The sequence below is a fragment of the Defluviitoga tunisiensis genome, from assembly GCF_000953715.1.
In the GTDB taxonomy this organism is placed as follows: domain Bacteria; phylum Thermotogota; class Thermotogae; order Petrotogales; family Petrotogaceae; genus Defluviitoga; species Defluviitoga tunisiensis.
In genome coordinates, this window is sequence record NZ_LN824141.1 from 288,049 (window position 1) to 345,719 (window position 57,671).

At 30.5% G+C, this 57,671-nt stretch carries 52 protein-coding genes (2 of these 52 only partly in view); 31 read left to right on the forward strand and 21 right to left on the reverse strand.

Going from position 1 to position 57,671, the window contains the following annotated elements; genetic code table 11:
• The 13 genes from DTL3_RS01380 to DTL3_RS01440 form a co-directional block, all read right to left on the reverse strand.
• A protein-coding gene (locus DTL3_RS01380) for a cell division FtsA domain-containing protein (protein WP_045087201.1) crosses the window boundary here: on the reverse strand, nucleotides 1-238 show its beginning. 1,835 nt of this gene lie to the left of the window's left edge; only the first 238 of its 2,073 coding nucleotides appear in the window; its start codon is at nucleotides 236-238; its stop codon lies off the left edge, out of view.
• Between the two features lie 244 nt (nucleotides 239-482).
• On the reverse strand, nucleotides 483-2,861 hold the full coding sequence (locus DTL3_RS01385; RefSeq protein WP_407919243.1) for an endonuclease MutS2: 2,379 nt from the start codon (nucleotides 2,859-2,861) through the stop codon (nucleotides 483-485).
• Complete coding sequence (locus tag DTL3_RS01390; protein ID WP_045087203.1) at nucleotides 2,810-3,313, reverse strand: hypothetical protein; 504 nt, start codon at nucleotides 3,311-3,313, stop codon at nucleotides 2,810-2,812. The genes DTL3_RS01385 and DTL3_RS01390 overlap by 52 nt, the downstream gene beginning before the upstream one ends.
• Nucleotides 3,314-3,320: 7 nt before the next feature.
• Complete coding sequence (gene dxs, locus DTL3_RS01395; protein WP_052670236.1) at nucleotides 3,321-5,168, reverse strand: 1-deoxy-D-xylulose-5-phosphate synthase; 1,848 nt, start codon at nucleotides 5,166-5,168, stop codon at nucleotides 3,321-3,323.
• A gap of 88 nt (nucleotides 5,169-5,256) precedes the next feature.
• Entirely contained in the window at nucleotides 5,257-5,691 is a 435-nt protein-coding gene (gene nusB, locus DTL3_RS01400) for a transcription antitermination factor NusB (RefSeq protein WP_045087204.1), read from the reverse strand.
• Nucleotides 5,684-6,130, reverse strand: coding sequence for an Asp23/Gls24 family envelope stress response protein (locus DTL3_RS01405; protein ID WP_045087205.1), 447 nt, complete (start codon nucleotides 6,128-6,130; stop codon nucleotides 5,684-5,686). Before DTL3_RS01405 ends, nusB begins: the two co-directional genes overlap by 8 nt.
• A gap of 136 nt (nucleotides 6,131-6,266) precedes the next feature.
• Nucleotides 6,267-8,720 carry a DNA mismatch repair protein MutS gene (gene mutS / locus DTL3_RS01410; protein ID WP_045087206.1) on the reverse strand — a complete coding sequence of 818 codons (2,454 nt, stop codon included), beginning with the start codon at nucleotides 8,718-8,720 and terminating at the stop codon, nucleotides 6,267-6,269.
• 87 nt (nucleotides 8,721-8,807) lie between these two features.
• Nucleotides 8,808-9,422: an ATP-dependent Clp endopeptidase proteolytic subunit ClpP gene (gene clpP / locus DTL3_RS01415; protein ID WP_045087207.1), complete on the reverse strand. Its 615-nt coding sequence runs from the start codon at nucleotides 9,420-9,422 to the stop codon at nucleotides 8,808-8,810.
• 1 nt (nucleotide 9,423) lies between these two features.
• Complete coding sequence (locus tag DTL3_RS01420; RefSeq protein ID WP_045087208.1) at nucleotides 9,424-9,714, reverse strand: DUF370 domain-containing protein; 291 nt, start codon at nucleotides 9,712-9,714, stop codon at nucleotides 9,424-9,426.
• A 123-nt stretch (nucleotides 9,715-9,837) separates the two neighbouring features.
• A complete protein-coding gene (locus tag DTL3_RS01425; RefSeq protein ID WP_045087209.1) occupies nucleotides 9,838-10,095 on the reverse strand; it encodes a hypothetical protein in 258 nt (85 codons plus the stop codon).
• Nucleotides 10,096-10,147: 52 nt separating this feature from the next.
• Nucleotides 10,148-11,551, reverse strand: coding sequence for an exodeoxyribonuclease VII large subunit (gene xseA, locus DTL3_RS01430; protein WP_052670238.1), 1,404 nt, complete (start codon nucleotides 11,549-11,551; stop codon nucleotides 10,148-10,150).
• On the reverse strand, nucleotides 11,529-12,209 hold the full coding sequence (gene rsmI / locus DTL3_RS01435; RefSeq protein ID WP_045087210.1) for a 16S rRNA (cytidine(1402)-2'-O)-methyltransferase: 681 nt from the start codon (nucleotides 12,207-12,209) through the stop codon (nucleotides 11,529-11,531). The genes xseA and rsmI overlap by 23 nt, the downstream gene beginning before the upstream one ends.
• Before the next feature lie 39 nt (nucleotides 12,210-12,248).
• On the reverse strand, nucleotides 12,249-12,809 hold the full coding sequence (locus tag DTL3_RS01440; RefSeq protein ID WP_045087211.1) for a hypothetical protein: 561 nt from the start codon (nucleotides 12,807-12,809) through the stop codon (nucleotides 12,249-12,251).
• Nucleotides 12,810-13,088: 279 nt separating this feature from the next.
• On the opposite strand from DTL3_RS01440, the gene acpP reads away from it, so the two are divergent.
• The 23 genes from acpP (at nucleotide 13,089) to DTL3_RS01555 (ending at nucleotide 38,517) form a co-directional block, all read left to right on the forward strand.
• Nucleotides 13,089-13,346 carry an acyl carrier protein gene (gene acpP, locus DTL3_RS01445; RefSeq protein WP_045087212.1) on the forward strand — a complete coding sequence of 86 codons (258 nt, stop codon included), beginning with the start codon at nucleotides 13,089-13,091 and terminating at the stop codon, nucleotides 13,344-13,346.
• Between the two features lie 219 nt (nucleotides 13,347-13,565).
• A complete protein-coding gene (locus tag DTL3_RS01450; RefSeq protein WP_045087213.1) occupies nucleotides 13,566-15,164 on the forward strand; it encodes a CTP synthase in 1,599 nt (532 codons plus the stop codon).
• 177 nt (nucleotides 15,165-15,341) lie between these two features.
• The gene (locus DTL3_RS01455) at nucleotides 15,342-16,793 is read left to right on the forward strand and encodes an alpha-amylase family glycosyl hydrolase (protein ID WP_045087214.1); all 1,452 of its coding nucleotides are present in this window, start codon (nucleotides 15,342-15,344) and stop codon (nucleotides 16,791-16,793) included.
• Nucleotides 16,794-16,922: 129 nt separating this feature from the next.
• Complete coding sequence (locus tag DTL3_RS01460; RefSeq protein ID WP_045087215.1) at nucleotides 16,923-17,528, forward strand: transglycosylase SLT domain-containing protein; 606 nt, start codon at nucleotides 16,923-16,925, stop codon at nucleotides 17,526-17,528.
• 141 nt (nucleotides 17,529-17,669) lie between these two features.
• Entirely contained in the window at nucleotides 17,670-18,890 is a 1,221-nt protein-coding gene (gene arcA, locus DTL3_RS01465) for an arginine deiminase (RefSeq protein WP_045087216.1), read from the forward strand.
• Complete coding sequence (locus DTL3_RS01470) at nucleotides 18,887-20,224, forward strand: cyclic 2,3-diphosphoglycerate synthase (RefSeq protein WP_045087217.1); 1,338 nt, start codon at nucleotides 18,887-18,889, stop codon at nucleotides 20,222-20,224. Before arcA ends, DTL3_RS01470 begins: the two co-directional genes overlap by 4 nt.
• A gap of 36 nt (nucleotides 20,225-20,260) precedes the next feature.
• The gene (locus tag DTL3_RS01475; protein WP_045087218.1) at nucleotides 20,261-20,971 is read left to right on the forward strand and encodes a hypothetical protein; all 711 of its coding nucleotides are present in this window, start codon (nucleotides 20,261-20,263) and stop codon (nucleotides 20,969-20,971) included.
• A gap of 8 nt (nucleotides 20,972-20,979) precedes the next feature.
• Nucleotides 20,980-22,146, forward strand: a complete 1,167-nt coding sequence (locus tag DTL3_RS01480) for an LCP family protein (protein ID WP_045087219.1) — start codon at nucleotides 20,980-20,982, stop codon at nucleotides 22,144-22,146.
• Nucleotides 22,133-23,236: an ABC transporter permease gene (locus tag DTL3_RS01485; RefSeq protein WP_045087220.1), complete on the forward strand. Its 1,104-nt coding sequence runs from the start codon at nucleotides 22,133-22,135 to the stop codon at nucleotides 23,234-23,236. The genes DTL3_RS01480 and DTL3_RS01485 overlap by 14 nt, the downstream gene beginning before the upstream one ends.
• Nucleotides 23,237-23,335: 99 nt before the next feature.
• Nucleotides 23,336-23,779, forward strand: a complete 444-nt coding sequence (gene ndk, locus DTL3_RS01490; protein WP_045088531.1) for a nucleoside-diphosphate kinase — start codon at nucleotides 23,336-23,338, stop codon at nucleotides 23,777-23,779.
• Nucleotides 23,780-23,956: 177 nt separating this feature from the next.
• Nucleotides 23,957-25,078, forward strand: coding sequence for a glucose-1-phosphate adenylyltransferase subunit GlgD (gene glgD / locus DTL3_RS01495; RefSeq protein WP_045087221.1), 1,122 nt, complete (start codon nucleotides 23,957-23,959; stop codon nucleotides 25,076-25,078).
• A 15-nt stretch (nucleotides 25,079-25,093) separates the two neighbouring features.
• Nucleotides 25,094-26,353, forward strand: coding sequence for a glucose-1-phosphate adenylyltransferase (locus DTL3_RS01500; RefSeq protein WP_045087222.1), 1,260 nt, complete (start codon nucleotides 25,094-25,096; stop codon nucleotides 26,351-26,353).
• Nucleotides 26,354-26,407: 54 nt separating this feature from the next.
• Nucleotides 26,408-27,376: a DUF4899 domain-containing protein gene (locus tag DTL3_RS01505; RefSeq protein WP_045087223.1), complete on the forward strand. Its 969-nt coding sequence runs from the start codon at nucleotides 26,408-26,410 to the stop codon at nucleotides 27,374-27,376.
• 1 nt (nucleotide 27,377) lies between these two features.
• A complete protein-coding gene (locus tag DTL3_RS01510; protein WP_045087224.1) occupies nucleotides 27,378-27,659 on the forward strand; it encodes a hypothetical protein in 282 nt (93 codons plus the stop codon).
• Between the two features lie 20 nt (nucleotides 27,660-27,679).
• On the forward strand, nucleotides 27,680-28,558 hold the full coding sequence (locus tag DTL3_RS01515; protein ID WP_084217083.1) for a LipS2 family lipoyl synthase: 879 nt from the start codon (nucleotides 27,680-27,682) through the stop codon (nucleotides 28,556-28,558).
• Nucleotides 28,559-28,601: 43 nt separating this feature from the next.
• Nucleotides 28,602-29,975, forward strand: a complete 1,374-nt coding sequence (locus DTL3_RS01520; protein WP_045087225.1) for an ADP-ribosylglycohydrolase family protein — start codon at nucleotides 28,602-28,604, stop codon at nucleotides 29,973-29,975.
• Between the two features lie 33 nt (nucleotides 29,976-30,008).
• Nucleotides 30,009-30,935 (forward strand): nucleoside hydrolase, encoded by a 927-nt coding sequence (locus DTL3_RS01525; protein ID WP_045087226.1) that lies wholly within the window; start codon nucleotides 30,009-30,011, stop codon nucleotides 30,933-30,935.
• A 94-nt stretch (nucleotides 30,936-31,029) separates the two neighbouring features.
• The gene (locus DTL3_RS01530; protein WP_045087227.1) at nucleotides 31,030-32,025 is read left to right on the forward strand and encodes a BMP family lipoprotein; all 996 of its coding nucleotides are present in this window, start codon (nucleotides 31,030-31,032) and stop codon (nucleotides 32,023-32,025) included.
• Between the two features lie 22 nt (nucleotides 32,026-32,047).
• Nucleotides 32,048-33,562 carry an ABC transporter ATP-binding protein gene (locus DTL3_RS01535; protein WP_045087228.1) on the forward strand — a complete coding sequence of 505 codons (1,515 nt, stop codon included), beginning with the start codon at nucleotides 32,048-32,050 and terminating at the stop codon, nucleotides 33,560-33,562.
• On the forward strand, nucleotides 33,559-34,614 hold the full coding sequence (locus tag DTL3_RS01540; RefSeq protein WP_045087229.1) for an ABC transporter permease: 1,056 nt from the start codon (nucleotides 33,559-33,561) through the stop codon (nucleotides 34,612-34,614). The genes DTL3_RS01535 and DTL3_RS01540 overlap by 4 nt, the downstream gene beginning before the upstream one ends.
• A complete protein-coding gene (locus tag DTL3_RS01545) occupies nucleotides 34,607-35,539 on the forward strand; it encodes an ABC transporter permease (protein WP_045087230.1) in 933 nt (310 codons plus the stop codon). The genes DTL3_RS01540 and DTL3_RS01545 overlap by 8 nt, the downstream gene beginning before the upstream one ends.
• A 210-nt stretch (nucleotides 35,540-35,749) precedes the next feature.
• Nucleotides 35,750-36,739: a LacI family DNA-binding transcriptional regulator gene (locus DTL3_RS01550; protein WP_045087231.1), complete on the forward strand. Its 990-nt coding sequence runs from the start codon at nucleotides 35,750-35,752 to the stop codon at nucleotides 36,737-36,739.
• A 698-nt stretch (nucleotides 36,740-37,437) separates the two neighbouring features.
• A complete protein-coding gene (locus DTL3_RS01555; RefSeq protein ID WP_084217084.1) occupies nucleotides 37,438-38,517 on the forward strand; it encodes a BMP family ABC transporter substrate-binding protein in 1,080 nt (359 codons plus the stop codon).
• Between the two features lie 485 nt (nucleotides 38,518-39,002).
• On the opposite strand, the gene DTL3_RS01560 is transcribed toward DTL3_RS01555, so the two are convergent.
• The 3 genes from DTL3_RS01560 to DTL3_RS01570 form a co-directional block, all read right to left on the reverse strand.
• Nucleotides 39,003-39,515, reverse strand: a complete 513-nt coding sequence (locus DTL3_RS01560; protein ID WP_045087232.1) for a hypothetical protein — start codon at nucleotides 39,513-39,515, stop codon at nucleotides 39,003-39,005.
• A gap of 41 nt (nucleotides 39,516-39,556) precedes the next feature.
• The gene (locus DTL3_RS09570) at nucleotides 39,557-39,913 is read right to left on the reverse strand and encodes a hypothetical protein (protein ID WP_171820571.1); all 357 of its coding nucleotides are present in this window, start codon (nucleotides 39,911-39,913) and stop codon (nucleotides 39,557-39,559) included.
• Between the two features lie 124 nt (nucleotides 39,914-40,037).
• A complete protein-coding gene (locus DTL3_RS01570; protein WP_045087234.1) occupies nucleotides 40,038-40,262 on the reverse strand; it encodes a hypothetical protein in 225 nt (74 codons plus the stop codon).
• A gap of 157 nt (nucleotides 40,263-40,419) precedes the next feature.
• On the opposite strand from DTL3_RS01570, the gene DTL3_RS01575 reads away from it, so the two are divergent.
• A complete protein-coding gene (locus DTL3_RS01575; RefSeq protein ID WP_045087235.1) occupies nucleotides 40,420-42,189 on the forward strand; it encodes a CehA/McbA family metallohydrolase in 1,770 nt (589 codons plus the stop codon).
• Nucleotides 42,190-42,837: 648 nt separating this feature from the next.
• On the opposite strand, the gene DTL3_RS09575 is transcribed toward DTL3_RS01575, so the two are convergent.
• Nucleotides 42,838-42,993, reverse strand: a complete 156-nt coding sequence (locus tag DTL3_RS09575; RefSeq protein WP_231854024.1) for a hypothetical protein — start codon at nucleotides 42,991-42,993, stop codon at nucleotides 42,838-42,840.
• Nucleotides 42,994-43,709: 716 nt separating this feature from the next.
• Here DTL3_RS09575 and DTL3_RS01585 point away from each other — a divergent pair.
• The 7 genes from DTL3_RS01585 (at nucleotide 43,710) to DTL3_RS01615 (ending at nucleotide 51,338) form a co-directional block, all read left to right on the forward strand.
• Nucleotides 43,710-45,257, forward strand: coding sequence for an ABC transporter ATP-binding protein (locus tag DTL3_RS01585; RefSeq protein WP_045087236.1), 1,548 nt, complete (start codon nucleotides 43,710-43,712; stop codon nucleotides 45,255-45,257).
• Nucleotides 45,254-46,303 (forward strand): ABC transporter permease, encoded by a 1,050-nt coding sequence (locus tag DTL3_RS01590; RefSeq protein WP_045087237.1) that lies wholly within the window; start codon nucleotides 45,254-45,256, stop codon nucleotides 46,301-46,303. Before DTL3_RS01585 ends, DTL3_RS01590 begins: the two co-directional genes overlap by 4 nt.
• Nucleotides 46,296-47,237 carry an ABC transporter permease gene (locus DTL3_RS01595; protein WP_045087238.1) on the forward strand — a complete coding sequence of 314 codons (942 nt, stop codon included), beginning with the start codon at nucleotides 46,296-46,298 and terminating at the stop codon, nucleotides 47,235-47,237. The genes DTL3_RS01590 and DTL3_RS01595 overlap by 8 nt, the downstream gene beginning before the upstream one ends.
• 81 nt (nucleotides 47,238-47,318) lie before the next feature.
• Nucleotides 47,319-48,692 carry an ADP-ribosylglycohydrolase family protein gene (locus DTL3_RS01600; protein ID WP_045087239.1) on the forward strand — a complete coding sequence of 458 codons (1,374 nt, stop codon included), beginning with the start codon at nucleotides 47,319-47,321 and terminating at the stop codon, nucleotides 48,690-48,692.
• A 234-nt stretch (nucleotides 48,693-48,926) separates the two neighbouring features.
• On the forward strand, nucleotides 48,927-49,838 hold the full coding sequence (gene rbsK, locus DTL3_RS01605; protein WP_045087240.1) for a ribokinase: 912 nt from the start codon (nucleotides 48,927-48,929) through the stop codon (nucleotides 49,836-49,838).
• A 275-nt stretch (nucleotides 49,839-50,113) separates the two neighbouring features.
• Nucleotides 50,114-50,647, forward strand: a complete 534-nt coding sequence (locus DTL3_RS01610) for a hypothetical protein (RefSeq protein WP_144403456.1) — start codon at nucleotides 50,114-50,116, stop codon at nucleotides 50,645-50,647.
• Between the two features lie 112 nt (nucleotides 50,648-50,759).
• Nucleotides 50,760-51,338, forward strand: coding sequence for an outer membrane beta-barrel protein (locus DTL3_RS01615; RefSeq protein ID WP_045087242.1), 579 nt, complete (start codon nucleotides 50,760-50,762; stop codon nucleotides 51,336-51,338).
• 71 nt (nucleotides 51,339-51,409) lie between these two features.
• Here the strand turns inward: DTL3_RS01615 and DTL3_RS01620 are convergent, their stop codons facing one another.
• The 4 genes from DTL3_RS01620 to DTL3_RS01635 form a co-directional block, all read right to left on the reverse strand.
• On the reverse strand, nucleotides 51,410-51,961 hold the full coding sequence (locus DTL3_RS01620) for a GNAT family N-acetyltransferase (RefSeq protein ID WP_045087243.1): 552 nt from the start codon (nucleotides 51,959-51,961) through the stop codon (nucleotides 51,410-51,412).
• A 26-nt stretch (nucleotides 51,962-51,987) separates the two neighbouring features.
• Nucleotides 51,988-52,641 (reverse strand): CpsB/CapC family capsule biosynthesis tyrosine phosphatase, encoded by a 654-nt coding sequence (locus tag DTL3_RS01625; protein WP_045087244.1) that lies wholly within the window; start codon nucleotides 52,639-52,641, stop codon nucleotides 51,988-51,990.
• 44 nt (nucleotides 52,642-52,685) lie between these two features.
• Nucleotides 52,686-54,860 carry a GumC family protein gene (locus DTL3_RS01630; RefSeq protein WP_045087245.1) on the reverse strand — a complete coding sequence of 725 codons (2,175 nt, stop codon included), beginning with the start codon at nucleotides 54,858-54,860 and terminating at the stop codon, nucleotides 52,686-52,688.
• Nucleotides 54,861-54,972: 112 nt separating this feature from the next.
• On the reverse strand, nucleotides 54,973-57,671 hold the 3' portion of the coding sequence (locus DTL3_RS01635; RefSeq protein ID WP_045087246.1) for a PD-(D/E)XK nuclease family protein. 559 nt of this gene lie beyond the right edge of the window; the window shows 2,699 of its 3,258 coding nt (coding positions 560-3,258); its start codon lies beyond the right edge, outside the window; its stop codon occupies nucleotides 54,973-54,975.

A 57,671-nucleotide genomic window follows, 5' to 3' on the forward strand; every position in this document is an offset into this window, starting at 1 on the left:
CTGCTATTGCAATCGCAACTTCATTTAATTTTTTACCGCTTTTATCTTCTAAAGCCTTTTTAACTTTTGCAACTCCTTTAGCTACTCTTGCAACATCATGAATTTGCCCATCAATCATCGCACGATTTTCATGTTCTACTTCATAAAAATGGTGTACTATAATTTTTTCAGCAATTTCATCATAAGAAGCCAAAATTCCAACAATGGTTCTTGTTCCTATATCGAGACCAAAGACCATATTTATACCCTCCTACCCAAGCATCTTTCACACTTTAAAATTAACAATTCTTAACGTGTTCGAGGTTTTAATATTCTTTTGTCTAAAAAATACTAGCGCATGCGAATTTTGATTAATTGGTTTTATCTTATAGCACTAAAAAAGGTGGGGTTTACAACGAACTTAATGCAAATTCTAAATGTATTAGCAATTTTTCTTCAAAATTATATAATATTTCAGTAAATTTCAAAAAAATGAAGATCTGTCATAATTCTACAACAGTAACTCCAGTTCCCCCTTCTTCACTCTTTGCTATCTTAAAATCTCTTACAATCGAGGAATTCCTTAAATAATCCCACACACCTATAGCTAACTTCCCAGATCCTTTCCCATGAATTATCCTTCCCTCTTTAATACCAGAAGCTATTAAATCGTCTAGAAATTTTTTTATTTCGGGGATAGCTTCGTTTACAGTTAACCCCCTAATATCTAGTTCCGGGTTAACAATCTCCTTTTTGTTTATTTTAATTTGCACACTTTTTCTTACGGGATCTTCATCGGCATTAATAATAGGTTCAATGTCTTTAGGACTGTAAGTTATTTGAATGGGAGAATTTTTAAGTTGTACGGTTATTTTTTTCCCATCAACTTTCTTAATTTCACCTACCATATTACCTGGCACTTTAACCACCATTCCTACATTCAAATGGAAGTCCGAGATTTTATCTTCCGACTTATCAGTTTTTATTTGTTCTTCTATATTATCTACTTTTAAGGTTAATTCTTCAATTTTTCTAAGCTCATTTTGCATGGAATCTATATCTTTTTTTTCAATAGCAATCTTAATTTCTGAAATAATTTTCTGGATCTCACCTTTTATCTTTTTGAGTTCTTTTTTTACTTTCCAAATTTCTCTATCTATATATTCTAGTTCCCTATTTTTAACCTTCTCAACCTTCTCTTCATATTCATTTTTTAGCTTTAAAGCTTTTTCTTCAGCATTTTTTTGTCTCAATAAACTTTCTTCATATTCTTTATGCATTAATGATAACTGTTGAATTATTTTCTCATTTTGTGCGTATCCTTCGTCTAAATATCTATATGACTCTCGAATGACTTGAGAATTTATTCCTAACCTTTGTGCAATTTCTATAGCATGAGATGCACCAGGAACACCTATTAATAATTTATAAGTGGGTTGAAGTGTCTCGATATCAAATGACATAGAAGCAGAAAGGAGTCTTTCTTCTTCTAATGAATAAACTTTAATTTCAGAAAGATGAGAAGTTGCAAAAATCAAAGGCCCTTTATCTAAAAGATATTTTAGTATCGCTTTACTTAAGGCTGCGCCTTCTATCGGATCAGTTCCAGTGCCTAATTCATCAATTAATACTAGAGATTTTTCAGTCGCCTCGTCTAATATCTGTTTAATGTTAACCAGATGAGCAGAAAAAGTGCTGAGATTCTCAGATATGTTTTGTTGATCACCAATGTCGGTATATATATCGTTTATAAAGGGTAATTCAGCTTTAATAGTCAACACAGGTAAAGCTGCATGAGACATAAAAAAGGCGATTCCTATTGATTTCAAAGTAACAGTTTTTCCTCCGGTGTTTGGACCGGTTATTATCATTCCATTTCTATTAAGTTCTACATCTATAGGTACTACCTTTTCTCTATCTATTAGCGGATGACGAAGCTCTTTCAAATTTACTTTTCTTGAAGTAATGCTTGGAAGAATAAATATGGCATTATTTAATTTTGCATACTTGGCTTTTGCTATATTCGAATCTATATACGCAATTATCTCTACATTTTGTTTGAGTCTTGTATAATTTTTTTGAAGTTCAAAAGTCAACAGCGAGATAATCTTATTAATCTCTAACCTCTCATCACTTACTAAATCTATATATTTTTCGTTTAGTTCTATCATGCTTTCTGGTTCAATAAAAACCGTTGAACCAGAATCTGATTTCCCTACAGTAATACCTTTAATGAGATTTTTATTTTCTGTTCTTATAGCAATACATATCCTGTCATTTTTTTCTATAGGTTGATCTATCGAAAGATATTTATAATATCGATTTTTTATCCTATTAAATTCAATGTTAAGTTGATTCTTTACAATTGCCATACTTCTTCTAATATTTTTTAATTCTGCTGTAGCATCATCTTTAATATTTCCGTCTTGTGTAAAAGTTTGGAATATCTCATCTCGAAGATAGGCTAATTGATCGTAGCGTTTTATCTTTTCTGCTAATAATTCATCAATTTTAGAGTAATACATATAAATTTTTTCTGAAGACTCCAAAAACTCTCCAACATTACGAAACTCTTTTCCTTCTAAATTTTCTTGATTATCAATTTTATTTAATATATTTGAAATGTAATTAACCCCATATAATTCCTTCACATTGCCCTTTATTACTAAATCCAAGAATAAGTTAGAAATATAAGTTTCATTTTCTAATTCTTCAAAATTGTCATAAAATTTGCTGTTTTGCAATAAAAAATCTTCCCCATATTTTGTGTTAGAATGCGAAGCAATTATTTTTATGATTCTATTAATCTCTAAATCATTTCGAGCTCGTTCTAAAATTGAAAACTCACCCCTATTGTAATTGGCAAATAGTTTACTGTAAATTCATTTGGATAATATCTTGTTTCATATCCCACCATAAGAAAATAATTATTATATCCTAATCCCGCATTAACTGATATTTCAGTATTAAAATTCTTAAAAAAATCTTCGGTATGTACTCCCCCAAAAGCAGAAATTACAAAGTAAAAATTCTGTATAATATTTGCGCAATATTTCATATGTAATCCAAGAGAAATACCGGCTTGTTCTTGAACATGTGCTTGTTCTAAAAGTTTGTAATTATAAAATATTCCAACATATGGTCCATAGTTTATAGACTTGTTATCTTCGGTAGGAATAAGAAAACTCATTCTTGCACCAAGATAATCAACCTTCTCGATATCTTTACTTAAGGTATAAGAATAAGATGGGGTTAGTGAAAATTCGAAGGCATAAACTGAACTTACAGTAAAAACCACGACTACTAAAAGCTGCAATAATATCTTTTTAAACAATTTACTTTCACCTTCTTCTTAAAATCTTAGTGCCAATGTCTGTTTTCAAAAACAATTCTTCGAAATTCTTTTTTATAGATTCAATATCTAATCCACATTCTTGAAGTTGTTCCTCACGTGTAGCATGAGAAACAAAGTCATCTTTTATACCAAAAGCAAATATCTGTTTGTTTTTTAATTTGTATATTTCTTCATTAAAACCACCTTTTAAGCTTCCTTCTTCATATACAAATATATAATTTGCTTTTTCTGCTAAAACCTGCATTACAAAATCATCAACCGGTTTAACACTTCGAACGCCTATTATGTTTACTTCAAATTCATTTAAAGCTTTAACAACAAGCTGTGCCATTGTTCCTACTGCAAGAACATAGACATCCGACTCTGACTTTTTTAAAAATCTCCATTCTCCGTTTACTATTTTGAGATTTTCTAATATTTGTGTTACGCTAATTTTTTCTCCATCTCTAGGAAAACGAATAAATCTAGGCTTTTTTATTCCTTGAATAACTGATGTATATACCATATTTGCAAGGTCTTGCGCATCCAAAGGGGTCCAAACTTCAACATTGGGGATTAATCTAGTGTAAGATAGATCAAAAACACCATGATGAGTAGGCCCATCTTCTCCAACTAAACCAGCTCTATCAAGCAAAAATAAAACTGGGGCTTTTTGTAAAGCTACATCATGAATCAATGAATCAAAAGCTCTTTGCATGAATGTAGAATATATATCAACAATAGGCAAAATACCGCCAAAAGAAACAGCGGCTGCAGTAGTTACTACGCTTGATTCTGTAATACCCATATCGATAACTTTATCTGGAGAAATCTCTTGTAATATATCAAGACCTGTACCTGATGACATTGCAGCAGTAAACGCTAGAAATTCATAATTTTTAAGCCAAGCAAGAGTATGGCCAACTATTTTACTATAAGAAATTTTATCATCTTTTTTGGATATTCCATGAAATTTTATAGGCGCATTCTCTATCTCTTCAAATCCTTTTCCTTTTTTGGTAACAACATGTAGCAAAACTGGACCTTCGTTATATTCTTTCATAAACTTAAAGTACTCTTCAAGTTTTTTTATATTATGTCCTTCAACTGGTCCATAATATTTTATACCCATGTCCTCGAAAAAAGGTGCGGGCGAAGCATAAAATGAATATTTTAGCGCATCTCTAAATTTTTTCAATAGATTTTCCACATCTTTTCCAACGGAAGAATCTTCCAAAGAACTTTTTAAAGCTTTTTTCGTTTCTGTATATTCTTTTTTTACTCTGAAATTGTTAAGAAGTTGAGATATCGCACCAACATTTTTTGAAATAGCCATTTCATTATCATTCAATACTATTTTAACGTTTGCTCCTTGGTAATTTAACTGATTTAAGGATTCAAGGGTCATTCCACATCCTAAAGCACCGTCTCCAACAATAGCTACTATATCCCTTTTTCTTTTTTTTAACTTATCTGATAAAAAGAAACCTAGTGCTGCAGCAATAGCGGTACCCGCATGTCCAGCACCAAACTTATCAGCATCTGATTCAAAAATATTGGTATATCCACTTATACCTGCTTTTTTTCTAATATTCTTAAATTCTTTCCATCTACCTGTTAGAAGTTTGTGAACATAGCTTTGATGACTAGTATCCCATATAATTACATCTTCAACAGGATCAAAAATTCTATACAATGCTATGGTTAGCTCAACTACTCCCAGATTAGAAGCAAGGTGGCCGCTGCCGTTGGATATTGTTGTATATATATATTTTCTAATTTTTTGAGCTAATTCTTCCAATTCTTCATAATTCATATTATTGAGCAGTTTATAAAGAGGAACGTTTGTATCCATTATAAAATAATGAGATTTTTACACAATAAAAATCTCATTTTCCTCCTTTCTCACCCTTTCTTTTTACAAAATACAAATTATATTCTCATTAAGTAAGTAAAGTTTGAGAACGTGCTATTTTATTAACGATCCCATTGACAAAACTCGCGGATTTTTGTGACGAATAAGTTTTTGTCAATTCTACAGCTTCGTTTAAGATAACTTTAACTGGAATGTCTTTTTTATTTAGTAACTCATAAATACAAATTCTCATTGCTGTTTTCTCAACATTTCCAATTCGATCAACCGGCCACCCTTGTGAATATTTATTTATCAATGAATCATAGAATGATTTTTTACCGTAAATCTCTGAAACATATTTTTTGGCCTCTTCATAATACTCCTTTTGTAAATTTACTTGTTCGTTAAGTTTCTCTAAGGTAAATAATATTTCATCTAAAGTATTATCGTTTATATCTATCTGGAAAAGGCTTTCAAAAACTATTTTTCTCATTAATCTTTTTTGAAACACTACATCATTCATTTTGTTTGTTTTTCTCCTCTTCATCTTCAACTTTGCTTGAATCTTCTTCTTCAGCTAACTCCTTCTCTGTTTCTTCTTCCATAAACTCTTCAAACTCTTCTTCGATCTCTTCTGGTTTAGATATAGTTTCTATTGTTATATCTATATTTGAAACATATACCTGGGCTAATTTTTCAAGCTCATCTTTAATTTTTTTCTGAGCCCTTTTGGAATACTCTACAATATTTTCACCATACTTGGCAGGAATTTTTAAATAAATACTCACACTAGTGTCATCATTTACAGACACTTTTATGCTTTTTTGAAGATCTTTTTGAATTTTTTCATTAAATATTTTTTCTTCTTTCAGATATTTTTCGACAGTTTTATACACCATATCTTTCAAAACATTTTCAGAGATACTTATTGTTCCGTAATCATTTTGTTCAGTAAGTGGCATACTAATAACCTCCTTCTTTTTGATATCTTCAAAAATTAACGAAAAATAATTTATTTTATTTTTTATCTTTATATAGGCTTTATCACAAATTCAATACTACTCACGATTCTATTCTTCTTTGAAATTATATCACAAATCAAAACATTTTTAACTGATTTTCCTGTACTTTATAACTCTTCTTCTTAATGTTTTTAACTTTTTTAAGCTTATTTTCAAGATCAACTCTATCAGATAATTGTTCTAAAACCTCTCTGGCTCGATCTACAATCTCAACTGGAAATCCCGCTAGCTTTGCAATCTCTATTCCATAGCTATTATCACTTGTTCCATCTTCTATTTTGTGAAGGAAAATAACACCTTCCATTGTTTCCTTGACTTTTATTCTTTTTGCAATTACTTCATTATATATATATGACATATAGGTCAATTCTGTATAATGAGTTGCAAAAATAGTATTACATTTTTTTACTTGAAATAAGTACTCAGATATCGCCCATGCAACAGATATTCCATCTAAAGTACTTGTTCCTCTTCCCACTTCATCAAGGAGTACTAGACTATGTTCTGTTGCTCTATTGATTATTGTCGACATCTCAAGCATCTCAACTAAAAACGTGGACTTTCCCGTAACAATATCATCTCTCGCCCCTATTCGAGTAAATATCCCATCATATACTGGGAGCTCAGCAACCTCTGCAGGAACAAAACATCCAATTTGAGCCATTATACTAATTATTCCAATCTGCCTTACATATGTAGATTTACCGCTCATATTAGGACCTGTCAATATTATATAAAATCGGTCTTCATCAAATATTAAATCATTTGGAATAAAATTACTTACAAAACGTTCAACCACAGGATGTCTACCGTTGATTATCTTTGTATTCCTTGATTTTTCTATCATTTTCGGCCTTATATAATTATATTTAACACTCGCCTCTGCAAAAGACCTAAAAACATCAAGTTCTGCTAATCTATCTGATAGTTGTTTTATTTCAGTCACATATTTTTCTAACTCTAGAATAATTTTATCAAATAGTTCCTTTTCTATAGCTTTGATTCTATCTTCTGCCAAGGACAATTTTTGTTCAATTTGTCGCAATTCTTCAATAGTAAATCTTTCAGTATTAACCAAAGTCTGTTTTCTAGTATAGTATGCAGGAACTTTTGCTATTTGAGTCTTAGGTATTTCAATATAAAAACCATAAACTTTATTTCTACTAACCTTTAAGCTATTAATTTTTGTTAATTCTTTTTCTCTTTTTTCAATCTCTTCAAGAATGTTGTCGATGTTTTTTAGTATGTTTCTATACTCATCAAGTTCATTAGAAACACCTTCTTTGATAACTTCTCCACTCCCAACCTCAATTGAGGGTTCTTCACATATGGTCTTTTCTATAATTTCTTTGACTTCACCTAAGGGATCTATTTTGTCAAAGAAACTACTAATACCAAGGTTTGTTTTAACAGATTCAATAATATAAGGTACTATTTCTAAAGAATCTTTTAACGCAATTAAATCTCGTGGAGTAGCTTTACGTAAGGAAATTCTAGAAGAAATTCTTTCTAAGTCCTTAATGTGAGAAAAATATTCTTTTAGCTCTTCCATTAATAAATGGTCTTCTTTAAGAGCTTCAACATAATCAAATCTTTGTTCTATAATATTTTTATCTAACAATGGCGATATGATGAAATCTCTTAATTTTCTGTGACCCATGCTAGTTCTAGTAAACTTTAGTATATCATAAAGTGTTTTACCTCTTGTAGTTGAAGTTGGCAATATTCCAAGATTTTCTATTGTATTTGAATCTAAAAGCATGTATTCTCTCGTTTTAAAACGTTTTGGTATTTTCATATGACGTATCTTTGAAAACTGTGTTAGTTCAAGATACTTTAATACTGCGTCTGCAACTTTTAATTCTTCATTATTATAATCAACATAGTCAAGACTAAAAACTTTATAGATATCCTTTAAATGTTCCAAAAAATTATTTGAAAAATACCAATCATCTAATACTTCAACGTATAAATCTGGAAGCATATTTTTTATTTGTTTATATAAACTCTCTACATTTTTAGATAGAAGTATCTGAACAAACCCAAAAGAATTGATAAAATCCAGCAGTTCATTCTCATTAAAATCAAAAGTATCTAAGTAAAATTCACCTGTAGAAAAATCAAAAACCGCTAGAATATAACCCTTTTCACTTTTTGTTATTAAAGTTGAAAATCTATTAAAATCATCGATCATGTTATCGTCAACAATCGTTCCAGGTGTCAAAACCCTTGTAACTTTTCTATCAACAATACCTTTAGCTGTTTGAGGGTCTTCTACTTGTTCACATATAGCAACTTTGCACCCACTATCCAAAAGCTTTTTTAAGTAATTATTAAGTGCATGATAAGGAATACCGGCCATAGGATGACCATTTCTTTTTGTAAGAACTATTTGAAGTATTTCACTAACCTTTTGGGCATCATCAAAAAATGTTTCATAAAAATCTCCTAATCTAAAAAGTAATATTGAATCCTTATACTCCTCTTTTATTTCAAGATATTGTTTTATCATTGGAGTTAAGTTTGCCATTTTACATAACCTCCAAAAAGTTAAGAAAAAGGAGGACGCATCTGTTCGGCGCCCTCTTTTGTATTTTACCGGAAATAAGTCTCTTAATCATTTTTTCTTAGAATCATCAGTTGTTTCACTCATCGTTGTTATAACTTTGTCTATTAGTCCATAATTTAAAGCTTCTTGAGCATTCATAAAAAAATCTCTGTCTGTATCTTTTTCAATCTTTTCTAAAGGTTGGCCTGTATGAGTACTTAATATATTATTAAGATCATTTCTAAGTCTTAGAATTTCACGTGCATGAATCTGAATATCAATCGCCGAACCTTCAGCACCGCCCCATGGTTGATGTATCATTATTCTTGAATTTGGCAGAGAATATCGTTTCCCTTTTGCTCCCGCCGCCAACAAAACTGCCCCCATTGAAGCAGCTTGACCTATACATATAGTAGATATATCCGGCTTAACGTACATCATTGTATCATATATACCTAAGCCTGCTGTGACAGAACCTCCAGGAGAATTAATGTATAAAAAAATGTCTTTATCTGGATCTTGAGATTCTAAAAACAAAAGTTGAGCAATTATTACATTCGCTACATCATCATTTATTACAGAGCCTAAAAACACTATCCTATCTTTTAACAGTCTTGAATATATGTCGTAGGCTCGTTCATACCTTCCTTCTGTTTCTATAACAACCGGTAGAGGTATAGCCATTCTATCGCCTTCCTTTTCTTACTTTTTCAACTATTTTATCTGCAGTAAGAGGAGTTAAAATTATTTGTCCACTATCCATATAAATAACAGTTTTTACGCCTTTTCCATATGTGGCATCTATTAAACTTGTTGAGCCTTTTATAGACCCCTCTTCTTCATCTTCAGACTGTGTTATTACATCAATTCCCTGGTAAATCTTCTTGATCTTTGAAAACTGAATTAAACTTGCAGGAACAATGGAGTGTATTCTTTCAGTCGGGATATACACACCTTTACCAACTGAAACAAACATAATTTTCCTCCTCTACAATTTTATACATATTCATTATACAAAAAAAATATTATATTTTGATTAATAATTTTTAACCAGTCAATCTTGTTGTATTTGTATATTATTTGATGCTTATAATATAAACTATAAATCCGCAAACTGACTTTTGATTTTTTCGTATTTTTCATCTATCATGCTTTTTTCTTCCTTTAAAGTTACTAATTTTTCTCTTGCATAAGTTAATATTTCTAATGCTTTTTTGTAAATCTCAAGGGCATCTTCTATATTTATATCATCTCTTTCGTTTTGAAAGTACTCGTTTATTCTTTCTAATAATTCTAATTGTTGTTTAAAACTCAGTTCCTTAATATCTTTTTCAGTTAGATTTATTATATCTTCCATTTTGTCACCTTCTTAATATATCTACTTTGTAAAAATACAAGTAATTTTCACATTACCATTTATATATTTTCTCAATGTTAGAATCAGCACTACCATCTTTAAAAATTAGTCTAACTTTTTCACCTTCATCTATTTTTGAAATTGAATCTACAATCTCTTCATTCTTTTTTATCAATACTCCATTGTATAAAAATGCTGCAAATGGACTTGATTCTGTTAACCGTTGAAAAACGTTTATTAAAGAACTTTCGGAGTAGTCAATCATATTTTTCATTTCTGTTAGAATACTGTTTTGATAGGTTACTACATTCTTAGAAACATTATTTAATAAGAAATTCAATAAATTTGAAATATTTTCTAATTTATTGAGATCAACATTTTTTTCATTGTATTCAAGGATTAAATTTACTTGGTTTTTAATTTGTAAATAATTATCTTCCAACTTTTTAGATGCATTTAATATCTCCTTGTTAATAAAATATTTTATATTATTTATTGTATTAAATGAAATTAAATTTTCTGCCCTTGAGTATATATTATTAAAATATAGAGTCAAATCTTTTTCAAGAGATTCTATTCTATCAACATAAAAATTTATTTGGTTGACAATATCTCGAGAAACCTCTGTAGGAGTAGAATAGTTTTTCCAGCTAACATAGTCAGGAATGGTTTTATCTTGTTCATGACCTATACCAACAACAACAGGTATCTTTTCATTAAACTTTGCAATTATATAAGCTAGTTCTAAATCATCAAAGTACATTAAATCACTCTTAGAACCTCCACCTCTAATAATAACAACAATATCATAATCAATTTTTGATTTTAATATAGCTCCCAAAGCATATTTTATTCCTGGAACAGTATTAACCCCTTGCATTGGAGCAGGGTATAAATGCACTATAGGAACAAACCTTGCATGATTAATATTTTTCAAAAAATCCCCGAAACCTGCTGCAGTTGGTGATGAAACAACTGCTATCTTTTTTATAGGGTTTAATTCAACTAACTCATGTTCTACTTTTCTTAAAAGGCCGTTTTTTTCAAGTATTTTTAATATCTCTCTTCTTTTTTTCTCTATTTCCGAGTCTCCTAAGGCGATGACGTAGGTTCCATGAACCACATACTTAGCTTCTCGTTTCCAAAAATTAACTACTCCTCCAAATTTCCATCTTTTATTTATAAGCTCTTTTTCAGATTTCAAGTGACAATGGTCAAGAAGATACGGAATTGAAGATTGATTAAAAAAGATAGTTATGGAATAATTTGAATTTCGAACCTTTTGAGATAGTTCTACATATAAATCTCCTCTTTTGCTATATTTAGCATGGGTTACATCCCCTATAACTTCTATTTCTTTAGAATACATTGGAGAATTCACAAAAATAGAGTTAAGGTACTCAATAAGTTCTTGAATTGATTCAAACTTAAATTCATTTTGTTGATGAAATAACAACTGTTAATTCTCCCTTCACAATTTCTTTTGATTCAAAGAATGCTAAAGCTTCTTCAACATTTCCTCTAAAAAGCTCCTGATGTAATTTAGTCATTTCTCTTCCTACAAACAAGTCAACATTCCCTAAATGATCTTTTATCTCTTTTAACGTCTTTATTATACGATTGGGAGATTCAAAAAAAACGATTGTACTTTTTATTTCTTTTTCGTTTATTTCTCTAAGAAGCCTTCTTAATTTTTTATCTCTTGGTAAAAAACCTAAAAAAACGAATCTTGATGCCACAAAACCACTTAAGGCTAGGGCAGTCGTGACCGCTGAAGGGCCTGGTGCTATATCAATTTCTATATCCTCTTTCCAACATTCTTCAATTAGACTTGAACCTGGATCCGAAATAACTGGCATTCCAGCGTCACTAACTAAAGCTGTTACTTCATGACTTTTAATAAGAGTAATTGCTTTTTCTATTAATTTAGAAGCATTTGCCTCATTAAACGTAAACAATTCTTTTTTACCTAAATTGTAATGATTAATAAGTTTCAAGGTAACCCTTTTATCTTCTGTAAAAATAAGATCTGCTTTCTCTAATATTTTAAGGGCTCTAAAAGTTATATCTTCTAAATTACCAATAGGCGTACCGACTATATATAGTTTTCCCATTATTTTCTAATATTCCTCCAAATAATTTGCAAAGCTAACTTACAATATTTTAGAATTAATATACTTCCATAATGCATCCCATTCACAAACATATTCTCCTGCAAAATCAGAGTTATTGTATCCTTCTTTATAAGTTAAATCTTCTAAGCCAAAATATAACTCTCCGAGGAAATCTTTTAAATAACTATCTAAATCTATATTTATTGTTTTTTCTTCTATCTCTAGTAAATATTTTATTTCTTTTAAATCTTTTTTATAATTAATACAGTTGTTCGGATTCAAAAGTTCATCTATAACTATTTCAGGATCTTTATTTAATAAATATCTATGTTTCATTACCATTCGTTGGCATTTCAAATCTTCCACATTCACATGCGATTTCTCAATAGTTCTTTCCTCTTCTTCTCTTATACCTTTTGTTAACTCTTTTTTGTAATTTAAAGTCCAAATTTCATTATCAGAAAGTTTTTCCAGCCTAGTCCTTAGCCCGGCATTATCATACCATTGAACAATAAGCGCTCTACACAAACTTCGAGAAACTAATTTATTGAATACGTATTGGCTTTTTATTCTATATTTTTTTTCTTTTTCTAAAATCATAAAGGGATTTAATAAACTATTCTCTCCTTTCGATACTTACTTATAAATTCTAAAATAATTATTCTAATTTGATATAATTATATCATATATTAATTATATTAACCTTTTGATAATAACTCTATATAGCAATGAGATATGTAAATCACTTTTAAAATGGGCTATAAAAATGAGCAAATTTTCATGAAAATTTTACTTATTAGAAAATTATTAGCTTGACAAAACTTATTTAACTCATTATAATTAACTCGAATTTTATATTTGATTAAGGAGGTTTTTTCTATGACAAGAGATGAATTATTTGAAAAGGTAAAAGAAATAATTGTAGATACATTAAGTGTTGATGAAGATGATGTCACTGTTGATGCATCTTTTACAGATGATTTAGATGCCGACTCATTAGAATTAGTCGATTTAACAATGGCTTTTGAATCTGAATTTGGAATAACCATAGAAGACGAAGAGTTGGAAAAAATCCAGACAGTTGAAGACGCTGTTGAAATCTTAGCTAATAAGTTAAATATAGACGACGAAGATTAACCCAAAGAGGGGAGCTTTGGCTCCCCCTTTATTTTTTGTTAATTTTGTCTGAATCCTTAATCGGTTTATATTTATACAGTTAATTTAATCAATAATCATTGAATTTAAGTGGGCTACATGAACAATACCACTTTTTGTTGTTTTTATGTGACTTAAGAAATAATAATTTTTTAAATTAGGTAAACTACAATTTTTTAGAAAGGAGAGAAATAATCAATTATGTCTGCTAAAAAATATATAATTGTTACAGGTGGAGTTCTTAGTGGAATAGGAAAAGGTGTGGCTTCCGCTGCTATAGGAAGGCTCTTAAAAGAATTTAACCTAGAGGTGAACTCGTTAAAAATTGATCCTTACCTAAACGTTGATGCCGGAAATATGAATCCAAATCAACACGGGGAAACTTTTGTTACGGAAGATGGATATGAAGCAGATCTTGATTTGGGACATTATGAAAGATTCTTAGGTATAGACATGAAAAGATATAACAACATGACCGCTGGTCAAGTATATAAATATGTAATTGAAAAAGAACGAGAAGGAAAATATCTAGGAGCAACCGTTCAGATGGTTCCCCACGTAACTGGACGTATTAAAGAAAGAATCGAAGAAATTGATTCAGAAATCTTACTTGTAGAAGTCGGCGGTACTGTTGGAGACATCGAGGGAGAAATATTTTTAGAAGCGGTTAGAGAACTATCTTTTGAAAAAGGGCGAGAAAACTTTTTGTTTATTCATGTAACGTTTGTACCATATCTACACATTACTAATGAATTTAAAACTAAACCTACTCAACAATCGATTCAACTTTTAAGAAGGATCGGTATTCAACCTGACATGATTTTAGTAAGAACTGAAAAAGAAATCGATTTTTCTAGTTTAGAAAAGATTGCTCTATTTGGTGGAGTTCCGCTTGAAAATGTTATTAATCTTCCTGATTTAAACAACGTTTATGAAGTTCCAGAAGAATTAAACAAAAAGAATCTACCTTTATTGATTTCTAAAAAATTAAACTTAAGTCTTGACAACAACAGTTATGAAAATATTAAGTGGAAATCACCCAAAACTTTTAAGAATCTAAAAATCGCCTTAATTTCTAAATATACTGGAACTGATGACGCCCACAAAAGTATAATGGAAAGCATCTTTCTTAGTGGCGTTAATAGGCCTGATATTATTAATGCTGGCGAGTTAGAAGAAATGAAAGAAGAAAATCTTAAAATATTTTTAAGTAAATACGATGGAATAATTATTCCTGCCGGTTTTGGTAAACGAGCTATAGAAGGGAAGATTAAAGCTATAAAATATGCCAGAGAAAATAATGTACCTATTCTGGGAATATCATTAGGAATGCAATTAATGGTAATTGAATTTGCAAGAAATGTGCTGAACCTGAAGGATGCGAACTCAACTGAGTTTGACGAAAATACGCCCTATCCAGTAATCGATTTAATTGCAAAATCAAATAAAACTATTAATGAAAATAATAATTCTATGAGATTAGGGGCCCACAAAATAAATATTTTTACTAATACAAAACTTTTTGAAATTTATTCTGAAGCTACCGTACTTGAAAGGCATAGACATAAACACATTGTAAATTATGAGAAATTTCAAGAAATATTTGAAAAGCCATCTGATAATTTTGGAAAATTGACTGTTTCTGCCATGTCAGATTATGTTGAAGCTATTGAGCTTAAAAACCATCCATTTTATATCGGTGTTCAATATCATCCAGAATTCAAGTCTAAGGTTGGAAAACCTCATCCTCTTTTTCCTGCCTTTATAAAAGCAGTTGAAAATCATTCTCAAAATTATTGATATAATTTTTAATAACAAGTTATAGTTTTTTAATATATGAGTTCTAAAGAGAAAAATCTTTACAGTTGATTGTTTAAGTTGTATTTAAAAAAAGAGTATTAAAAATACGAATGAAATTTATATTCAAGATAATCTTAAATTTCTATAGATTTGAAAAAAGAGGAGGCTATAACAATTATGAATTTTTATGAATTATATTTGAGATCCTTTTATGATTCTAACGGTGATGGATTAGGAGATTTTCAAGGTTTAAAAAAGAAAATCGACTATTTTTGCGAATTGGGAATTGATCATATATGGTTGCTTCCGATTCTCAAGTCTCCTGCTTTTCATGGTTATACTATTTCCGACTTTTACAACGTTAATCCTGTTTATGGAACTTTGCAAGATTTGCAAGAAGCCTTAAATGTCGGGCATAAAAAAGGTCTCAAATTTATACTAGACCTTCCAATAAATCACGTGGCAGTTACCTCTGAATGGTTTCAGAAAGCATTAAAAGGGGAAGAACCTTACAAACATTGGTTTATCTGGGCTAACGAAAAAGCTGATTTAAACGAGAAAAGACATTGGGATGAAAGTAAAATTTGGTATCGAATTGGCGACAAATATTTTTATGGAATATTTGGACCTGCATCACCTGATCTTAATTTTGAAAGAAAGGATCTTTGGAAAGAAATTAAAAAGATATTTAAATATTGGTTGGATATCGGTTTTGATGGGTTTAGATTGGACGCTGCGAAACATATCTTTGATTTCGATACCGAAAATATGAGATTTAAATATCAACATGAAAAAAATGTCCAATTTTGGAAGGAAATGGTTTCTCATATTAAATCGATTAATAGAGATGCAATAGTGGTGAGTGAAGTTTGGGATTCACCCGAAATAGTAAGAAAGTATGAAGGAATATTTGATATAGGATTTAATTTTCCGCTTGCAGAAGATATAAAAATGACTTTGAAAAGTGAAAGCACTAAAAAATTTGTTGAAACATTAGAAAAATGTATGCCAGAATATTTTCCAGATGGTGTGGTTCAATCAGTTTCTGGTAATTTTTTAACAAATCACGATATGACAAGAATAATTTCAGATCTAAAAAATGAAGAAAAAGTTAAACTAGGCTTTTCTATAATTTATACTTTGCCTGGCGTTCCTTTTATTTATTACGGTGAGGAAATTGGTATGAAAGGCATCCCAATTGATGTGAACTTTACTGAGGACAGCCAAGAACCTTTTCAGTGGTATGAAAATGGATTTGGTATTGGTCAAACCGAGTGGAAAGGGTGTAAATTCAATCCTCCTTACTCAGGAACATCTGTTGAAGAACAAATCAATCAAATTGATTCAATTTTGAATACAATTAAAACTTTAATTGTATTCAGGAAAGCCAATCCTTGGATAGATGAAGCTAAAATTAAAATTTTGAATTTTGATCAAAATATGGTAGAATTATGCGTGTATAACCAAATAAATGAGATTAGAACCTATTATAATCTAAAATCATCCAAAAGCTCGGTTTTGCTGCCAAATGGTGAAGAATTATTATCTATTGGTGAAAATATAAATAATAAAAATGAACTGGTGTTGTCTCCTTATGGGGTTTACTCAATAAAAATGATCAAACAATAAATACCCAAACTAACCTAGATTATTTTGCAAGAATCTTAACCTTTTTAGATTCTATTAAAATTATATTACACACTTAGATAATCTAAGGTGAAGTTTCTAGAACAAGTCAGTAAGGAGGTGTCCGACTAGATGCATAATAAAAAAACTAAAATCCTATTATTATTAGCTTTAGTTTCCGTCACCGTTTATTCTTTATCTCCTTATTTTGAGATAAACTTTGAAGAATCTAAGTCAGATATAAAAATAAAAACAATTTTGTATGATTTTATATCCACACAATACAATATTGCTGTTGGAAAAAATATGCCCCCAGAAAGATTAAACGAATTAGTAAATGCAATAATGGAATCATCCAAAATTTTCGAAATATCTCCTTTATTGATTACAGCTATAATAGATACTGAAACAAACTTTAAAAATATAATAGGTCCCTATGGTGAAATTGGTTATATGCAGATTAGACCTACAACTGCAAAGTTTATTATAGAGGAATATTATAGCCTGTTTGAATCATTGAACTATACCCAAAAAGAGATTAGTTGGATCGAGCAAAGACTTTTAGTTGACCCGAGGTACAATATTCTAGTAGGAACTGCTTATTTAAAATATCTAACAGATAGTCATGGAGATATTTATAAAGCTTTAGGTTGGTATAATGGCGGCGGCAATGCTTATTATTCTAATAAAGTGGTTTACAGATTAAACAAAATATCAATCAATTATCCACTTTTATAAACCACAAATTTTTGAATAAAGCTTCGTTTTTTAGAACGAAGCTTTATTTTTTTGTAATGCTTTTTCCTATATTTCGTAGTATAATTATTTAAATAATTGTTCAACAAAAGACGAAAAAATAATTGGTGGTGAAGAAAAAAGATGAACCTTTCTGTATACTCTGAAATTGGAAAACTGGAAAAAGTTTTGTTACATAGACCTGGAGAAGAATTGGAAAATTTAGCTCCTTTTTACCTTACAGATTTGTTGTTTGATGATATACCTTTTTTAAAAAAAGCACAAGAGGAACATGATTATTTTGCAAACGTCCTAAAAAATAATGATGTTGAGGTTCTATATCTATCAAAGCTTTTAGAAGAAACTCTTACAATAAATCAACTAAAAAATCAATTTTTAGACGAGTTTTTAGATTTTTCAGATATTAAAAATAAATTTATTTTTGAACTGTTAAAAGAATATCTATTATCGCTTGAAACAAAAAAAATGATTGACAAAATCATTGCTGGTGTAAGGTCAGATGAACTTGAAATAAAAAGAAATATTTTTTCTTTACGAGTAAGAAGGGCTGATATTGAAATACCTTTTTTTCTAAATCCCATGCCGAACCTTTATTTTCAACGGGACCCTGTTGCTATTTTGGGAAAAGGTGCCTGCATCAACAGAATGAAAACACAAGCCCGAAGAAGAGAAGTTATGTTGATGGAATATGTGCTTAAATACCATGAAGATTTTAAGGGGACAGAATTTTATTATGAAAAAGAATTTCCTTACTCAATAGAAGGAGGGGATATTCTTATTTTAAATAATAAAACACTAGCAATAGGCATCTCTCAAAGGACTTCTCCAGAAGCGGTAGAAATATTGGCAAAAAGGTTTTTAAAAGAAAACAAAGATAGTTTTGAAAAAATCATAGCATTTATTATTCCTCATGACAGGGCATATATGCATTTAGACACGATTTTTACTATGGTAGATTATAACAAATTTCTTGTTCACGCTAATTTAAGAGGGGATTTAAAAACCTTTACCATTTTTAAAACTGATAAAGGTTTTGATTTTCAAGAACAGGAAAAATCTTTAGAAGAAATATTAAAAGAACATTTACATCTTGACCATGTTCAATTGATAAAATGTGGAGGCGGAGACATTATTGCATCACACAGAGAACAATGGAACGACGGTTCAAATTGCTTAGCTATAGAGCCTGGAAAAGTAATAGCTTATGATAGAAATTATGTAACAAATAAAGAAATGGAAAAGGCGGGAATAGAGGTTTTTGAAATACCTTCAGGTGAGATATCAAGAGGCAGAGGAGGTCCAAGGTGTGCAAGCATGCCTCTAATAAGGAGGAATATGGTATGAAGAAAAAAGTGTTAATTATGGGTGCAGCAGGAAGAGATTTCCATAATTTTAACGTTTATTTTCGTAACAATCCAGATTTTGAAGTTGTTTGCTTTACCGCAACACAAATTCCAAATATTGAGAATAGAATTTATCCTCCTGAATTATCTGGTCCTCTCTATCCAAATGGCATTCCCATAGAACCTGAAAAAAATTTGTTGCAAATTATTCAAGAGCAAGATATCGATGAAGTTATTTTATCCTATAGTGATCTCTCTTTTCAATATGTAATGGAAAAAGCATCTTTGGTACTTGCTGCGGGAGCTGATTTTAAACTCTTAGGTCCAAAAAATTCTTCAATTAAATCTAAAAAACCAATTATTTCTATCTGTGCAGTTAGAACAGGTTCTGGAAAAAGTCAGACAGCTAGAAGAGTTTTGGATATACTAAAAAGTAAAGGTTTAAGAGTCATATCAATAAGGCATCCCATGCCTTACGGTGATCTTGTTAAGCAAAAAGTTCAAAGGTTTGCAACTTACAAGGATCTGGATTTTCATGAGTGTACTATAGAGGAAAGAGAAGAATACGAACCACATATAATCAGAAATTCAGTTATTTATTCGGGGGTTGATTACGAAGCAATATTAAAAGAGGTAGAATTAGAAGGGCCTGACGTTATTTTATGGGATGGAGGTAACAACGATTTTCCTTTCTATAAATCCGACCTATCAATTGTTGTTGTTGACCCTCACAGAGCTGGTCACGAAGTCTCTTATTTTCCTGGTATGACTAACCTTATAATGGCTGATATTATAGTTATAAACAAAGAAGAAACTTCTTCATTAGAAGATATTGAAATAGTTAGAAATAATATTGAAAAATGGAATCCAAAAGCAATAGTTATCGATGCTGCTTCACCTCTGTTTGTAGAAGATCCACACTTAATAAGAGGTAAAAAATGCTTGGTAATTGAAGACGGCCCTACATTAACTCATGGTGGGATGACTTATGGAGCTGGTTTTATAGCTGCTAAAAAATTTGGAGCTTCTGAAATAATTGACCCAAGACCTTTCGCTGTTGGTTCTATAATCGATACATATAAAAAGTACTCGCACCTTGACAAGGTTTTACCTGCTATGGGCTATGGACCTCAACAAATAAAAGAATTAGAAAATACGGTTAATTGTTCGAATGCCGACATAGTGGTAATTGGTACTCCTATAGATTTATCTAAAATTATAAAAATTAACAAACCTTTTGTGGAAGTTACTTATGAACTTCAAGAAATTGGCAAACCTAACTTAGAAGATGTAATTGTTGAATTCTGCCAAAAAAAGTTCATTAAAAATATATAATATAGTCTATAACAAATAATTTCGGAGGTGTAATTTGTGGCTAATGTTTATGTAGGAGGTAAAAGTAAAAAAAGAGGTAAATTTTGGATCATATTAATTCTTGTTCTCGTAGCAGTAGCAGCTTTTTTTGGATTTATGTTTTACAAATACAACAATCTTATGTCTTCTCCTGCCCTAAAGGCTGATTTAATAACTTATACTATTTCGTATAACGATGATTTATATTTTGTTAGACTTCTAAATAACAATAGAAAGATAATGATTATAAAAGTTGAAAATGGAACTACTTTTACAGATCCTTATATAACTTTGACTTCAGATAATTTAGAAAAAGCTACAACGGACTTTCTTAAATTATTCGGGCTAAAATCTGATATCAACTATTATTTTTACCTAAATGATGCCCTAGCAAATGAATTAACAAATAAATTAAGTGGAAATAGTATGCAAGGTATTGATGGTCTTTTTGACTCATTAAAAACAAGTAAATTGTCATTTGGAAAAGTATTTTCATATAGCGGTTATGTTAAAACAGTTAAAGAATATGATAGAAGTACGAACCTTGATGAAGAAGGATTTGTCGCTCTTATGAAAGGTTTTTCTCAGTATGCCATTACAAATTACGATAAATTAACCATACCTACCTTATTAAATGAACCAATAACAGTAAACATTGGTTCTCAATCTTATGAAAGAAAATATGCAAATCCTGATGCTTTTCAAAGAATTAAAGAAATTATGGAGTGAAAAAAGATTTGAAAACTGTTATTGTCCATGTTTTTTCTTTCTTTTTATTGATTCTATTAATTGTTTCTTCTATAGTTCCTTTTTATATAAATCTGAAGGATAGAGAATATTCTGTGGATCTTCCTTACTATTTTCTAGTCTTAGGAAGAGATGAAGATTTAGACAACACATTTAGGACTGATGTCATCATTCTAGCTGGCTTAAACAAGGGGAAGATCCTTCTTCTTTCAATACCTAGAGATTTAATAGTAAATCTTGATGGAAAAGAAAGAAAAATAAATTCTGTATATGAATTATACGGTATAGAATCACTTATAAATGAAATAGAAAATCTAACAAAGATATCGATACAAGACTACATCATATTTGATTATTCTATATTTAAAGAAATAGGGAACCTATTAGGTCCGATAGACATTTATTTAGAAAAGGATATGAGATATCGAGATTACCATCAAAATTTATATATAGATTTTAAAAAAGGAAATAACCAATTAACTGGAGAAGAATTACTAGCATATGTTAGATATAGAGACGATTCAGGCGATATTGGTAGAATAGATAGACAAAAAAAAGCTATATTTGCCTTAATGGAAGAAGCAAAAAAAGCTAGTATAATCAAATTATCCGAAGCTGCTGAACTTGTGTTAAATAATACTATAAATACATTTGAACTGAACAAATTGCTGTTTTTATACGCTCAAGGAAAAGATGCTACTTTAGATTTTCTTCAGTTTCCCTACAAAATAGTAGACAATTATGTTATTGTTGATAACTCAGAAATTGGTAATTTACAGTATAAACTTTCAACCTTTGAAATAGAAAAATCTGTTCAAGATTCAAAAATATGGATTTTATTTACAAAAAATTTTAAAAATACATCCTATAATTTTTATACATTTGTTTTTTCAACATGGACAAGTCCTGGATATCAAATAAAGGTTCTTGATGAAAAATTCAATCTTTTAAGTAGTGATCATTCTTACGTATTTTTTAAGAATTTAGATGAAAACAAAAAAGAACAAGTAATGAAAGACCTAAAAAAAACATATAAAACAGATTTTATCGAAGTAACAGATAAAATAAAATATTTTGAATTAATTAATTTTGTCTCAGACAATCTTATTAATACTCTTGATTATGATGTTTTGGTGGTACTTAATGATAGATGGTAAAAAGAATTATAATGTCATTTTTATGTTGGCAAAATCATTTTTTAAGAGAGCCAAGAGTAATTTTAAATTTTCTCTTATAGCTATGTCTATAGGTGTATGGGGATTGATAGTTGTAAATTCAATTATAAATGGATTTGGCAGTGTTTTGGTCGATTCTATTACTCGCTTTTATCCACATATAGTAGTTTCTGGATATTACGATCAAGATTTATCAGAAATATCTCACTTGATTCATTTTACAGTTAATAATGTAGCAATAATCAACAAAAATCAACTTTTTTTTTCTGAATTGATTGAAACAAATGACATTTCATTTTATAAGGATTTTATAGAAATTAATTCTGACACAAGTGGATTATTAATAGGAAATAAATTGTCAGAAAATATTGGTGTTAATATAGATGATGAACTACTTTTAATATCTATAGATCAATTTCTACCTATAACTAAGAAATTTCAAGTTTCAGGTATTTTTAAATCCGGTATACAAATTTATGACTCCAACCTTATACTTCATGAAAACTCAGAAGCAAACCCAAAAAGTTTTAATTATACTGGTATATTTCTTGATAATCCTAAAAAAGCAAAAAAAATCAAAGACAGATACTTAAATAATTATTCCGCATTAACTTGGGAAGAATCAAATAAAACACTAGTAAAAGCGATACAAGCTGACAGTATATTTGCCTATATTATTACTTTTTTTATAATATTGATATCTGGATTTAGCGTTTCGAATGCAGTTTCTTTTTCTATTTTTACAAGAAAAAAAACAATAGGTATTCTAAGAGCTCTTGGATTGAATAAAAAAGAAATTTCTTGTATATTCGTAATTGAATCTTTTCTGATATCATTAATAGGATTTGTTATAGGAGTTATTTTTGGAATAGCTACTAGTATATTTTTATTATATTTAAAAATCCCTCTTCCACAGGATCTTTTTTACATTGATTATTTACCAATAAAAATATTACCGAGCACTTTTATAATACCTCTTGTAACAAATTCCTTTGTGTCTATCTTGTTTAGTTTTCTCTCTTCACAAAAAGCTTCTAAAATTAATATTATAGAAGCATTAAGAGATGAATAACTATCAAAAAACATATAAACATTAAATAAACTATATACAAGACTCTTTAAAAGAACTAATGTCAACTTTCTGAATTTAATTCAAGGAGGAATTATATTGATAGAAAATCAATTTATCATGATTAAACCTAACGCTATAAAAAGAGGATTAATAGGCAATATTATAGAAAAATATGAAAAGAAAGGTTTAAAAATAATAGCATTAAAATTAATTCAGATGAAAGCATCTCAGGCAAGAGCCCTATATAAAGAGCATGAAAATAAAGATTTTTATCAATCGTTAATAGATTTTGTTTTGTCTGGACCAGTTATTGTAATGATAGTCCAAGGGCCTAATGCTGTACAAGCTGTAAGAACCTTAAATGGAGCTACAAATCCATTGGAAGCAGATGGAGGCAGTATCAGGGGGCAACTCGGTTTAACTATAACAAAAAATATAGTTCATGCCTCTGATTCGGTAGAAAATGCTAAAAAAGAATGGAAAATTTTCTTTGATGATCAAGAAATTATCAACTACACACTACCTTATGAAAACGAACTATAAACCCTTTCTTATTCAGTGCCTATACACTAAAATTTCAAATGTGCTCATATAATGATTAAGTTCTAATATAAACCTAAAAGCTTATAAACATACTGTATAGCCTTTATAAATTCTACAAAAATGTATTATTTCTAACTATACTATTTACTATATCAAAAAGAAAAGAGGTGAAATATGATGAGGGTTATGGGACTAATACTGTCTGGTTCAGGTGAAGACAACCTTGATAAATTAACTGCTAAAAGAACCAGTGCTGCTGTACCTGTTTTTGGAAAATATAGAGCTATCGACTTTACTTTAAGCAATATGGTAAATTCTGGGATAATTAATGTTGGAGTTTTAACTCAATATAACCCTAGATCTTTAATGGACCATTTAGGAAGTGGTAAAGAATGGAATCTTGATAGAAAAAGGGGAGGCCTTTTTATACTCCAACCTTTCATGAGCCCTGAAAACCCAAAAATGCACTATGAGGGTACCGCAGATGCACTTTTTCAAAATTTAACCTATTTAAGAAGATCAGCAGAAGATTTTGTTTTAATAGGTTCAGGAGATCACATATACAATACAGACTATAGAGATTTATTCAAATTTCATATAAGAAATGGTGCAGATGTAACTTTATTAACTAAAACTGTAAATAAAGACTTAAAGTTAAGTGATTACGGGCAAGTAATAACAGATGAAAATGGTAGAGTTACAAAGATATATGAAAAGGTACCTGAACATCATTCAAACAAAATTTTCTTAGGGGTTTATTTTATGAATAAGAGTTTCTTAATGGAACTCTTATACGCAAATGTACCTAATGGCAAATACGATCTTTTATTAGATATAATTATTCCAAACTTGTCAAAACTTAGAGTTTTTTCTTATGATTTTAATAATTATTGGCGAAATATCAAAAAATCTGTAAAAGAGTATTATGATACCAACATGGACATTTTAAAAAAAGAAATAAGAGACGAACTTTTTTATACTCCTGATAGAACTATATACACAAAATTACGTGATTCTGCCCCACCAAAAATTAATATTAACGCCCAGATTAAAAATTCTTTTATTGCAGATGGTTGCATAATAAATGGAGTAGTTAAAAACTCAATACTTTCTAGAGATATTTTTGTAGGAGCTGGCGCAGTAATAGAAGATTCCATAGTTTTACAAGGAAGTGTTGTAGAAGAAGGTGGAATAATCAGAAAAACTATAATAGATAAAAATGTCCGAGTTAGATCAGGTAAAAAAATGGAAAGCATGGGAAACGAAATAAGTCTAATAGAAAAGGGAGCGATTATATAAAATGGAGGGATTTATATGAAAGTCATTGGCATTATCTTAGCCGGTGGTCAGGGAACAAGATTAGGAGTCTTAACAAACACTCTTGCAAAACCTGCAGTCCCTTTTGGCGGAAAATACAGAATGATTGATTTTACTTTAAGCAATTGTGTTAACTCCGGTATTAATACTGTTGGAGTAGCAACACAGTATATGCCTCATAGATTAGTAGAACATCTAGGAATAGGTAAACCATGGGATCTTGACATTAAAGGTGGGGGTCTTCATGTATTGCCTCCATATTTAAGTAGATCTGGCACTTCTTGGTACAGGGGTACCGCTGATGCAATCTATCAAAATTTAGAATTTCTTGACCGATACAAACCAGATTTTGTTGTCGTTCTTTCAGGTGACCATATTTACAAAATGGATTATAATAACATGATAGACTATCATATAGAAAAAAATGCTGATTGTACAATAGCTTGTATGGAGGTTCCTGTCTCAGAAGCCCAAAGGTTTGGTATAATGGTAACAGATCCTTTTAACAAAATTGTAGAATTTCAAGAAAAACCTAAAAATCCCAAAGGAACTTTGGCTTCCTTGGGAATATACGTATTTACTTGGAGCTTTTTAAAAGACTCTTTAATTGAAGACTCAAAAGATCCGAATTCTGAACATGATTTTGGAAAAAATATTATTCCAAAAAGCCTGGCCAAAAAATCCAAACTCTACGCTTTTGGTTTTGAAGGTTATTGGAGAGACGTAGGGACTATACAATCATATTTAGATAGCAATTTAGAATTACTAGCCCCATTACCTTTACTAGATTTACATGATGAAAGTTGGAAAGTATATACACAATCTGAAGAGCTGCCTCCAGCGTTTATAGCAAACAACTCTGAAGTAATTAAAAGTATCACTAGTGAAGGAAGTGAAATTTATGGAACGGTTGAAAATTCAGTTCTCTTTCAAGGTGTTACTGTCGCAGAAGGTGCTGTCGTAAAAAATTCCGTACTTATGAATCATGTATTTGTAGACAAAAACTCATATATAGAACAATCTATAATAGCTGAAAAAGCTTATATAGGAAAATCAGTAAAAATTGGCGTGGGGAAATTTGCAGAATCTAAAATTGATAAAAAAATATATGACTCGGAAATTTCTGTCATAGGATTTCATTCTAAAATTACAGATGGTATTGAAATAGGAAAGAATTGTGTTATTGATAATTATGTTGACCTTTCAGAATATAATATAAAACAAATTAAAAGTGGTGAAGGTATTATTAAACAATAGAATTTATTAAACTAAGCAATATTTTCTTCTGACTATAAAAAGGAGATTAATTTTATGGATTTCTATGCAGTAAAATTTATAGCAGCCTCTAACTTAACCGGAGAAACTTATTTAGGATACATATTTGGGAAAAAAGGTCAAAGTCCTCAATTTAACGTAGTGCTATTAAATAGAAATCAACTAAAAGCATTCGAAATTCCTGATATTACGAAAGACTATCTTGAATTTAAATCAGATGTTGATATGCTTTATTATCAATTATCTAAAGAAAATGACAACTACGCTTTAACTCAATTTAAGGCATATTTTTACAGTGTGTTAAGAAAAATGAATTTCGAGGTTGTTGGAACAAAAATGTTCTTGGCTGTAGAAGAAAATGACGTTTATGTTCTAAAGTCCTTGATAAATGATATCTTAAATGAATGGGCGGGAGAAACAAAAATAAAATTAGTAGCTCAAAAATTTGATTATAAAGATTTAACCTGGATATCTGCCGTAAAAGAAAAAGGTGAAAAGGGTTTTGAAGAGTACCTCAACAGACCCGATGTGAAAGACGCTATAGAAGTATTTCCAATAATTGACCCTGTAGAAGGTTACCCAGTAATAAAGTTGGATGTAGGTGAACCAATAATTGTTCTACAAATAGACAAAGAAGAAGAAAACAAAAAAGATACCAGTAACATATTAGAAGGAAGAGTTATTTCAAAAGAACTTATTCCCTCTACTAGTTATCTTTTTTTAAAGATAGATCTAGGAAGATATGGAATTGGAAAAACTATAGTACATCAGGACTTAAAAATATCTATAGATCAAAAAAAATTACAGATATTAAGAAAAGCTCGAGATACTAAAGAAAATGAAGAACAGAAAATAATCGGTGACTTATTTGATAATCTCCAAAAGGATAAAAGATTCTATGAACGGCGTAAAATTAGTTCTTTAGATATTATTATTATCAGCGGACTTTCTATTATAGGAATACTGTTAATAATTCTCATAGCAGTTTTACTTGGGGCGTTTTGATATGAAGGTTATTTTAACCTTTATTATGATGATTCCTATAATTATTTTTTCTGTTCTAACATATCATTATGTTAGTCAAATACTTTATTATAGAAATATTAAAAATACAGAAATTAATGAAGCACTTAATCTAATAAATGAAGTTGAAGAAATATATGCCCTTACTGTAGAAGACTTTTTGCAAGCTTGTACAATTAAAGACATCGTGTTAACCTCTTCAAAAGAGGCAACTATTTATATATTCGAACATAATGGATATGAATTCCTGTATATTGATGAATGAACGAATGGAGGATTATACTCTTGCGCATTTCATATGCCACAGCAGTTGAGATGAATCTAAAAAAAGGAAAAATTAATGCGAATAATTATACTGCTTATTTACAAATTGGTGAAAAATGCCTTTATAATTGTTCTTTTTGCTCTAAAGCAAGGGAATCTAAAAGTGAAGAAGATTTATTGTCTAGGGTAAAATGGCCAAAAATATCAAAGGAAGATTTTATTGGCAACTTTAATCCTAATAATTTCAAAAGAATTTGCATTCAGGTAGTATCTTCTTCAGATTACTGGACGGAGTTAGATTATGTACTGAGCTTTCTAAAAGATAAAAATATTAAAACCTCTGTGTCAATAAGACCAAAAAATATAGAAGAAGTCAGATTACTCTTCAATAAATATCTTGTTGATAATGTTGGAATCGCAATTGATGCTGCTAATGAAAAGCTCTTTGGAAAAATCAAGGGGGGCAACTTTAAAACATTCAACAACTTTTTAATAGCTGCATCAAAAGAATTTCCAGGAAAAATTGCTACTCATATAATTGTTGGATTAGGAGAAAGCGATGAAGATATTGTTGATATATTGTTAAAAATGAAGAAACATGGAATTATTGTTGGTTTATTTGCTTTTACTCCTATTAAAGGTACTAAATTAGAAACCTATCCACGTCCCACCTTAGAAAGATATCGAAAAATGCAATACCTCCATTATATTATTGAACACCATGAAGTCAAAAAAGAAACCTTCACTTTCGATTCAAAAGGAAATGTCTTACAATTCCCGGATTTTAAAATAAATAATGAAGAAGTTATTAAAACATCAGGCTGTTCATGGTGTACTCGCCCTTTTTATAATGAAAAACCTGGTAAAGAATTATACAATGTACCTATTCCACGTATATAAATTTCTATTCCCAAAATAACAGTAAGGAGAAATGAATATAAACATGAAAGCATGGGAAAACGAGTTAAAAAGAAGAAAAAATGCCACTCCTTCAATATCATATCAAGAAAATTGGGAAAAAATGCAAGAATCAAATATATTCCCAAATGATTTGTTATTAACCTTTTGGCAAAGTAATGTACCTGGTTCCAATGCCCCAGAATCTATGATTGTTGGAGCTGTACAATCCGTAGAAAACATGGGGAGAGATGTTTCAAAAGCGGAAATCTTATTAGAACAAGGATTTCATTATTTATCTTCTGATGATTTTATAGCACTAAAAGCTTTAACAAGTGAAATCTTCTATTTACTGGATAACTCACCTATTATAGAAAATCATAGGTTTCATCATTATCTTAGGCCATTAAAATGGGAAGAGATTTCCAAATTTTTCCCTACAAACAAATTCAATCTCTCTAACAAAATTGATATAAAAGACAAAATTCATGGGGGATGGCTTGGACAACTTGCAGGTGGGTCAATGGGCACCAAATTTGAGGGATACACACATGATGCATTAGAAAAAGTCTTTGGTGAACAATTAGGCAAGTATGTTGGTGAAGTTTCTACGTTAAATGATGACGTAACTTATGAAATAATCTTCTTAAAAACATGTGAAGAAAAGAAAAAAGATATTTCTTCTATGGATGTTGCAAAAAACTGGATTAGCTATATACCTTTTGGTTGGAGTGCTGAATTAATGGCACTAGATAATATCAAAAGAGGTATTTTTCCTCCAGACTCTGGTTATTTTTATAATCCTTTTCAAGAATGGATAGGAGCCCAAATGAGATGTATGGTTCAAGGATTACTTTCTCCAGGAGATCCTTATAAAGCTGCTAAACTTGCTTTTATTGATTCCCAAGTTTCACACAGTGGAAATGGTATATACGGAGGAATTCACGCTGCTGTACTGACTTCTTTAGCCTTTGTTTTCAATGATCCTAAAAAAATAATCAAGGAGTCTCTTCAATACATTCCCCAAAATACAGAATTCAGTAGAATTGTGTCTGACGTAATAAAATACTGTCAAGAAACGAGCGATTGGTTAAATGTGCTAAGAAAAGTGGAAGAAAATTTTAAGACTTATAACTGGATTCATTTATACCCGAATACTGCATCTGTAATAACGTCCTTATGGTTTGGAGAAGGTGATTTTGATAAATCAATGAAAATTGTTTCATCATTTGGATATGATGTTGATTGTAACGCTGGTGAAATTGGAACAATTTTAGGAGTGATTTATGGTCAACAGAATTTTCCAAATTATTGGTCTATACCTTTAAATAATAACTTAGAAACTTATCTTCCTTTTTTTCAAAAAATTAAAATATCAGACTTGGCGGATTGGACCTATGAGTTAGTAGGAATTATATAATATTACATAATAATTACTAAGAAGGTAAATAAAATGAAAGTAATATTAGATTGTGATCCCGGTCATGATGATGTTTTTGCAATTTTGTTAGCAGCTGCTTCCCAAGAAATCGAATTACTTGGAATAACGACTGTAATGGGAAATTCCTATCTTCAAAATACTTCAAAAAACGCAAGGGCAGTTCTTGATTTTTTTGGCATAGAAAAGCCTGTTTTTGCAGGTTGCTCAAAACCTCTTATACGTAATACTATAATTGCAAGTCACATTCACGGACCAACAGGACTTGACGGTGCAAAACTTCCTCCACCCAGACACAGCATTGAAAAAATGCACGCCATAGATTATATTGCTCAATGTGCAAATAAATATAACAACCTTATCTTAGTCCCTACCGGTCCTCTCACTAATATTGCTCTTTTTATATTAAGATATCCATTTCTTACTGGCAAAATATCTTCCATAGTCTTAATGGGCGGAGGTATTTTTCATGGAAATATTACCCCTACAGCTGAATTTAATATTTTTGCAGACCCAGAAGCAGCAAAAATTGTTTTTAATTCAGATATTCCTATTGTTATGGCTCCTTTAGATTTAACTCATCAAGTTGTTGTCTCTTCTAAAGAAATTAATACAATCCGAAGACTAAGCGATAAATTCAATTTACTTGCTGATATGTTTGTCTACCTTCAAAATACATGTAAAGATGAAATTACAAGTACTGGAGGTATTGCACTTCATGATCCATGCCCAATAATGTATCTCATTCATCCCGAAATTTTTGAAATAAATGAATATAAAGTGGATATTGAAATAAAAGGAGAACTAACTTATGGTCAAACTGTTGTGGATGTATTAAATGTTACAAATAATAAGCCAAATGCAAAAGTACTAACCAAAGTAGATTCAGAGCTTTTTTTAAAAATTTTCTTTAATAAAATGAAAGTCTTAACAAGTTATTAGACAAGTGAATTTAAAAAATTGAGAATATAATTTTCTTGAAAGTTATATATTCCATACGGTTTCAATCATTATAATTAAATGAGGAGGTTAAGGTATGAAAAAGTCTTTTTTTATTGTTTGCCTAGTTATTTTATTTTCCATGACAATCTTTTCAGCACCAAAAAAGGTAGCATACGTGATTAACGGTTCCTTAGGAGATCAGTCATTTTATGATTCAGGTTATGAAGGCATTAAAAAGTTGGAAAAAGATTATGATGTGGAAACAAAGCTTATGGAATGTAATTTTGATCCCTCTCTATATTACCCAAACTTAATGACTGCAGCAAGATGGGCGGATGTGGTTTTTGTTATTTCATATGGTTTTGAAGAAGAACTGAAGTCAATAGCAGAAATGTTCCCAAACAAAATATTTGTAAACATTGACACTGTTGTCGAAGATGATAAAAAAATTATTTCAAACGTCGATTTTATAGAAGAAGAAGGTTCTTTTATGGCAGGTGTAGTTGCAGGAATAGTTACTACTATGACTGAACTGCCTGGAATAAATCCTGAAAAACTAATTGGAGCAGTTGGTGGGGATGACGATATTGTAATAAGATCTTTTGTTTATGGATATGATCAAGGTGCAAAATATGTAGATCCAGAAATTCAAGTAAAGACTATTTATGTAGGTACCTGGGATGACCCTGTTAAAGGAAAACAAGCAGCACTGCAACTCTACTCTCAAGGAGTAGATGTCATATTTCAAATTGCGAGTTTAACGGGAGCTGGAGTTATCCAAGCAGCTCAAGAAGTAGGAAAATATGCCATTGGTGTAGACTCAAACCAAAACTCACTAGCACCTGGCCATGTCATTACAAGTATGCTAAAAGAAGTAGGAAAATCAATAGAGTTTGTATTTAAGCAAATAATAGATGGAACTTATAAACCAGGCACACTATACAAACTAGGGTTAAAAGAAGAAGCAGTAGGATTAGCTATCGATGAATACACCTACCAAATACTTCCAAATGAGACTGTTGAAAAGATATTAGGAATACAAAAAGATGTTATTGAAGGGAAAATTACTGTTAAAGAATATAGAGAATAGTTATCCATAAAGGAGAGTTCATATGTCTTACATAGAAATGAAAAATATTTATAAGGTCTATCCCCCAGACGTTATTGCATTAGAAGAGGTGAATTTCTCCCTACAAAAGGGAGAAATTCATTCTCTAATTGGAGAAAATGGTGCAGGAAAAAGTACCTTGATGAAAATATTATATGGATTAGTACATTCATCAAGTGGACAGATATACATAAATGGAAATGAAGTAAAAATTAACAGTCCCAGCGATGCTATAAACTTTGGAATAGGCATGGTTCACCAAGAATTTATGTTGATTCCATCTTTCAAGGTATATGAAAACGTGATTTTAGGAATGGAAAGAACCAAAAAATTTGGAGTTATTAACAAAGAGGAAGCTATAAATGAATTAGAAGAATTAACTAAAAGATATGGATTTGATTTAGATTTAAACGCCGTTACTTCTGATCTTTCTGTAGCAGCTAGACAAAAAGTCGAAATTTTAAAATTACTCTATAGGAAAGTAGACATACTCATCTTTGATGAACCAACTGCAGTTTTAACACCTCAAGAAACTGAACAACTGTTTACAGAAATTAAAAGTATGAAGGAAATGGGAAAAACTATTATTTTTATAAGTCATAAATTGGATGAAGTCTTAGAAATTTCCGATAGAATAACCATAATGCGAAGCGGAAGGATAGTATCTTCAATAGAAAATAAAAATCTTACAAAAAGTAATCTTGCTAAAATGATGGTCGGAAAAGAAGTTATCTTATCTGTAACTAAAAAACCAATTGAACCTGGACAAATCATCTTAAAAACTGAAAATCTCACAGTGGATTTCAAGCAGTCTAAACACAAATTTTTGCAAGATATAAATATATATGTAAGGGCTGGAGAAATAGTTGGATTAGCAGGTATTGAGGGAAATGGACAACTTGAACTAGTTGAAGCTATCATTGGAGACACCCAAACACTTAAAGGTAAAATTTATATTGATAAAAACGACATCTCAAATAAAAGCATTACTGAAAGAAGGTCTTTAATTAGTTATATCCCATCAGACAGAAAAAAATTTGGATTGGCCTTGAATGCCAGTTTAGCCGAAAATCTAACTATGACACATCATTTAGGTAACAACTTAAGTAAATTTAGATATTTCATAAATTGGAAAAAGGCAAAATTTTTTTCTAGTAATCTGCTTAAACAATATAACATTGTTGCTAGAGGAATAAATGATTTGCCTAAACATCTTTCTGGAGGTAACCAACAGAAAGTAATATTGGCTAGAGAGTTTAGTCTTGATGCTCCATTCTTACTCCTTGATCAACCTACAAGAGGTTTAGATGTTGGTTCTATAGAATATGTACATGATGTTATTTTGAAAATGAGGGACAAGGGAAAGGCTATATTATTAATTTCTGCTGATTTAGATGAGCTTTTATCCTTAAGTGACAGGATTTATGTGATAAGAAATGGAACAATTGTAGCAGAATTAAATCCAAATGTTCACAACAAAGAAGAAGTTGGAGAGTATATGTTAGGGGGGAAAGAATGAAAAGTTTAAATAAAATTCTTACTGGAATTATTGGAATAGTATTCTCTTTGTTAGTTGGGGCTTTGTTAATAAAAATACAAGGAAATTCTCCTATTATCGCTTACAAAGCTTTATACGATTACGGATTAGGTTCATGGTTTTCTATAACATCTACCTTAAATAATTCTACCCCTTTAATATTAACCGGTATAGCTGCAGCAATAGCGTTTAGTTCTAACGTAAATAACCTTGGACAGCCCGGACAATTAATAATTGGGGCTTTAAGTGCTGCTCTTTTGGGCTATTATCTACCCTTTCCAGGTTGGATAGGAATAACTACAATTATAATTCTTTCTGGAATAATAGGTGGTTTTTATGCTTCAATTGCAGGCGTATTTAAAAAGTTATATAAAATGGATGAAATGTTAACCACTTTAATGCTTAATTTTATTGCTGATTACTTAACTATATATTTAGCAACCTATCCTTTTCTAGATAAAAAATCATATGTTCCCGCTACAAAAATGATAAAAAAAGAATTTTTTCTTCCTTCTTTTAAGAATCTTAACTCAAGTTTTTTCATTGCAATTTTAATTGCTTTGATATCCTATTTTATCGTGAAATATTTAAAAAAAGGTTATGAATGGAGAATGATGGGATATAATCCTGATTTTTCGAGGATTGGGGGATGTGATAATGAACAAAATTTAATGTGGGTTATGTTCTATACGGGGTTTCTAAGTGGACTTGCAGGCGCATTACTTATACTAGGTGGGACACAGCACAGATTTATTAAAGGCATAGGTGCAAATTACGGTTGGGACGGAATAATGCTTTCTATAGTTGGAGCTAACGGAATATTTGAAACTTCTTTTTTCTCTTTATTTTTTGGCTTTCTAAAAGCTGGAGGCGTTGGAATGGAATTTGAAGTTTCAATACCTTCAGAATTCATTATGGTTCTGCAAGCAACCATCGTTTTACTAGTTGTTTCAACCAGAAGCCTTGTTTCTTTCTATGGCGACAAAATGAAAGCTTATTTTAAGACTCGAAAGGTTGTGAAAGCTCATGAATAATATCATAATTTCATTAATACGGGACAGCTTTAGTAGCGCTACGCCTATTCTTCTTTCAGCTTTAGGAGGAACCTTTACTTTCTATGCAAATGTTTTTAATATTTCCATGGAAGGAATGATGTTAATAGGCGCTTTTTTCGGTGTTCTAGGAAGTTATTTATTTGAAAACTGGGTAATGGGTCTTCTATTTGCATTAATGTCTGGAATTTTAGCATCACTAATATTTTCGTTTTTTGCACTCTTATTAAAAACAGACGAATTCTTAACAGGTATTGGTATGAATATGCTTGCTCTTGGAGGAACAACTTACCTTTTAAGAAACCTATTCAACGTCAAAGGTGCTTTCATATCCCCTCAAATTAAGTCTTTACCAACATGGAATATCCCAGGACTAAATAAAATACCTATTTTATCAGATATACTGAATAATCACCCTTTCATAGTATATGTCGCAATTATTCTAGCATTTTTGATAGACTTTATAATTTTTCATACTAAATTTGGTCTTAGACTTAGAGCAACGGGAGAAGATCAAGAAACTTCTCGTTCTTTAGGAATTAATCCAAATAGAATAAAGTTTAGTTCTATCTTACTTTCTGGTATTTTTTCAGCTGCAGCAGGCACCTTTCTTTCGCTTGGATATGTTACTTTGTTTAGTGAAAATATGTCAAACGGTAGAGGTTGGATTTCATTAGCAATCATTGTTTTAGTCCGTGGACGACCTCTTGGGATACTACTTATGTCTTTAATATTTGGCTTTTTCGAAAGTGCAGCTTTCAGCTTACAAAACATAAATATTCCTTCTCAGATTACAGCTATGGTCCCTTATATAGTTACTATAATTGCACTTTTTATTTATAGTGTTAACAAAGAAAAAATATTAAAACTAAAAAAGGAAGAAAATGAGAAAATAAAAGAGATTTAAATTTAAATACTTTTATTTGCCTTTAAATACAATTAATCTATTGTAATCAAATTTGTAAATATCGCCCTCAGGTGATATTATTAAATTGAATCTTTAAGAAAACGTTTGCAAAATAGATTTAACAAAGAACTCAAAAAAGAGTAGATGAAAGGTATTTTGTGAAATTATTTGTGAAAACGTTTGCTTAATAAAATTAACAAGGTGACTTACATGCCAGATAAGATTACAATCAAAGAGATTGCAAAAGAAGCAGGAGTGTCTATATCAACAGTTTCACGAGTTATTAATGGCTCGTCTCCTGTTAAAAAAGAAACCAAGGAAAAAGTTTTAAATGCAATAAATAAATTAAATTATTATCCTGATGCTCTTGCAAGAAGTTTAAGGGTAGGATATACAGATACCATCGGAATAATAATACCAAATATTGCTAACCCTTTTTTTGCCACCTTAGTTAGAGGCGCAGAGGATTATCTTAGATCTAAAGGATATTCCTTAATAATATGTAATTCTGATAATGCGGTTGATCAGGAAAAAAAATTGTTCAACATTCTTGCAGAAAAAAAAGTAGATGGAATACTATACTCCGGAATTGGTGATCATCTTGAAAAATTCAACCATATCAATATCCCCATAGTCTTTATCGACAGGGTAATAAAAGATAATAGGTTTTCGTACGTCTGCTCTAATCACTATAAAGGAATGGAAGATCTACTAAATTATCTATTTGAAACTAATCACAAAAGATATGTTTTTATTAGTGGAAAAAAAGAAATATTTAGTGCAGTGGAAAGATTAAGAGCTTTTGGGAATTTCGTGAAAAAAAATAAAATTGAGTACAAAATTCTAGAAGGGGAATATACATACGAATCCGGTTTAATTAATGGTAAAAAAATAAAGAAATTGCCTGACGTAGTTGTCTGTTCAAATGATCTAATTGCCTATGGAGTTATAGAAAGTTTCAAAGAAAGGAAGATAAAAGTTCCCCAAGACGTAAGTGTAACAGGATATGATGACATCACATTTAGCAAAATGTTTTCTCCAGCACTAACAACTGTCAGACAACCTATATATGAGATGGGGAAAATCTCAGCAGAAATCATACACAGGCTATTGATAAAAAAAGATGATTATATACCTGTAAAATTATTTCAAAATCAAGTTATAGTAAGAGAAAGTACGAGAAATCCTAGAAATAAATGATTCTCAAATATCCGTTTTTAAAGAAATTTAGTGTAACTTTTAATCGTTTCTGAATTGCAAAGTTTTAAAGAATTATTAAAGGAAACTGAAAATAAACAAGCGACAAATTACAACAAAAATTAACTAGGTTTTTATGAAAATTTTAAGGTATATTTTGGTCATAAAGTATAATCTCCCATGCTTTCGAGAAATGATAATTAGATATATAAAAAGATTTGCTAAAGGTCAATATAATTGAATAAGTAAAAAATAAGGTAACGAAGATAACTCATAGGAAATTAAAAACACCCTTTGAAAATTAAAAGAATTAAAATTGAAAACTGGTGGTCATTCAAGTCTCCAAATAAAGTATAAGAAATTATGAATAATTCAGTTATTAAATAACTTTTGGTTGTAAAGAGCGAACTCATTTTTAAGACAAATTTCAAATAGAACAAAAAAGTTGCTCAGATTTAATACATGTCTTCGTATTTTGTACAGGCTTTAGATACATAATCTTAAACGAATTAGAAATAAAATTGCAAGAAAAGAGTAATGATAAAATTGTTGATTTTTGTAATAATTTAATGAAATTTTGGTGCCAAACGAATAATATCTTAGGATTTTTAATGCAACCGAGAGAATGTTATAAAAAATGTTTAATTGTAGGTTTTATAATTTCTAAGGTGCCTATTTTTACATATATAAGGAGGTAAAAAATGAAAAAAAGAATTTTAAAGGTAGCAACGCTATTGATGTTGGTATTTTTGTTAAGCATCACAGCGAGTGCAAAATTAAGAATAGCACTCCTGCTTAACGGCAATTTAGGAGATATGTCTTTCTTTGATTCTGCTGCAGCTGGAATGAAAACTATAGAGAAAGAACTGGGAGCAACAATCAAGATTATAGAAGCAGGCCCTGATCCTAGTAATTGGGAACCTGCTTTGGCTGATTTGTCAGAAATGGGGTGGGATCTTATTATCGTTGGAACACCGACTATGGCGGAATTCGTGGAAAACATAGCCCCTCTATATCCCAAACAAAAATATATTTTCTTTGATGGTTCTGTAGATTATAGCAAGGGTGGACTGGATAATGTTTACTCAATTCAATACAAACAAAATGAAGGTTCATTTTTAGCAGGAGCATTAGCAGCGATGGTAACTTCCTCCAATCTTTCCTTTGCCAATCCTGAAAAATATATAGGTTTTTTAGGCGGGATGGATTACCCAATAATTAATGATTTTCTTATAGGTTATATCCAAGGAGCAAAATATATAGATCCTGACATTAAAGTTTCTATATCATATGTTGGTAATTTTGTAGATGCAGCTAAAGGTAAAGAGTTATCTCTCGCTCAGTATAATCAAGGTGTAGATGTAAGTTTTAATGTGGCAGGAGGGGCTGGCTTAGGACAAATCGAAGCAGCTTATGAAGTCAAGAAATACGTTATAGGTGTTGACTCAGACCAAGCTTTATTATTTGAAAAACACTCACCTGAAAAAACCGAACATATCTTAACTTCAATGCTAAAAAGGGTAGATAATTCATTAGTTCATGCAGTGAAGCGTTACGTAGAAGGAACACTCGAATTTGGTAAGATGGAAGCTTTGGGCTTAAAAGAGGGGGCTGTGGGATTAGCTGACAACAAATACTACAGACAGATAGTTCCTGAAGAAATGAGAAAAAAAATAGAAGAATTAAGTGACAAAATTGTAAATGATGAGATTATTGTTAACACAGCTTTTGGGATGAGTCAAGAAGAATTAGAGCAAATCCGTAGTTCTGTAAGAAAATAAAACGGTAATAATTACTCTTATGATTTCCTTCTATCGGAGAACTCAACAACGGGCAATCTCCAAGTTGTGAAATCCGTTGGGTTCTTGATAATGGAGACTACTGGCTAAAGACTAGGGTCTCCGTTGTTACATAAAATCTGAAGTAAGCAGCTAGCATCACACAGTCCTATAAATAAGATACAAAGATGACTTCGAGCAGATAAGTTCGCTAAGTGAACCATCCTCTCCTTCACTAAAAAAATTTGACAGACAAATGGAATGAAAGTTAGTATGCTTAAGGCACTTTAGAAAAGAAGTAACTAAAAAAGAAAAAGTATCAAAATAAATGGTTAGAATCAAAAAAGTTCTTTGAAAATTACAAAAAAGATGAAGAAAAAGTAAAAGTTAAAAGAAGAAGATAATTTTGACAGAAAAACAGGAATAAATACGATACAGTTAATGAATAACTATCTATTAAAAAGAAATAAATTAAGTGAGATTATCAATTACAAGCAAGCTGCTTCATACATTAATGTTTTAGGTGAACCAAGCAAATCTTCTCTACCCATATTATGAGCTAAGAAAGCTGAAGCAATAAGATAAAGGTTAGAAAGATTACACTCAACTTCAACAGCATTGATAAATCTCAAAGAAGTAGAATTAGTCATATCAGCCAACTTAGAAAATATAGATTCAATGAGGGTACGTTTGTTGTAAACCTTTTTGAAAGAAGAAGAATCTCTGTTCAAAGAACTACGAAAATCATCTTTAGAAAAGTTTTTGTAAGCATAACAATTATGTTTGTTTAAAGGACAGTTGGAAGGATCATCACAAACATACTTATCTCTAAAGATATTCCTTTTAGATTCAAAGTAATGAGAATGAAGAGAAAGAAGATTACCGCAATCACCAACTAAAGGTTTCTTAGAAGAAATTCTAAGCGGAATAAAAACGGTAGAATCAGTCTCTAAATGTACAAAGTCGTAAACATTATGAGGATCATAAGTGGCATCAGCCAACAAATTAAAACCATGGAGATTCAAAAGTTCTTTAGCTTTATTTAGTAAAAAAGAAAAGCATAATTCTTATCGTGATGACTAGCAGGAGAAACAAAGGTAAAAATAGGGACATTAAAAAGAGAAAGCGTATGAGCTTTAAAACCGAAAAAAGAAATAGATTGCTTTTGATTACCGTGTTTATCGTAAACAGGTTTAGAGTTAGAAACAGGTTTAACGTCAAAGTTAGCTCGGATAGGATGAGAATAATACACTTTTTGATTTATGAATTTACCATGACTCTTTTTGTTGTTAAAGAGAGAACGAAAAGAAATAGGATAAGAATCGATACACAGATTATTAGGATCGAAAATGCCCTCATCAATACCCTTTTTATTTAATAGACTGAGCAATAATCTCAAACAAAAAAGAAGTATCGAATTTCTTTTTAAAGATAGAGAAAGTAGCCTCAGAAGGGACAAAAGTTATTGATAGGATCAAATCCAATAGTTTGAGCGAATTTAGGATTAGTTCTAAGGAAATAAATCAATTCTCTCGTATTAAACCTTTAACCTTTTGAATGAACAAAGCCTTAAGGATAGACTGATTAGAATAACCGAGCCTACTGCGCTTATGGATAAAATTAGGAACAAGAGACCAATCGATAACATTGATTAAATCAAGAAGATATTTAGATTCAGAATGTTCATTAAGATATTGGTCATAAACGAAATTGAAATAAAGTTGAGAAGCATTAGAGTAGTAAGACATTTGTAAAACCTCCTTACGATTTAGTGAATTAATAATGCCAAAGAGATTATATCGTAAGGAGGTAAATGTCAACAATAGGAAGGATTAAACATACGTTAAATTGTTCGTTTTAGAATTTCTAAAGTGACTATTACTGTTATACGAGGGAGGTATAAATATGAAAGAAAACATAAATAAAAGTTTATCAAGATACAAACCAAAAAATAATTTTATTGTATTAGTTGTAAGCCTCTTGGTATTATTAAGCTTACTACCTCAAATTTTGATGGCTATATCCAAGGATACAAATACTGTATTAGGGACGGTTTATGGCAAAGTTACTGATGAAGAAGGGATTGGTATACCCGCTGTGTTACGCTTCATATCGCCAGAATCAGACATATTTGAAACACATTATACCGACTGGCTTGGAGGATTTGAATTGCATCTCCCTGCCACTAGATACACAATTGAAATCATGCATGGTCCCGAATATGAAATTGCTAGATCTTCTTTTACCCTTGTACCAAATGAAAAGAAAAAGCTTACGTTTAGTCTTTCACGTTTATACGACTTAAGCAAGATCGGATGGTTTGGAGGAGATGCTCATTTACATAGCAGCTACAGTGATGGAAGTGATGATGTAGCGTTAGTAGCCTTAGCAGCAATTAGTAACGGCCTTTCTTGGGCCTTCCTTACTGATCATAATACTGTTGAAGGCCATTCAGAGTGGCTAGCAGCTCGTAGGTTTTTACTATCGTCTACTTTATTAGAGCAAAAACAGCAGTTTATTGCTATCCCCGGAGAGGAAATTACAACGGAACTCGGTCATTTTAACGTTGCGGGAAATAGAGAACTAGTAGGTTGGACACCATCCAAGGGTAGTGAAGATTTAAAAAGAATTTTTAGTGAGGCGGTTCTCAAGAGCTCTATAACCATAGTAAATCATCCCTTTGCTCCGGACAATTTGGGTTACAAAAACTGGGAACTCATTAATTTTTTTAACGCTTTAGAAGTATGGAACGGAAGATATCCTCCTTATATGATGGAAAATTATGAAGCTATGTCTTTCTGGTTTGAATTACTTAACCAAGGCATGAAAATAGCAGGAATATCTGGAACTGATTGTCATGATATAACAGGCGAACCTTACGGATCCTTATCAATGGCTCCTTCTAATGTCATCATTGACTATTTCCCAATTTCTTCAGATTTTTTTGATGAACATGAAGCTGAGTTCAGGTCGTGGTTTCGTTCAGGCCTCTACCCAGGAAATCCTAGAGTTTATGTTAACACACCTGTACTTAATGAGTTCAACGTCTTAGGTGCTCTTTCCAGAGGCAATTGTTTTATTACAAATGGCCCTCTGGTGTTAGTCAATATCGATGATAAAGGACCCGGCGAAGTGATTCCAGTTATTGAGACAAAAAAATTAGAACTTGACATTAAAATTATGTCAAATCAACCTCTTAGCAAGATTATTATCATTCAAGGTGGAAGAATTGTTAAAGAAAAAAAATTGGCTGGATTAACTGATTATGTAACTAAAGTTGATATTGATCCAAATATTGGAGATTGGATTATAGTACAAGTTTTTGGTAACTATCCTTTATTTGCTATGACCAACCCGATCTATCTAGATAGCGACGTTCAAGAAGTAACTTCGAAAGTCAAAATCATAGGACCGGAATCAACGCTAATTTACAATGGAAGCGTGAAAGTCGTTTCTAAAACTCCAAATGCTATGAATGCTTTGATACAAGCATGCATTATATCAGGTAATTCATGGCGTGAAATGGGAGGATTGATAGTAGAAATTGCAGGATACGAAATGCAGAAAAGTGCTGGATGGATGTACGAAGTCAATGGTGAAATTCCAACTGTTGGAGCTAAGGACTACTTTCTTAAAGACGGAGATGAAGTAGTCTGGTATTGGAGTAGTTGGTAAAGAACACCTTTGAACTTATTAACTCAATATCATTTGAAAAAACCTTTTTATATACATTTTTCTCTTAATTTTCGTACTTAGAGTCATTACTTTTAAAGGCAATAGAGCAAATTTTTTGAATCTGTTCCTTTTTTTATATTTCATATTTTTATAAAGCTTAATCTAACTTAAAATGGATATTAACTTAATTACTTTTTGTTATAGGAAATAAACAAAAAGTTTTTCACAAAAATAGTTTTTGTATCAAAACAATTATTCTCATAAAACATCTTGTTATATGTACTTGGTATCATATAATTTAAAGAAGCATGTGGCCTTAGGTTATGATAGAAAAACATATAAGCGTTGTAAGCATAGAAAACATCTTCTATACTTTCAAATGAGTTAAGTTGAACAAACTCACATTTGAAGCGTTGAATAATTTAATTCAATGAATGCTTGTGAATCAGGATTGTTTTTGTATCGAAATTCAGGCGTTATCTCCATCTCATTCATAAAGCTTCAATTGCTTTTGATTTAAATTGAGGACCATTGTCTGTTCTGATTATGAGTTTTGTAGAACCAGCGTTCTGTACAAAACAGTTTTTTTACAGCATTCATAAAATCTAAGATAATTCAAAGTAACATCGTAACTTCTTTATTTAGAAATTAAAAGTAAATCACCGAATAATCAGAAATAATAGATTTAGGTCTTCCTTTTTTGTTATCAAAAACATAGTCATCGTAATTTGATTCTATGTATTTGCTAACCCATGAAGAAATATTGTTGATAAGCACAGAATATTCATCAGATAGCTCTCTCATAATTTTGTTACTGTTAAAGATACTTTTTAACAAATTGAAGTTTAAAATCATTAGAATAAAGTTTTTTCTTTTTCGTAATTTCACCGTTTGGTTTTATTTTATCACTTCCTTCATTTTTCCCCAATTCCTACAAGGGTGATTATGAGTTCTGAATGTTCATTTTGATACTGGTCATATACAAAACAAAATAACATAGAGAAGAATTACTTTAGTAAGATATTTGTTAAACCTCCTTACGTTTTAATGGATTAATAATGTTAAAAAATTACATCATAAAAGATAAATGTAACCTGGATTTAGTTTTAAAAGTATGTTAAAATATTGGTTTTGGAATTTCTAAAACGTCTACATTTATAAAAAGGAAGGTAAAAGCAGCATATTCATTACAAATGCGTGTTGGAGCATATTAACATAAAATGTTTTTCATCAAATTGAAGTTTATAATTGTTGGTATATTTTTCAGTAATTTATATTTTTATTTTTATCGCTTTTGTATTATTTTAAATTTATTTCGTGCACTCCTAAAAGGAATCCACTATGAAAGCATAAATATACTTTTTTATGGAAAAGAAAAAATAAATCATAATTATGAGCATCATACAATATCAACTGTTAAGCATTCGCTGAATTTTATCTCGTATTCATAGAAGATTCGCTTCTTTAAACAAATTTATTAAGAGTGCAAAAAATATTTTTTTCAAGGAGGATATTTAATAATGAAAACATTAATTGAAATGCGAGGAATTACAAAAGTCTACCCGAATGGTGTAATTGCTAACAACAGGGTAAATCTTGAGATCAGTTCTGGTGAAATTCACGCCATTGTAGGAGAAAATGGTGCAGGTAAAACCACCTTGATGAAAATTCTCGCTGGTTTTGTAAAACCTGATGAAGGAGAGATTTTTTATAAAGGGGAAAAAATAAAAATTAGTTCTCCTTCAGAGGCACTTGAAAAAGGTATAGGTATGGTTCATCAACATTTTATGTTAGTTCCTTCTTTGACGGTAGCAGAAAACATTGTTCTGGGAATGGAACCTAGAAAAGGTTTATCTTTTGATTTACAAAAAGCAATTAGTTTAACAAAAGAGATTTCTAAAAAATATAATATGTACGTTAATCCAAATAGTAAAGTGAAAGATATACCTGTAGGAATGAAACAAAAAGTTGAGATCTTGAAGTCTCTTCTCCGTGGTGCAGAAATACTTATTCTTGATGAACCAACCGCTGTGTTGACACCACAGGAAACCGAAAGCCTTTTCGAATCTTTACTAACTCTTAAAAAACAAGGCCACACAATTATTTTCATAACTCACAAACTAAAGGAAGTTAAAAAAATTTCCGACCGTATAACAGTGATGAAAAAGGGTCGAAACGTAGCAACTATAGCAACCCAAGAGGTTTCAGAAAAAGAAATATCCCAAATGATGGTCGGGAGAGATGTAATTTTTGAAGTTGAGAAACTACCGGTAAAACCTGGAAAAATTGTCCTTGAGGTTAAAAATTTGAGAGCTTTTAGTGAAAATGGGAGAATGATGTTGAAAAATATAAACTTCGCGGTCAGAGAAAGAGAAATAGTTGGAATTGCAGGTGTTGCTGGTAACGGGCAAAGCGAATTAGTCGAAATTTTATCAGGTCTCCGAAAAGCAGAAAGAGGACAAATTCTAATTAATGGAATTGATATCACAAATAAGAGTACAAAAATCATTAGGAACAATAAAGTATCTCATATTCCAGAGGATAGGATGAAATATGGAACAGCCCTTGAGGCTACTGTTGAAGAAAACCTTATCTCGGATAGATATGATAAACCCGAATTTAATAGGATATTAATATTAAATAAAAAGAAAATTCAAACAGAAACAGAAAAACTAGTTAAAGAATTTAATATTGCAGTAAATTCAGTTAAAACAAAAATTAAAATGCTCTCAGGGGGTAATGTTCAAAAAGTGGTTGTGGCTCGTGAAATTTCTTCAAATCCTTGCTTGTTGCTCGCAAATCAACCCACTCGAGGCGTAGATATTGGAGGGAGGGAATTTGTCCACCGTAAATTAATAGAAATGAGGGAAAAATCTGTGGGTATACTCCTGATTTCCTCTGATATAGATGAACTAATGTGTTTGAGTGATAGACTACTGATAATCTATGAGGGTGAATTAGTAGCCGCATTTTCAGATGTTGATAAAATAAACGAAGAAGAAATAGGTTTGTATATGTTAGGAATTAAAAAACAGAATGAAATAACTCTGAGGGAGGAGATGATATGAAAAAAATTCAGGTGTTTGATATTTTACGAATTTTAATCGCTCTTCTAATTGCTTTCTTTATAGGATTTATAATAATATTGTTGGTAAGTGAAGAACCATTGTATGCTTTCAAATTATTTTTAGTTGGTCCCTTCTCCAGCCTGAGACGTATAGGTAATCTTGTTGAAATGACAATTCCTTTAATTTTTACTGGTTTAGCTGTTGCTGTAGCATTTGAAGCAGGACAATTCAATATTGGAGCAGAAGGTCAATTCTTCTTTGGAGCAGCTTTAGCAACTATAATGGGAATCATTTTTAAAATCCCAGCAATTCTGCATGTTCCATTGGCATTATTAGGGGGTATAGTTGGAGGTGGTTTAGTCGGAGGGATTCCTGGGCTTCTAAAAGCTAAGTGGCAAGTTAATGAATTAGTTTCTTCTTTAATGCTAAATTTTATTTTCTTACATTTTAGTCTCTACTTAGTAAATAATCATTTTCGAGATGTACATACGGGTATTATGGCTTCCTGGAAAATAGAAGAAACCGCTTGGTTAAAACAATTTATACCAGGAACCCGCATTCATGTAGGTGTCTTTATTTCAATCATAATGGTCATTTTTACTTATTACTTCCTTTATCGTACAAAATGGGGGTATGCTCTTAGAATGACGGGTATTAATAAAGATTTTGCAATTTACTCAGGTATTAATGTCGCATCTGTAATTATTTATTCTCAAGTAATTAGTGGGGCTCTTGCTGGATTAGGTGGAGCTATCGAAATACTGGGTATTCATCACCGATTTCAGTGGCAAGCATTACCAGGGTATGGCTTTGATGGAATGATAATTGCTATAATGGCTAAGAACAACCCAGCTTTTATTCCTATAGCGTCATTATTTTTAGCTTACATTAGAAAAGGGGCTGAGGTAATGAACATGATGAGCGATGTTCCAGCAGAAGTTGTAAATATTATCCAGGCAATAATAATTTTCTTTGTAACAGCTGAAGCTTTTTTAAGTAAATATCAACATAAGCTAGTGGTTAAAGAGGTGACAACAAATGGTTAAAGTTCTTCAAGGAATTTTTACAGTTTCTTTTTTTCATGCCATTTTTAGAGTAACAACCCCTATTTTATTTGCTTCTCTGGCGGCGTTAATTTCAGATGTATGTGGCATCGTAAATGTAGGAATTGAAGGGTTAATGTTAATATCGGCCCTAACCGGGGTAGTGATAAGTGCCTTGACACAAAGTGCTTGGTCTGGCATGATTGTTGGAGTTATAGTTTCAGCATTATTTTCTCTTCTCCTAGCATACTTCCATTTGAAATTAAAAACGAACATTATCCTTGCGGGAATTGCTTTGAACTTGATGGCGAGTGGTGGAACTGTTTTTGTGTTAGCAGTCCTTACTGGTCAAAAAGGTGTTTCCACAGCTCTTAATAGTAGAGTTTTGCCTGATATTAGAATTCCTTTCATTGACAAAATTCCTATACTTGGTGAAATTTTATCTAATCATAATGTATTAACATATATTGCCTTTATTTCTGTTCCTCTTGTGTGGTACTTTATGTATAGGATGCCTTTGGGTTTAAAATTTAGGACAATTGGAGAAAATCCTGAAGCTGCTCGTTCAGTTGGGATCAATGTCCACCGTCTTCAATACCTAGCACTGGTTTTAAGTGGTTTATTTGCAGGCCTTGCAGGTGTTTATATGTCGATGGGTTATGTTTCTTGGTTTGTTCGAGACATGGCCGCCGGTAGAGGTTTTATGGGTCTTGCAGCAGCTGCGATGGGAGGTAATAAGCCTTTTCTTGTTATGTTAGCTGCACTATTATTTGGTATTGCTGATGCTTTGTCAAATTATCTACAATCTTTGCGAATTCCTTCTGAAATTGTTCACATGATTCCTTATCTAATAACTGTTGTCTTTCTTACTATATATGCCATATTTTTGCACCATAAAAAAATGAAAAAGATTACTTTTAGTGCAGATGATGCTTGATATTTTGCGTTAAAAAGAAAAGTCAAGGCAAAGCCCCAAATTAGGTGTTACTTAATTAATATTATATGAGGAGTGTGAAACATGAAAGCATGGAAAAATGAATTAAAAAGAAGAAAAAACGCTAAACCATCAAAATTAAGCGAAGAAAATTGGGGAAAAATGCAAGAATTAAGCATATTTCCCGACGATTTACTGTTAGCTTTTTGGGAAAGCAATGTACCTGGTTCCGATGCTCCAGAATCAATGATTGTTGGAGCTGTCCAATCAGTTGAAAACATGGGGAGAGATGTTTCAAAAGCAGAAATCTTATTAGAAAAAGGATTTCAATATCTAACGACTGGTGACTACCCAAAGTTAAAAGCTATAACCAGCGAAATATTTTATTTGCTCGACAACGCTCCAATCATAGAAAGTCATAGTTTTCACAATTATAGTAGACCTTTAAAATGGGGAGAGATTTCCAAATCTTTTCCTCAAACAAAATTCACTCCCTCCAACAATGTTGATCTAAAAGATAAAATTCATGGTGGATGGCTTGGACAACTTGCAGGCGGTTCTATGGGTACAAGATTGGAAGGATACACTCATGATGCTCTAGAACAAGTTTATGGGGATGAATTAGGTCATTATATTGGAGAGGTGTCTACTTTAAATGACGATGTAACTTACGAATTAATCTTCTTAAAAACATATGAAGAAAAGAAAAAAGAAATATCTTCTACCGACATTGCAAAAAATTGGATTAGCTACATTCCTTTTGGATGGAGTGCAGAATTAATAGCTCTTGAGAATATTAAGAGAGGAATTTTTCCGCCAGTCTCTGGATATTTTCATAATCCGTTCCAAGAATGGATTGGTGCCCAAATGCGATGTATGGTTCAAGGATTAATCGCCCCTGGTGATCCGTATAAGGCTGCAAAGCTTGCATTCATTGATTCTCAAGTTTCACACAGTGGAAACGGCATATATGGCGGGATACACTCTGCAGTAATGACCTCTTTAGCCTTTGTTCTAAACGATCCTAAAAAAATTATAATAGAATCCTTGCAATATATTCCAAAAAATACAGAATTTAACAAAATTGTACTTGATGTGATAAAATACTGCCAAGAAACGAGCAATTGGCTTACAGTTTTAAGAAAAGTAGAAAACGATTTCGAAAGTTATAATTGGGTTCATCTTTACCCAAACACTGCAGCTGTAATAACTTCTTTATGGTTTGGAGAGGGTAATTTTGATGAATCAATGAAAATTGTTGCCTCTTTTGGATATGACGTAGACTGTAATGCAGGTGAAATCGGTACAATTTTAGGAATTATATACGGTAAGCAAAATTTGCCCAACCACTGGTCTAATCCTTTAAAAAACTGTTTAGAAACATATCTCCCTTTTTTCAAAAAAATGAAGATATCTGATCTGGCAGAATGGACATATGAACTAACAAATATCACCTGATATTTTAAAGTATTTGTTAAGAAGATAATTAAAGTGTAAGAAATATCTTTTTCCTTGATTACTGATTGAAAAAGAAAAAGCTAATGAATATTTGCAAACAGGTACAATTTATTTTCCAGTAGATCTTCAACTTGTAACAAAATAAAATTTGTAGGGGTGGGGAATTCTCCCCACCCATCATATTAATTGAATATTAATAACCATAAATGAAAGGTAGTAGGAGGGATTCTACGAGTGATTGCCGTAATAGGTAGTAGTAATATGGATATAGTTTTTAATGTTGAACATTTAACACTTCCAGGAGAAACTCAAAAAGCTAATTCTTTGAATTTTTATTTTGGAGGAAAAGGTGCAAACCAAGCTGTAACAGTTGCAAAACTGTCAAATAAAACTGTCTACTTTTGTACATGTTTGGGAGAAGATGAGTATGGAAATCAAATTTCTGAAAATTATAAAAAATATGACATTCAAGGATATTACATTGAAAAGGGTGAAAAGACCGGAAGCGCTTTTATTGAGGTAGAAAAAACCGGAGAAAATAGAATTATACTATTCACAGGAGCTAATGATAAAGTTGATAAGGATAAAATAGATTTATTTCTGAACAATTACGAAGAGAAGATAGATATTTGTTTACTACAAAATGAAATTCCCCCAGAAAGTGTTGAGTATTCAATTTTAAGGTTAAACAAAAAAGGAATCAAAATCGTTTATGATCCCGCTCCGGTAATGAGCACAAATATATCTGTATTGGGAAAAGTTGATTTTTTGACTCCTAATGAAACTGAATTTACATTTTTGTGTGATAAATTGAATATTCCTGAAAATTGGGTTTTTGAGGACAAAGCTTTAGCTTTTAAAAGATTATCAAAAGTTAGTAATTTGATAATAAAATTGGGAGAAAAAGGCTGTTTTTATATAGACAATAAAGAAAATTATGGTTATATAAAAGCTTTAAAGGTAAAAGCAATTGATACTACTGCAGCTGGCGATGTTTTCAATGGAGCGTTTTCTGTATATTATGAAAAAACGCAAAACTTTATTGACAGTCTTAAATTTGCAAATGCTGCATCAGCTATTTCTGTAACAAGAAAAGGTGCTCAATCTTCTATACCTTCCTATGAAGAAGTGCCTTTTAAAGATTAGATTGAAGATTTCTCTTTTAATGAGGGGTTAGCTTTTCCATTAAATGAACTTTTATTATGTAATTAATGGTAAAGCTAACTCTTTATTTTTACAATATGCCATTTCTTTAATCAAATTTTAAGGCTGATTCTTTATCATTATTTAAAAGATGATATTTATATGACTTTAATATCTAAAATTTAGAATTTATTAGTGTTCATAAAGAAAAAATCTTTTCCTTTCTCAATATATTTTCAAAAGAACCTATAAATCAGGAGTTAGGAGGTGGGAACATGATGAAAAATGCAAAGTTTCTTGTGGCGCTTTTAATTTTTCTTCTGTTTATTGTGTCAACATTTGCTAACAGAACCACAAGTAATATCAAATTAAATGACCACATTTATATACATTCAGTTTTATTAAACAACGAAAATTCATTAGAGATCATGGATATTCTAGGGATGATTGAAAAAAACAATAATAAAAAAATTTTTATAAGTGAATATTATTTTGTCCTACAAAAGGATTACAAAAAAGAGTTAGAAAACATCAAGGACATGTATTCCCAAGAAAATTATTATTGGCATTATATAAAAAATAGAGCTTCTTTAGCTACTATAAACACTGAAAAGAATACTTTTAAAAATATTTCTCAGGATAAAATTGTAACCAATACAAAATTTTTTAAGAATGATTATTCTAAAGTTATGAAAAGTACCTCTTTACATACTTTTGTTCATAAAGATAAGCTTAATATTTTTCTTTTAAATTTTAATAAAGTTTTACCAAATATTATAGAAGTAAAACCAAATATATTTATCTTTTCTTAATGATTAATTAAAAATTTATATGATAGAATATGGTAGAATATTAATTAGGATGTTGTTTCATATCTATAAAATTCTGATTTAAATAATAAATATCTCAGAAGGAGGGGTATTAATGAAAAAGGTAGTAGTAACTTTATTAGTTGCGGTTTTAGCAGTTTTTAGTTTTGCAGCATTTGAAGTAACAGGTGGATATGCTCATACATCAGTTAGTTCAACTGACACAGCAGTTGCAAGTGATGTATCTTTCAATGGGTTAAGCATAGGTGCAAACTATTTGTACGAAGATTTGGGTTTCGTTGAAGGTGGAGCTTTAGTATTAGGTGGAGCATTTGATTATTACTTCCCAGTTAAAGCAACTGTAGAAGCCACTTCTGTCGAATTTACTCAAATGGATATCACATTGAATCTTGGATACAGACAAAGCTTAAATCCTTTCTTACCAGAGCTTCCAGTTGATTTATTTGTTGAAGGGTTATTTAACTATTCATTTGGTTTAGGCGACGCTAAATTAACTAGTTCATCGTTAGCATTTGGCGGTGGAGCTGGAGCAGCCTTTGTAGTACAAAATCTAGACGTAAAAGTTGGGGCAGATATATTATTTGCAAAACCAACTATAGTTGATGATTACAAAGAAGATTATAAAAACTCATTCAAACCCAAATTTAAAGTTTTTGCAGGGGTTGAATTCTAAAAAAGTTTTAAAATAAAAAACCTCCTTTTTAAGGAGGTTTTTATTTTTTATATGGCTTATGAAGTATAATCTTACTCTATTTTCTTTCTCATTTCTACAGCTACTACACGATAATTTAAGCTTTCAAAAAAACCTTGTAAAAACTTCAAATATCGGGGTAAAGTAATAAATTTTTGATTGTCATATCCTTTTATGAGAATAATATAAGTTTCCGTAAAACCTAACTTTTTATATAGGTTATAGGCAGCTTTATTACTTGAGAAAACGTTTAATCCTATTTTTTTAACCTTATCGTTTTTTAACTTTTTTTCTAATTCTTTTATAGCCATTGTTGCGTATCCTTTTCTTAAATATTTAGGAAAAATTCTAATATCATAAACAAAGGCTTTTTTACGATCGTTATTGACAAAAACCCACATTCTACCAACTTGTTCATCTCCTTCGTTTATAATGTTATAGGCATAATTTTTACCATTCTTTTCATCATCTCCACAAATAGCATCTATTTGCGATTCTGCCCTTGCTAGAGATTCATGATATGGCAGTAATAAATTTTCAGATAAAACTTTAGCATATTCATCATACATTTTATTTTTATATATTTCAAATTCTTCTTTAATCATTAATTCTAATTTCGTAAATACCACTCCTAAAGCTTTTCTGGTGTATTAATGCCCAATAATTCAAAAGCTTTTGTTGTAATTTCGGGATACCTTGAAAATAAACTTAGATCAACTTCTTTTCTATTATCTTTTCCATGATTATCTGTTGCCAAAAAATCAACTAGGTTTTCTCCTAAATAAAAACGCCCTTCCTCTGTATTTATTCCTTCAAAGTTAACCTGAAAATAAACGTTCATTTCTTTCATTCTTTGCAATAGTTTTTTATTTTCAAACAGCCATCTATAGCGTTCTACATGAACAAGTATCACTTCATATCCTTCTAATTGAAGATTAAATATTGAATCCAATGCATAAATTGGAAAAACACGTGTTGGAAACTCAATTAATACAAATGAATCATTAAAAGGTATGAATTCTTTATAGTTCGGAACTAAATATAATTCTGAAGCTAAATACGTAATTAGACCAGTTTCACTTTCTATACGATTTTTTAAACTATTATATGTATTTCTTATTTCTTCTATACTGGTATTAACAGAAGGATTATTTACATGAGGTGTAAAAATAACTTGATTTATACCAAAATCTTTATATCTTTTTAACTCTATTATAGTATCTTCAATCTTTTGTACCCCATCATCTACTCCTGGTAAAAGATGGTTATGTATATCAATAAACATTTATTTCAACCTCTTTCTATTGACTAATCAAAACTAACTAAAAATTAATTTTTAAGTGTAGTATCAATTCTTTTTCTTTTTTTAACTTTTTTCCCGTCATCTGAATAATAATAATAGTAATAATAGTAATTTGATGTCTTCTCATCAATATCCACAATAACTGTTCCTAACAATTTAACCTCTGAAGAAACTATATTTTCATAGGCAACTTTTAACATTGGTTTTAAGGTCCCATTATAACGAGTTACTAAAATTAACCCATCAGAGTATCTCGACACAATTTGAGCATCGGGGGCAACCATAATGGGAGGTAAATCTATTATTATCTTTTCATAATGCTCCTTAAGAGTCTGAAGCAATTCTAAAAATTCATTAGATGTTAAAAGAGACGTTGGATTTGGAGGCAAAACTCCCGCTGGTAATACATCAAAATTTGGAAGACTTTCAACTGGTTTAAACAAGATCTTTTCTAATGGAACTCTTCTCATTAAATAATTTACTAAGCCTAAATTTTTGTTCTTTATTCTCATAATCTTATCAACACGCGGCTTTCTCAAATCTCCATCCATCAACAAAGTTTTTTTCCCATTTTGAGCATAGAAAATTGCTACATTTGAAGCGGTAATTGTCTTACCTTCACTAGGCCCTGCACTAGAAAAACAAATGGTATTTGGTTCTTTTGTAGTTGAAAAGCTTATATTTGTTGCTAACATTTTGTAGGACTCAGAAATTGGTGAAACAGGATCTTTAAGAACAGGAAGTTCACCAGATTCCTGATTAATCTCAAAGGAAGGTATTCTTCCTAAAACTGGAACTCCCTTAATAATTGATTTAAGCTCATTTTCATCCTTAAGTTTCTTATCCATATATTCGATTAAAAATACAACAAGTATCCCTAAAAAAATCCCTAAAACGCCACTTATAACAACTGTCAATGTCTTGTTAGGTTTAACCGGAGTTGGCGAAACAAATGCTAAATCAATAATATCTGCAGTTCCTATAACCCCAGCCTCAGCAATTTTTGCTTCCTCTAATTTTTCAAGTAAAAGTACATAAAGGTTTTCCTTCACTTTGACTTCTCTTTCATAATCCATAAGCTTTTGTTCAAGAGCAGGTAATTTTACAAGTTCTGATTGATATGTATTTCTAATAGAAGTTAAGGCTTGTATTGTCCCTTGAATTACTTGAAGATTAGCCTGTTCTTCTATTAATTGAGAGTATAGACTACTATATTGTGGATTAATAGATTTTAATTGTGAAGTAACAATCGTATTTATTTCTTTTTTTAACATCTCTTGAGCTTGAAATAGTTGTTCTTTCAACTTTAAAACTTCAGGATCGTTAGCAGATTTTGTTCCTTCAATACCTGCCAACTGAACTTGTATATTTACTATCTGATTTCTTAAATTACTGACAACGGGGTTAATCGAGATAGTTTCAGAAGTTATAATTTCTTGATCGATATTCTTTAATAAATCATTGATAGCCTCGATCCTAACTTTAGATTGTTCCAATTGTACTTGATATGTATTAATTTCCTGATCATAAGTGACTAAAAACTGCAATATAGCTTTAGCCTCTTCATCTAGAATAAATACATTATTCTCTTCTTTAAATAGCCTTAGATTGTCTTGGGCAGTATTTAACTCAGATTCAGCTTTCGGTATCTGTTCCTCTATAAACTTTCTTCTTGAGGTATATTCATTCTGGGATAAACTTTTTAACAAGTCATTATATACTATAGCAAGCTCATCTGCAACACTTCGGGCAAGTTCTGAATCCTCACTCTGTACAGAAATTTTTACAATATTGGTATCCTTTACAGGAGAAACTGTTATAATATCTCCTAAATATTTTATTACCCCATTTTTGGTGACGTTTTCAGGATTATCTGATCTTTCTTTAAAATAATCAACCAAATGAAGATTATCAACAACTTTTTCTAAATTTCTACGGCTTTTTATAAGTTCTATCTCGGTTGATATTTTTGAAGAACCTGAGGACATCTGTGAACCAAATATATCCACGACGGAACCTTGTTGAGATGAACCAACTTTTAACGTTGTACTTGCCTCATATATAGGGGTAGTTGTAAACAGATATATTAAAGCTATTATAACTGTTACTACTACTGTTATAAAAAAATACCAAAACCTCTTTTTAAATATTTTTAATATATCTTCGAAAGTTAACTCATTATCCAACTTTCCATCGTCCATTTTTTTTCCTCCCAGATCTTCATACTTAATTAAATGAATTTCGTATTTTCTCTAAGAATCAAGATATAATACCTTGTTATTTTATCATAATAAACTAAAATTTGTTATATATTTAATAGTTTTTGTTTTTTATACTTTTAAAACCATCTTTATAGCTTAAAAGTTGGCATAAACTTTTAAATTGACAAGAAGCATAATTATTTAAACAATTGTATTCTTTTTCATTAGAATCTGCACAGTTATACTTTTCGCGCATTTCTTTAAAAAATCTTTTTATTTCACTTTCTTTGTAAACAACCGGGGTAAATCGAGATTGTTCGATACTTTTCAAAATCTTTTCTAACCAGACTTCAAATTCCTTAAAATCAAAAGAAACAAATTGGGTTCTTTTCCCAGATTGAGGATAAATAATTTTGTCTTTCTGTATTTTTATAAATTTTTTGTTAATATTGTCTTTTTTTGTGACATGGAATTTAAGAAAAACATCATTATGAGTCAATTTATTCTTCCATTCTTGTGAGTTTATGAGAACTAAATAGTAAATAAGAAGTTGTTCACTCTGAAAACTTTTTGAATTTTTATAATCAACTATTGAATAAGCTGAAGGAAGCAATTCATCATCAAAACTATCCAATAGATACATATAATTACCATTCAAAAGATCAATCCTATCAATTCGAGTTTCTATAGCTAAATTTTTGAATATACCTACATCTATAGTAGCAGTTAGCTCTAGTTCTGTTTCTAATACTTGACTAAAAGTTAGTTTCTTATTTTTATCAATTTGAATATAATTTTCCAGCAGCGCTTGAATTGCGCCATACAAATCTTCAACAAATTGTTCTATTACCACCTCTTTTATTGCTTGATATGAATAGAAAAAATCATCTACATAATCATCCCATATATTTTCTAAAACTAATCTAATTTCATCTTTTAACTCTTTTTCATTTAAAAATTTATGTGACATAGAAGGATAATCCGGATAGTTACTAAACAACTCTTTCAAAGACCTGTGTTTTATAAGTCCTTCAAAAAAAATGTTAAAATCCTTATCTCCCTTTAAATGAACAATTTGGCTCAAATAAAATTTAAATGGACAATCTACATATGTAGATATCTTTGTGTGACTTAATTTCCCCAATTCTGTTTTATTAGATAAATTCCAAGAATGGTTATTAATCTGTTCAACAAATCTCTTGCTTTCAACCAAAAATTGTTCGGGCAGAAATTCTTTCTTGTCATTTAATAGGTAGTATATAATCGCTTCTCTTTCAGAATATATATTATTAGGCTCTTTTGGCAGATTCCCTTTTATAAATAAAAAATTATCTGAATAATGAATGTTTTTAAAAGTTTGCCTCATTTCTTTTTCATATGGGGAAGGAACAATAGGATCTCCATTTAATTGTGCTTTTGCATAAGTAAATACAATATTTTCTGCAAATATCATGGAAATAAATAAATTTCTTCTACTTATTTTTTCTGAGAACTTAGACATAGAAACACCTTGATTATCCAAAGAAGAAAGAAAAGGATTTACTTTAATTGATGGGTAATTGTCTTCTGTAAAATTAATAAAATATTTATATCTTTTTTTGACAAATCTCGAATCTTCAAGGCTCATTATTTCCACACAATTTGCATACCGTTCGGTTTCTCTAAAAGTATTTATTTGTATAAGTGAAGAAATTATTTTATAAAACTTATCTATATTAATTTTTTGATCTTCTTTTATAATCTTTTCTAAACTTTTTTCAACATTTAATAATAACATTTCAAATGTCTTAATTGCATTGATCTCGCTTTCAATTAAGTTTACATCTAAATACTTGTTAACTATATTAAAATTTATATTACCGTTATCTATCCATTTTCTTATTAACTCTCTATAATCCGAAATTGTGATACTTTTTTTCTTTCTACCTGTTTCTTGAACTTCTTGCAAAATATTAAATATATTTTGCAAACATCTTTGTAATTCTGATAATTCAATTAGTTCTGATTGAATTCTTTCTGTCTCTTCAGTACTTTTTACAAGGAAAATTCTTTTTTTTATTTCATTTTCTATTGTAGTTAGCCATCTATCTTTTCTTTGATTTAATGATGACTTTTGAACATCATAAAATAAATTAATTTTTTTTAGATAATATTCTATCTCATCTATGGTTAATTCAGTTCTTCCACCATATCCTCCTTCAACCATAGCCAATAAATCCTCAACTTCACAACCTTTTACTAATGTTTTAATAGGTTGAAGTAAAATTAGCACCATTTGACTTTCTGCTAAAGGTATATCGTTTTTTAATCTATTTGGAACTTTAATCTCTTCTAAATAGTCAGATACTAATCTAGCAACAGAAGTATTAGGAACAACGATTCCAAAATCATCTGGAGACAGGTCCTCATTGATTAGCTTACGTTTTATGTCTTTAGAAACATATTCAATCTCAGTAATTTCATTATTCATCGGTACAAAATATATTTGTGCATCATCATAAACTTCTTTTAAACGTCCATTAGTATGCCAATTATCGAAAACAAAACCTTCATCTTTAAGAAAATTATGTATCTTTCTTATAGGTTCAAAAGCCCTATCCTGAATCTCAAACCATGTAATAAAATGTACTTCTTCAAAAAGTTCAAAAAGTACTTTTAATGTTTTATTAATTATAGGAGAAATGTCAAAAAAACCAGAGATTATTACTCTTTTTCCTAAATATTTTTTACCCTCATTTCTTAATATTTCAGGAAATATTTCATAGAACCATTTATATACACTTACAGGGTCATAATTTCTCTGGTATTTAA

Coding starts and splice junctions, on each gene's coding strand:
- DTL3_RS01460 (WP_045087215.1), top strand. CDS start 16,923: ATGCATAATAAAAAAACTAAAATCCTATTATTATTAGCTTTAGTTTCC.
- DTL3_RS01550 (WP_045087231.1), top strand. CDS start 35,750: ATGCCAGATAAGATTACAATCAAAGAGATTGCAAAAGAAGCAGGAGTG.
- clpP (WP_045087207.1), bottom strand. CDS start 9,422: ATGGCTATACCTCTACCGGTTGTTATAGAAACAGAAGGAAGGTATGAA.
- DTL3_RS01570 (WP_045087234.1), bottom strand. CDS start 40,262: ATGTCTTACTACTCTAATGCTTCTCAACTTTATTTCAATTTCGTTTAT.
- DTL3_RS01470 (WP_045087217.1), top strand. CDS start 18,887: ATGAAGAAAAAAGTGTTAATTATGGGTGCAGCAGGAAGAGATTTCCAT.
- DTL3_RS01535 (WP_045087228.1), top strand. CDS start 32,048: ATGTCTTACATAGAAATGAAAAATATTTATAAGGTCTATCCCCCAGAC.
- nusB (WP_045087204.1), bottom strand. CDS start 5,691: ATGAATGATGTAGTGTTTCAAAAAAGATTAATGAGAAAAATAGTTTTT.
- mutS (WP_045087206.1), bottom strand. CDS start 8,720: ATGGCAAACTTAACTCCAATGATAAAACAATATCTTGAAATAAAAGAG.
- DTL3_RS01530 (WP_045087227.1), top strand. CDS start 31,030: ATGAAAAAGTCTTTTTTTATTGTTTGCCTAGTTATTTTATTTTCCATG.
- DTL3_RS01520 (WP_045087225.1), top strand. CDS start 28,602: ATGAAAGCATGGGAAAACGAGTTAAAAAGAAGAAAAAATGCCACTCCT.
- DTL3_RS01575 (WP_045087235.1), top strand. CDS start 40,420: ATGAAAGAAAACATAAATAAAAGTTTATCAAGATACAAACCAAAAAAT.
- rsmI (WP_045087210.1), bottom strand. CDS start 12,209: ATGGGAAAACTATATATAGTCGGTACGCCTATTGGTAATTTAGAAGAT.
- dxs (WP_052670236.1), bottom strand. CDS start 5,168: ATGGATACAAACGTTCCTCTTTATAAACTGCTCAATAATATGAATTAT.
- DTL3_RS01485 (WP_045087220.1), top strand. CDS start 22,133: ATGATAGATGGTAAAAAGAATTATAATGTCATTTTTATGTTGGCAAAA.
- DTL3_RS01545 (WP_045087230.1), top strand. CDS start 34,607: ATGAATAATATCATAATTTCATTAATACGGGACAGCTTTAGTAGCGCT.
- DTL3_RS01525 (WP_045087226.1), top strand. CDS start 30,009: ATGAAAGTAATATTAGATTGTGATCCCGGTCATGATGATGTTTTTGCA.
- glgD (WP_045087221.1), top strand. CDS start 23,957: ATGAGGGTTATGGGACTAATACTGTCTGGTTCAGGTGAAGACAACCTT.
- DTL3_RS01405 (WP_045087205.1), bottom strand. CDS start 6,130: ATGCCACTTACTGAACAAAATGATTACGGAACAATAAGTATCTCTGAA.
- DTL3_RS01455 (WP_045087214.1), top strand. CDS start 15,342: ATGAATTTTTATGAATTATATTTGAGATCCTTTTATGATTCTAACGGT.
- DTL3_RS01585 (WP_045087236.1), top strand. CDS start 43,710: ATGAAAACATTAATTGAAATGCGAGGAATTACAAAAGTCTACCCGAAT.
- DTL3_RS01420 (WP_045087208.1), bottom strand. CDS start 9,714: ATGTTTGTTTCAGTTGGTAAAGGTGTGTATATCCCGACTGAAAGAATA.
- DTL3_RS01500 (WP_045087222.1), top strand. CDS start 25,094: ATGAAAGTCATTGGCATTATCTTAGCCGGTGGTCAGGGAACAAGATTA.
- DTL3_RS01630 (WP_045087245.1), bottom strand. CDS start 54,860: ATGGACGATGGAAAGTTGGATAATGAGTTAACTTTCGAAGATATATTA.
- DTL3_RS01620 (WP_045087243.1), bottom strand. CDS start 51,961: ATGATTAAAGAAGAATTTGAAATATATAAAAATAAAATGTATGATGAA.
- DTL3_RS01540 (WP_045087229.1), top strand. CDS start 33,559: ATGAAAAGTTTAAATAAAATTCTTACTGGAATTATTGGAATAGTATTC.
- DTL3_RS01610 (WP_144403456.1), top strand. CDS start 50,114: ATGAAAAATGCAAAGTTTCTTGTGGCGCTTTTAATTTTTCTTCTGTTT.
- DTL3_RS01440 (WP_045087211.1), bottom strand. CDS start 12,809: ATGATTTTAGAAAAAGAAAAAAAATATAGAATAAAAAGCCAATACGTA.
- acpP (WP_045087212.1), top strand. CDS start 13,089: ATGACAAGAGATGAATTATTTGAAAAGGTAAAAGAAATAATTGTAGAT.
- DTL3_RS01510 (WP_045087224.1), top strand. CDS start 27,378: ATGAAGGTTATTTTAACCTTTATTATGATGATTCCTATAATTATTTTT.
- DTL3_RS01590 (WP_045087237.1), top strand. CDS start 45,254: ATGAAAAAAATTCAGGTGTTTGATATTTTACGAATTTTAATCGCTCTT.
- DTL3_RS01615 (WP_045087242.1), top strand. CDS start 50,760: ATGAAAAAGGTAGTAGTAACTTTATTAGTTGCGGTTTTAGCAGTTTTT.
- arcA (WP_045087216.1), top strand. CDS start 17,670: ATGAACCTTTCTGTATACTCTGAAATTGGAAAACTGGAAAAAGTTTTG.
- DTL3_RS01555 (WP_084217084.1), top strand. CDS start 37,438: ATGAAAAAAAGAATTTTAAAGGTAGCAACGCTATTGATGTTGGTATTT.
- DTL3_RS01505 (WP_045087223.1), top strand. CDS start 26,408: ATGGATTTCTATGCAGTAAAATTTATAGCAGCCTCTAACTTAACCGGA.
- DTL3_RS01425 (WP_045087209.1), bottom strand. CDS start 10,095: ATGGAAGATATAATAAATCTAACTGAAAAAGATATTAAGGAACTGAGT.
- DTL3_RS01450 (WP_045087213.1), top strand. CDS start 13,566: ATGTCTGCTAAAAAATATATAATTGTTACAGGTGGAGTTCTTAGTGGA.
- DTL3_RS01600 (WP_045087239.1), top strand. CDS start 47,319: ATGAAAGCATGGAAAAATGAATTAAAAAGAAGAAAAAACGCTAAACCA.
- DTL3_RS01595 (WP_045087238.1), top strand. CDS start 46,296: ATGGTTAAAGTTCTTCAAGGAATTTTTACAGTTTCTTTTTTTCATGCC.
- DTL3_RS01625 (WP_045087244.1), bottom strand. CDS start 52,641: ATGTTTATTGATATACATAACCATCTTTTACCAGGAGTAGATGATGGG.
- DTL3_RS09575 (WP_231854024.1), bottom strand. CDS start 42,993: ATGAGAGAGCTATCTGATGAATATTCTGTGCTTATCAACAATATTTCT.